The sequence below is a fragment of the Enterobacter cloacae complex sp. HYC033_NIDB genome, assembly GCF_056673335.1.
In genome coordinates this window covers 2,125,858-2,183,528 of sequence record NZ_CP115123.1, presented here as the reverse complement: position 1 = coordinate 2,183,528, position 57,671 = coordinate 2,125,858, and the positions used below count along the sequence as shown (strand labels likewise).

Below are 57,671 nucleotides of genomic sequence, written 5' to 3'. Positions count from 1 at the left end.
ATTATGTGGTCAGGTTATACGTATAAGTTGGCGCACATATGGCAAAAAGAATGACGCAACGCGATGTCGCTGCACTGGCGGGAGTTTCTCAGGCGGTGGTCTCAGTAGTGTTAGGCATGGGAAAACACGCCTATCCCCAGGAGACAGTTGCCAGAGTGGAAAACGCGGCGAAACAACTGGGCTATGTACCAAACCGCTTCGCCCAGGCATTGAAAACCAATAAAACACTGTCCGTGGCCTGTATTATTCCGGACATTGCCAACCCGTTTTATGCCTCGCTGATACGCGGGGTGCAATCGGTGATGGATGCCCATCGTTATGATGTCATCGTTGCCAGTACCGATGCTGTGCGGGAAAGGGAACTGCATTTTCTGAACTGGTCGGCTCAGGGGCGCGTCGATGCCGTAATTGGCACTTTTTTTCATGCCGGCGTTAATGATTTTGAACCCTATCTCATGGCCGGTTTTCCCATCGTCCGGATTGAAGCGGAGTATAAAACCGCCGGGAATTTGCCGTTACACAATATTTTTATCGACAACACCGCTGCCGCCCGCCGCGCTGTCGAATATCTGCTGGCTCAGGGGCACAAACACATCTGTATGATCGCAGGCGCTGGCGGCCCGGCTGGTGCCCGTGTGAAAGGCTATCAGCAGGCGATGGTGCAGGCTGGCCTTACGCCACAAATTCTTATGCAAGCAGATTTCTCAGAACCTACCAGCTATCAGTCCGCACTATCACTTTTCCGCAATGTTCCTCGCCCGGACGCTATCTTTGCCGCCAACGATGTAATGGCTATCGGCGTGATGCGGGCGGCAAGAGAGACGGGAATAACCATTCCCGGGCAGCTTGCCGTGGTCGGTTTTGATGATATCCCCTCGGCCGGACTGGTCACCCCTTCCCTGACCACTATCGCCCACTTTCCGGAACTAATCGGACAAAAAGCCGGTGAAATCCTGATGAATCACCTGTCCGGGGAACAGGATTCACCGGGAAGCACAACCGAAATGCCCTACCGCCTGGTAAAAAGGGAATCCGCCTGACTGGCGATTAATTACAGAGAAAAGGATGAAAAAATGGAATTACCTTCAGATTATTACCAGCGCGTTTACGCTGGGGTATTAGGGAAATTGATCGGCGTGTATCTGGGTCGCCCTTTTGAAGGCTGGACCTGGCAAAAAATCATGCGGGAACTCGGGCCAATACGGTATTACGTTAATGAAAAATTCAATCGCCCTCTGGTGATTACCGATGACGACGTAGCCGGAACATTCACATTTATTCGCGCGCTTGAGGATTACGCGTTACCGCCAGACCTGACAGCCGAACAGATGGGGCACTGTTGGCTGAATTACATCATTGATAAGCGCACTATCCTCTGGTGGGGGGGGAATGGTAATTCAACAGAACATACGGCGTGGCTGAATCTTAAAAAGGGTATCCCTGCCCCGCTGAGTGGCGCTATCGCCACCAATGGCAAAACCATCGCAGAGCAAATCGGCGCGCAAATTTTCATTGATAGCTGGGCGCTCGTGGCTCCCGGCCAACCGCAACTGGCGGCGTCTCTGGCAAAAACAGCCGCCAGCGTGAGTCACGATGGGGAATCCGTTTATGCCGCCATGCTTTGGGCGGCAATGGAGTCACAGGCTTTTATCTGCCAGGACATCGAAAAACTGATTGCCACAGGCTTATCCGTTATCCCCCCAGATTCGCAAATTGCCATACTGGTCGCCGATGTCTGCCGCTGGCGCCAAGAGGATAACGACTGGCAGACGACGCGCCAGAAAATTGAAGACCACTACGGCTACCATAAATATCCCAGCAACTGCCATGTGATCCCCAACCACGCGTTGATGATTATGGCGATGCTCTACGCGCCGGACGATTTCCAGCAGTCCCAGTGCATCGTTAATACCTCCGGATGGGATACCGACTGCAATGCGGGCAACGTTGGCTGCCTGTCTGGAATTATGCTCGGGTTACAGGGTATTGACGCCGGCCCGGACTGGCGCGGCCCGTTGGCGGACAGAATGCTAATCTCTTCCGCGGACGGCGGTTTTTCCATCAACAACGCAGTACGCATTACGGATTATCTGGTGGATTTAGGCCATCAGATTGCCGGGCTTCCGCGCCCTGAACCGAAGAAAGGGGGGGCTCAATACCATTTCTCCCTTCCGGGAAGCGTACAGGGTTTTCGCTGGCTGAAGGAAGAGAATACCGCTCCGGTTGAGGTGAAAAACGAAGCCTGGCAGGGGCAGCAGATGCTGAGCATTCATTATCATCACCTCGCGCAGGGTCTTCAGGCCAGTGTGACCACGCAAACTTTTACCCCGCCGGAAATCGTGGAAATGCGCAGTTACGATCTCATGGCCACGCCACTGATATACCCTGGACAACGCTTGCACGCTACGCTTATTGCCCCATCGGACAATATCTCGTCGCTTAACGTGCGGCTGTGCTATCGGGTCTATGACGATAACAATTGTCTGATCCCTTGCTACGGTGACACGCACCACGTTGCCCCAGGCGAAGAAATAACGCTCTCGCTGGATATCCCTGACTGTAAAGGCCAACCAATAGGTGAAATTGGCGTGACGCTGAGTACCGACGCCCGTACTGCCCGTGGTCGACTCCTTATCGACAGCATGTGCTGGGATGGCGTACCGAAACTGACCCTGCGCAAACCCGCCGGAGAGAACGACTTCTGGTGGCGCTCATGGGTCAACGGAGTGGATCTCTTTTCCCGCCATTATCCAACCAGCTTTCGGATCTCAAAAGAATACGATGAGGGTTTAATCATTCACGGCACTCGCCAGTGGAATAACTATCGGGTGCAAAGTGACATCACGCTGCATTTGGGTGACTACGGTGGTCTGGCCTTCCGGGTACAGGGGATGAGACGTTACTACGCAGCGCGCGTAATGCGCGACGGAAAGGTACAGATAATACGCGTCCGCGACGCGGTGACCCGTATTCTGGCAGAAACCGTCCTGTCTGACGTTTATGAGCGGCCCCTCGTTTTCGATATCGCTGTTATGGGAAACACCCTTACCGCCACTGTCGATGGAAAAACCCTTTCCGTGGAAGATACCGAACGTGAAGCGTTTGCCGATGGTGGGATCGGGTTATTGATATGCGCCGGTGCGCTGTCAACCGACGCTATCCATATCTGCGCCAATGAAACGGTATCACAACAAGGGATGAAAAAATGAAAACAACAAACAGGCTACGGGCCCTGGCCCTGGTCGTTGCGGCATTACTCTCAGGATGTAAAGAGGATAAACCGCAGCAGGTTACAATTGAATTTATGCACTCCTCCGTAGAGCAAGAGCGCCAGGCCGTTATACGCGGCCTGATCGACCGCTTTCAGAAAGAAAACCCTACTATTACCGTGAAGCAGGTGCCGGTGGAAGAGGACGCCTTTAATACCAAAATGATTACGCTTGCCCGTTCAGGCGCGTTGCCGGAAGTGATCGAAGTTAGCCATGACTACGCCCGGGTAATGGACAAAGAGTCGCTAATCGATCACAAGGCGGTAAAAGCCCTGATAGAGAAACAAGGGGAAGCGTCTTTCTATGACGGCGTGTTGCGTATTGTCCGCACCGAAGACGGAAATGCATACACTGGCGTACCCATTAGCGCCTGGTTACAGGGGATCTGGTATCGAAAATCCGTACTGGCTAAGGCAGGGATTAGTGAGCCCAAAAACTGGGCCCAATTGCTGGATGCGGCGCGCAAGCTGACCAAAATCGGTGACAAAAAATACGGTATCGCTCTGCCGACGGCAGAGAGTGTGATGACCGAGCAAACTTTTTCCCAGTTTGCGCTTTCAAATCATGCCAACGTATTTAATGCTGACGGCAAGGTCACCGTCAACTCACCGGAAATGCTCGCGTCGCTGAATTATTACCGCGATCTTTCCCGATACACGATGCCCGGCTCTAATAATGTTATGGAGATCAAAGACGCCTTTATGAACGAGACTGCACCGATGGCGGTCTATTCGACCTACATTCTGCCAGCTATCGCTCAGGAAGGTTCGCTGGCCGACATCGGCTTTGTCGTTCCGACTGAAAAAACCTCTGCGGTGTATGGCGTAATCACTTCATTAACCATCACTACTGGGCAGAAGGAAGAAGAGACTGAAGCCGCTGAAAAATTCGTGTCATTTATGGAGCAAGCGCAAAATACCGCAGAATGGGTATTAATGTCGCCAGGGGCGATGCTGCCAGTGACAAAAGCCGTTGCTGCACACACCGTTTACAAAGATAACCCGGCTATTAAAGCCTTTGGCGATCTGACGACTCAACTGATTGCTCAGTATCCGCATATGCAGGTCTTTGGTTCCGTCGGTGAGAAGAATTTCACAGGGATGGGGGATGTCACCGGCTCCGCTATTCTCAGTGAAATGGTCAATCAGGTGACAGTAGGAAAACAGGAGACTGCCCCCGCGCTGGAACGCAGCCAGCAGCGAGTAGCTGAACTTTTGCAACGCCATTAACCCTCAAAAAAAACGCCGCATTACGCGGCGTTTGTTTCTCATTGACCATGCCAGCGTGATTATTCGCCGATCTTAGTCCAGGTATCACGCAGACCGACGGTACGGTTAAATACCGGTTTTTCTGCCGTGCTGTAACGGCTGTCCAGGCAGAAGTAACCCTCACGTTCAAACTGGAACGCTTTACCGGCTTCAGCGGCTTTCAGAGACGGCTCGGCATACCCCTGCTTGATAATCAGCGACTCAGGGTTGATAACCGCCAGGAAGTCCTCCGCAGCGCCTGGGTTAGGTACGCTGAACAGACGATCGTAGAGACGGATCTCAACCGGCAGCGCATGCTGCGCACTCACCCAGTGGATTACACCTTTTACTTTACGGCCATCCGCCGGATCTTTGCTCAGCGTCTCTGCGTCGTACGTACAGAAGATGGTCGTGATGTTACCTTCCGCATCTTTCTCTACGCGCTCGGCTTTGATCACATAGGCGTTACGCAGACGCACTTCTTTGCCCAGCACCAGACGCTTGTACTGCTTGTTCGCTTCTTCACGGAAGTCGGCGCGATCGATCCAGATTTCACCGCTGAACGGCACGTCGCGGGTGCCCATTTCCGGTTTGTTAGGATGGTTAGGCATCGAGACCAGTTCGCTTCCACCCTGCGGATAGTTTTCGATGACCAGTTTCACTGGATCGATCACTGCCATCGCGCGCGGCGCGTTTTCGTTCAGGTCTTCACGAATGCAGGATTCCAGAGACGCCATTTCGATAGTGTTGTCCTGCTTGGTAACGCCAATACGTTTGCAGAACTCACGAATGGACGCCGAGGTGTAGCCACGACGACGCAGGCCAGAGATGGTCGGCATACGCGGGTCGTCCCAGCCTTCAACGTGCTTGTCGGTGACCAGCAGGTTCAGCTTACGCTTGGACATCACGGTGTATTCCAGGTTCAGACGAGAGAACTCGTACTGACGCGGATGCACAGGAATGGTGATGTTATCCAGCACCCAGTCGTACAGACGACGGTTGTCCTGGAATTCCAGCGTGCACAGAGAGTGCGTAATGCCTTCCAGCGCATCGCTGATGCAGTGGGTGAAGTCGTACATCGGGTAGATGCACCACTTGTTACCGGTCTGGTGGTGTTCAGCGAACTTAATGCGGTACAGCACCGGATCGCGCATCACGATGAACGGAGACGCCATATCGATTTTGGCACGCAGACACGCTTTACCTTCTTCGAAGCCACCGGCACGCATTTTTTCAAACAGCGCCAGGTTCTCTTCCACGCTACGATCGCGGAACGGGCTGTTTTTACCAGGCTGAGTCAGCGTACCGCGGTATTCACGGATTTCGTCAGCAGACAATTCGTCGACGTATGCCAGACCTTTGTTAATCAGTTCAACCGCATAGGCATACAGCTGATCGAAGTAGTCTGAGGAGTAGCAGATATCGCCAGACCAGTTGAAGCCCAGCCATTGCACGTCGTTTTTAATCGACTCAACGTATTCGATGTCTTCTTTTACTGGGTTGGTGTCATCGAAACGCAGGTTGCACTGCCCCTGGTAATCTTGCGCAATACCAAAGTTCAGGCAGATCGATTTGGCGTGACCAATGTGCAGGTAGCCATTTGGCTCCGGCGGGAAACGCGTGTGGACTGTGGTGTGCTTACCACTGGCCAGATCTTCATCGATGATCTGACGAATAAAGTTACTCGGGCGGGCTTCTGCCTCACTCATCGTGGATTCCTCAAAGCGTAAACAACGAATAACGGCATATGATCTTATAAGCCGGACGTAGTGACAACCCTTAAAACGTCCCGGAAGAAAATAATGGGGGCAATTGCTGCAAAAAAAAGCGGCGGAGGATATCCCCCGCCGCTAAAGGCATAACTCTACTCAGGAGCGATTACTTGCCTTTAATCTCATACAGTGGCGTCTGGCCTGCAACCACCTGACCCTGCGCCTGGATCACCAGACCGCTGAAGTCGTCGATGTTGCTGCACACGACCGGGCTTATCATGGAGCGCGCGTTGGCATTCAGGAAGTCCAGATCCATTTCCAGAATCGGCTGACCTGCCGCCACTTCAGCACCCTCTTCCACCAGACGAGTAAAGCCCTGACCGTTCAGCGCAACGGTATCGATACCCATATGGACAACGATCTCCGCGCCTTTTTCCGTTTCCAGGCAGAACGCGTGGTTGGTGTTGAAGATTTTCACAATAGTACCGGCAGCCGGAGAGACCACGGTTTTGTCCGTTGGTTTCACCGCCACGCCGTCACCGACCGCTTTGCTGGCGAAGGCTTCGTCAGGCACCTGCTCAAGCGCAACAACGTCACCTGTCACCGGAGAAACCAGCGCAGCGATGGTCACCGCGTTTGGCACAGCCTGCGGTTTTGCAACCGGCGCGTCAGCCACTGCCGCGTTATCCGTTGAGGCGGCAGCGACCGGCCCACGGGCAACCACTTTTTTCATTTCATCGCCGATAGATTCGGCTTTCGCACCCACGATAACCTGGATGGTTTGTTTGTTCAGTTTCACCACACCAGACGCACCCAGGCGTTTGCACATTGCATCGCTCACGCGCGCGGAGTCACCTACGGTCAGACGCAGACGGGTAATACAGGCATCGATCGCTTTCAGGTTGTCGGTGCCACCCACAGCGGCAATGTAGCTGGTTGCCAGCTGGGTTAAACCCTCTTCGGTATTGCTGTTGGCTTCACTGGTCACAACATCATCTTTCGTATCTTCGCGGCCCGGCGTCTTCAGGTTAAACATACGAATAACCGCGCTGAACAGAACGAAGTAGATAACGAAGAAGATCAGGCCCATCACCATCAGCATCCAGACGTTGCTGCTTGCCGCCGGCAGGTTGTACATCAACACATAGTCGATGGCGCCTGCGGAGAAGGAGAAGCCAGCATGGATACCCAGAAGGGTGGCGACGAACAGGCTGATACCGGTCAGGATCGCGTGCATCAGATACAGCAGCGGAGCCAGGAACATGAACAGGAATTCCAGTGGCTCGGTCACGCCGGTCAGGAAGGCGGTGATCGCAACGGACAGCAGCATCCCGCCAACCATTGGGCGACGCGCTTTCGGCGCAGCCAGGTACATTGCCAGCGCCGCGCCAGGCAGACCAAACATCATGATTGGGAAGAAGCCAGACATGAACATGCCCGCGGTGCCGTCGCCTGCGTAGAAGCGGTTGATATCACCGTGGAATACCGCGCCGGCCGCGTTGGTGAACTCACCAATCTGGAACCAGGCGATGGTGTTCAGTACCTGATGCAGACCGGTTGGGATCAGCAGACGGTTAATGAAACCGAAGATGCCCGCGCCCATTGCGCCCGCAGACACGATCCACTCGCCACCCGCATGGATAGCATGCTGCACCGGTGGCCAAACGTAGCCAAAGATGGCGGCGAGGATCAGACAGAAAAAGCCCGTCGCAATCGGCACAAAACGTTTACCGCCGAAGAAGCTCAGGAAGTCAGGAAGTTTGATACCTGCCCAACGGTTGTACACGGCGCCACCCACCAGGCCGGTAATGATACCTGCCAGCACACCCATATTGATTTCAGGGTTGATGGTTACCATCGCTTTCGTGAGGATGAAGTAACCGACAGCCCCTGCCAGTGCCGCGGCACCAGCGCTGTCTTTTGACCAGCTTGACGCCACACCGATGGCGAAAATCAGCGCCAGGTTGTCAAAAATTGCGCCGCCTGCCTGGGCGATAAACGGCACGTTAAGAAGATCGGGTTGCCCGAATCGCAGCAGCAACGCTGCAACCGGTAGCACGGCGATAGGGAGCTGCAAAGCCCTACCGAGGCGCTGGAAAAAACCTAAAATATTCATCCTATTCCCCCTACGAGACCCTTTGTTAAGACTCGCGCATAAACTATGTTTTTATTGTGTCACGAACGATAGATACAGTTGATGATTCACTGGCAGTGTGAGTGTGTGAAAAATTAATTCGTATCGCAAATTAAACACCTATTTTTTGTGATTATTGTCACCAAATATCGTATTAAACCCTCCCTTTCACTGGCTAACGACGAAAACTTATTTTATCATTCAAAAAATCAAGACGGATTGATCCGGCCTGAAAGGTTCCAGGTTACGCTTAGTTCAGGTTGCACTAATCATCCGCCCACTTTTACTTAAACTTTAGAGGTGAATAATGAGACTGATTCCCCTGGCAACAGCTGAACAAGTCGGAAAATGGGCTGCTCGTCATATCGTTAACCGCATCAACGCGTTCAAACCAACAGCCGATCGTCCTTTCGTTCTCGGTCTTCCAACCGGTGGCACGCCCCTAACCGCGTATAAAGCTCTGGTTGAAATGCACAAAGCGGGCCAGGTTAGCTTTAAACACGTTGTGACCTTCAACATGGACGAATATGTCGGCCTGCCGAAGGAACATCCGGAAAGTTACCACAGCTTTATGCACCGTAATTTCTTCGATCACGTTGATATTCCGGCTGAAAACATTAACCTGCTGAATGGAAACGCGCCTGATATTGACGCAGAATGCCGTCAGTATGAAGAAAAAATCCGTTCCTACGGTAAAATCCACCTGTTTATGGGCGGCGTAGGCAACGATGGTCATATCGCGTTCAACGAACCGGCATCTTCACTGGCTTCCCGTACCCGTATTAAAACGCTGACCCATGATACGCGCGTGGCTAACTCCCGCTTCTTTGACGGCGACGTCAATCAGGTGCCTAAATACGCGCTGACCGTGGGCGTGGGCACGCTGCTGGATGCCGAAGAAGTGATGATTCTGGTGCTGGGCGCGGTGAAAGCGCAAGCGCTTCAGGCTGCCGTTGAAGGCAACGTGAACCATATGTGGACGATCAGCTGCTTACAGCTGCATCCAAAAGCGGTTGTCGTGTGTGACGAACCGTCCACCATGGAGCTGAAAGTGAAAACGCTGAAATACTTCAACGAGCTGGAAGCTGAGAACATCAAAGGTCTGTAATTGAATAACCGCCTCTTTATATCCGGGGCGGTCGCTTTTTTTAACCGGGGGTCGATATGTACGCTTTAACCCACGGTCGGATTTATACCGGCCATGAAATTCTGGATGACCATGCGATTGTAATCGCCAATGGCCTGATTGAACGTGTTTGCCCGCTGGCGGAACTGCCGCCGGAGATCGAACAGCGTTCCCTCAATGGAGCAGTAATCTCCCCCGGTTTCATCGACGTACAGCTTAACGGCTGCGGCGGTGTCCAGTTTAACGATACCGCAGAGGCGGTATCGGTTGAAACGCTGGAAATCATGCAAAAAGCCAACGAGAAATCGGGCTGCACCAGCTATCTGCCAACGCTTATCACCAGCAGCGATGACCTGATGAAACAGGGTATCCGCGTCATGCGCGAATACCTGACAAAACATCCGAATCAGGCGCTGGGCCTGCACCTGGAAGGACCCTGGCTGAACATGGTCAAGAAAGGCACCCATAACCCAAACTACGTGCGCAAACCGGATGCCGAGCTGGTGGATTACATGTGCGCCAATGCCGATGTGATCACCAAAGTAACGCTGGCCCCGGAAATGACCGGCACGGAGGTCATCAGCAAACTGGCCGCCGCCGGGATTGTGGTGTCTGCGGGCCATTCGAACGCGACGCTGAAAGAGGCGAAGGCCGGTTTCCGCGCAGGCATTACGTTTGCCACACACCTTTATAACGCGATGCCCTATATTACTGGCCGCGAACCGGGACTGGTTGGCGCCATTCTGGATGAACCAGACGTCTACTGCGGCATTATCGCCGACGGCTTGCATGTCGATTACACCAACATCCGCAACGCCAAGCGTCTGAAAAGCGACAAGCTCTGCCTGGTAACGGATGCTACCGCTCCGGCAGGAGCGAATATTGAGCAGTTCATTTTTGCTGGTAAAACAATATACTACCGGAATGGACTGTGTGTTGATGAGAACGGCACGCTGAGCGGTTCTTCTCTGACGATGATCGAAGGGGTACGTAACCTCGTTGAACATTGCGGCATCGCGCTTGAGGAAGTGCTGCGCATGGCCACGCTTTATCCGGCGCGCGCCATTGGCGTCGATAAACAGCTCGGCGGTATTGCGCCAGGTATGGTTGCAAACCTGACGGCGTTCACACACGATTATAAAATTATTAAGACCATCGTTAATGGTAACGAGGTCGTCACTGAGTAAGTAAAAGTATGACACCAGGCGGACAAGCTCAAATCGGTAATGTCGATCTCGTTAAACAACTTAACAGCGCGGCGGTTTATCGCCTGATTGACCAGCACGGGCCAATCTCACGCATTCAGATAGCCGAACAAAGCCAGCTTGCTCCCGCCAGCGTGACAAAAATTACACGTCAGCTTATTGAGCGCGGCCTGATCAAAGAAGTCGATCAGCAGGCCTCCACCGGGGGCCGCCGCGCGATTTCCATCGTCACGGAAACCCGCAATTTTCAGGCCATTGGCGTTCGCTTAGGACGTCATGACACCACGCTTACGCTCTACGATCTGAGCAGCAAGGCCATTGCCGAAGAACACTACCCCCTTCCTGAGCGCACGCAGGAGACGCTTGAACACGCGTTGCTGAATACCATTGCGCATTTCATCGAAAGCTGTCAGCGCAAGATCCGTGAACTCATCGCCATCTCGGTGATTTTGCCCGGCCTGGTTGACCCGGAAAGCGGCGTTATTCGCTACATGCCGCATATTAAGGTAGAGAACTGGGGGCTGGTTGAGGCGCTGGAAAAGCGCTTCAAGCTGACCTGCTTTGTTGGTCACGATATTCGCTCGCTGGCGCTGGCGGAGCACTACTTTGGTGCGAGCCAGGACTGCGAAGACTCTATTCTGGTGCGCGTTCACCGTGGTACAGGTGCGGGCATCATCTCGAATGGCCGTATTTTTATTGGCCGTAACGGTAACGTAGGCGAGATTGGTCATATCCAGGTGGAACCGCTTGGCGAGCGCTGCCACTGCGGTAACTTTGGCTGTCTTGAAACCGTTGCCGCCAATGCCGCCATTGAACATCGCGTTCGCCATCTGCTGGAGCAGGGTTACCAGAGCCGCGTCACGCTGGACGATTGTAAGATCGGCGTCATCTGCAAAGCGGCAAACAAAGGCGATGCGCTGGCCTGCGAAGTGATCGAACAGGTAGGACGCCACCTGGGTAAGACCATCGCCATTGCCATCAACCTGTTTAATCCGCAGAAAGTGGTGATTGCCGGCGAGATCGTTGAAGCCGAAAAAGTGTTACTGCCCGCCATTGAAGGCTGCATCAATACCCAGGCGCTGAAGGCATTTCGCCAGAATTTGCCGGTGGTGCGATCTACGCTCGATCACCGCTCGGCAATTGGCGCATTCGCCCTGGTAAAACGTGCCATGCTCAACGGGATCCTGCTACAACATTTGCTGGAATCCTGATCGGACCTTATAGTAACGCCTTCTTTTTTTGATGTCGGATTGTCCATGACCATTAAGAATGTAATTTGTGATATCGACGGCGTGCTGATGCACGACAACGTTGCCGTGCCGGGTGCTGCGGAGTTTCTTCACCGCATCATCGACAAAGGAATGCCACTGGTTCTTCTCACGAACTACCCTTCACAGACTGGTCAGGATCTGGCAAACCGCTTTGCTACCGCAGGCGTCAACGTCCCGGACAGCGTGTTCTATACCTCTGCGATGGCGACCGCGGATTTCCTGAAGCGTCAGGAAGGCAAAAAAGCCTATGTCGTTGGTGAAGGTGCGCTGATCCACGAGCTGTATAAAGCGGGCTTCACCATCACCGACGTGAACCCGGACTTTGTCATCGTGGGCGAAACGCGCTCCTTTAACTGGGAGATGATGCATAAGGCAGCCTACTTTGTCGCCAACGGTGCGCGTTTTATCGCCACCAACCCGGACACGCACGGTCGTGGTTTTTATCCCGCCTGCGGTGCGCTGTGCGCCGGTATCGAAAAAATCTCGGGTCGTAAGCCGTTTGTTGTCGGTAAACCGAGCCCGTGGATCATCCGCGCCGCACTGAATACGATGCAGGCACACTCAGAAGAAACCGTCATCGTGGGCGACAACCTGCGTACCGATATTCTGGCTGGCTTCCAGGCGGGGCTTGAAACCATCCTGGTGCTTTCTGGCGTTTCACAGCTTGATGACATTGATACGATGCCGTTTCGGCCAAGCTGGATTTACCCCTCTGTCGACGAAATCGACGTTATTTGATTCAGAACCACGCCTCAGGGCGTGGTTTTTCATTTCTGCTGTCTGAAAACATCACTTCATCTAACGAAATCAGCCCTTCATTGAGAAATCATCAATAATATCGCTTAACACATACTCTTTTTTTAAGATTCGGCAATTGCCATTGCACTTTTTACGTTTTCATCGGTAAAACGCTTGCGCCCCCTCCCCCTTTTGCGGCATTTTCATAAGCAAGCAACATCACAACGCAACAGGGTTAACGGAGAAGGTTATGTGTTCTATTTTTGGCGTACTGGATATTAAAACTGACGCGGGCGAACTGCGTAAAAAAGCACTCGAATTGTCCCGCCTGATGCGCCATCGCGGTCCGGACTGGTCAGGCGTATACGCCAGCGATAAAGCGATTCTGGCTCATGAACGTCTCTCCATTGTTGATGTCAACGCTGGCGCACAGCCGCTGTATAACGAGAAAAAAACGCACGCGCTGGCTGTTAACGGTGAAATTTACAACCATCAGGCGCTGCGTGCCGAGTACGGCGATCGCTACGCGTTTCAGACCGGCTCAGACTGCGAAGTGATCCTGGCGCTGTATCAGGAGAAAGGCCCGGAGTTCCTCGACGATCTGCAAGGTATGTTCGCCTTCGCGCTGTACGACAGCGAAAAAGACGCTTACCTGATTGGCCGCGACCATATCGGTATTATCCCGCTGTACATGGGACACGATGAGCACGGCAACTTCTACGTTGCCTCAGAGATGAAAGCCCTGGTACCGGTGTGCCGCACCATCAAAGAGTTCCCGGCAGGTAGCTACCTGTGGAGTAAAGACGGCGAGATCCGCCCGTACTACCAGCGCGACTGGTTTGATTATGAGGCGGTGAAAGACAACGTGACGGACAAAGCCGAACTGCGTCAGGCCCTGGAAGAGTCAGTGAAAAGCCACCTGATGTCAGACGTACCTTACGGCGTACTGCTCTCCGGCGGTCTGGACTCCTCCGTGATCTCCGCGATCACCAAGAAATTCGCCGCACGTCGCGTGGAAGATCAGGAGCGCTCTGAAGCCTGGTGGCCGCAGCTGCACTCCTTTGCCGTGGGTCTGGAAGGGGCACCTGACCTGAAAGCCGCCCAGGAAGTGGCAAATCATCTCGGCACGGTGCACCATGAAATTCACTTCACCGTACAGGAAGGTCTGGATGCGATCCGCGATGTGATCTATCACATTGAAACCTATGATGTGACCACCATTCGCGCCTCCACGCCGATGTATTTGATGTCGCGGAAGATCAAAGCGATGGGCATCAAGATGGTGCTCTCCGGCGAGGGTTCTGACGAAGTATTTGGCGGTTACCTCTATTTCCACAAAGCGCCAAACGCCAAAGAGCTGCATGAAGAAACGGTGCGTAAGCTACAGGCGCTGCACATGTTTGACTGCGCGCGCGCCAACAAAGCGATGTCCGCCTGGGGTGTGGAAGCCCGCGTGCCGTTCCTCGATAAGAAATTCCTTGATGTGGCGATGCGCATCAACCCGCAGGACAAAATGTGCGGCAACGGCAAAATGGAGAAACATATCCTGCGAGAATGTTTTGAATCCTACCTGCCGGCGAGCGTGGCGTGGCGTCAGAAAGAGCAGTTCTCGGATGGCGTGGGTTACAGCTGGATCGACACCCTGAAAGAGGTGGCGGCGAAACAGGTTTCTGATCAACAACTGGAAACTGCGAGCTTCCGTTTCCCGTACAACACGCCAGCCTCGAAAGAAGCGTATTTGTACCGTGAGATCTTTGAGGAGCTGTTCCCGGTTCCAAGCGCAGCAGAGTGCGTACCGGGTGGCCCATCGGTCGCCTGCTCTTCTGCTAAAGCCATTGAATGGGATGAATCATTCAAAGCGATGAACGATCCGTCAGGACGCGCGGTGGGCGTTCACCAGTCTGCCTATAAATAATGTTCAGAGTATCATCAGGCCCTCCGGGGCCTGATTTTTTTGCCTCTCTTTTCTCCGCATAAAATCGATTAATAACCAATAATTGTCGAATATTCGGCCTCGCTGTTCGCAACCTAACCAAACAGTCACATTCCGGCTATTTTCATTGAAAAAGGTGTTGACGCTGCAAGGGTCTATACGCATAATGCGCCCCGCAACGCCGATAAGGTAACGCGAAAAAAAGATGGCTACGTAGCTCAGTTGGTTAGAGCACATCACTCATAATGATGGGGTCACAGGTTCGAATCCCGTCGTAGCCACCATCTTTTTTGCGGGAGTGGCGAAATTGGTAGACGCACCAGATTTAGGTTCTGGCGCCGCAAGGTGTGCGAGTTCAAGTCTCGCCTCCCGCACCATTCCCAGGTAAGCGTTGCACGGATGGGGTATCGCCAAGCGGTAAGGCACCGGTTTTTGATACCGGCATTCCCTGGTTCGAATCCAGGTACCCCAGCCATATTTCTTCGATTATGCGGTTCTCCGCGGTATTGGGGTATCGCCAAGCGGTAAGGCACCGGTTTTTGATACCGGCATTCCCTGGTTCGAATCCAGGTACCCCAGCCATCGAAGATTGCAGTACTGGCTACGTAGCTCAGTTGGTTAGAGCACATCACTCATAATGATGGGGTCACAGGTTCGAATCCCGTCGTAGCCACCATATTTATGTTATCGAATACGATTCGGTAAACTGAACATTGTTGGGGTATCGCCAAGCGGTAAGGCACCGGATTCTGATTCCGGCATTCCGAGGTTCGAATCCTCGTACCCCAGCCACTTTAAAGTCGTTAAGCAGTTTGTTTAACGCAATTGGGGTGTCGCCAAGCGGTAAGGCTCTGGTTTCTGATACCAGCATTCCGGGGTTCGAATCCCTGCACCCCAGCCACTTAAAACAAACAAGCCCGCTCTGCGGGCTTTTTTGTTTTTGTTGTTCAGAATAGTGCGGCCTGATGCCCTCACCCTAACCCTCTCCCACGGGGAGAGGGAATAAAGATCAGAGTCCGAGGGCGTATTTCAGGGCCTGACGCTTCAGCCCACCGGCACGCTCCGCCGCCATCAATCCAATATTGCGCACTATACGCACCGGACCAACATCATTGCTGAACCCGGCATAGAACAGATCCATCCCCGACTGCATAATGAAGTTATCCGCCATACGGCGCGTCTGGTAGCGCTTCAGTACCTGATGGCTGGCCCAGGCTTCCGCGTGGGCGCGAGCGTTACCCAGCACATCCAGTAACGCATCGACGTCACGGTATCCCAGATTCACCCCCTGCCCCGCCAGCGGATGAATGGTGTGCGCCGCGTCCCCCACCAGCACCAGTCCTTCACGGGCATACTGCAACGCATGGCGTCGCATCAGCGGGAATGCGCCGGCGGCAACCGGGGTCACGTTGCCCAGACGGCTCGGGAAGTGCTGGCGGATTTCGCGCTGCAACTGATCCATGGACAGCCCCTGCAACTGTCGAATGCGCGCCGGTTTGTCGTACCACACCAGCGAAGCCCAGTTATCAAACAGCGGTAAGAATGCATGCGGGCCGTTCGGCGTAAAATGCTGCCAGGTGCTTTCGCCCGGCGCGTTTTCTGACTGCACGGTGATCAGCATGCAGGACTGCTGGTACTGCCAGGCATGGATCCCAATGCCTGCCATCTGCCTGACCTGCGAGTTCGCGCCATCCGCCCCCACCACCAGCTTCACGGCCAGCTCATCGTCGTTGTCCAGCGTCAGGAGATATCCGCTCTCATGACGATGCAGGCCTTTCAGCGAGTCCGGAACGCGCAGCGTCACCTTCGGGTGCGCCTCCAGCGCCTGCCAGAGTGCCTGCTGGAGCACGTTGTTTTCCACCATATAGCCCAGGCGCGGCAGTTTCAGCTCGGCGGCATCAAACGACACGTGAGCATTTTCCCACTCCCAGGTTTCAAGACGGCTGTATGGGTGCGCGCGCATCGCCAGCACCGCCTCCCAGACGCCCAGCCCGCGAAGCAGATCAACAGAGGCCGCGCTGATGGCGGAAATACGCACGTCCGGTTGGCTGGCAGGATCGAATGCCGGCGGAGCCGCCTGTTCAATAACGGTTACGTCAAATCCCTGCTGCGCCAGCCCCAGCGCCAGTGCGCCGCCGACCATACCGCCGCCAACAACGGCAACTTCGGTGTTCAGGAGTGTCATGGTCACTATTCCTTATTGGAGAATACCTTAAGTTTACCGGATTTTTGCGGCCCTGAGGTTGACAACCTTCATACTGGTCACAACCGCACCAAAGCATTACAATACGCGGCTTGCAATCCTGAGCTGAGCAAGTCGATGACTAAAAAACTCCATATAAAAACCTGGGGCTGTCAGATGAACGAATACGATTCATCGAAGATGGCCGATCTGCTGGATACCACCCACGGATACCAGCTGACTGAAAATGCGAAAGAAGCCGATGTGCTGCTGCTGAACACCTGTTCAATTCGTGAAAAAGCACAGGAAAAAGTCTTTCATGTGTTAGGCCGCTGGAAGCTTCTCAAACGGAAAAATCCGGACCTGATCATTGGCGTGGGTGGCTGCGTCGCATCGCAGGAAGGTAAGCTGATCCGCCAGAGAGCCCCCTATGTGGATATCGTTTTTGGCCCTCAGACCCTGCACCGCCTGCCAGAGATGATTAATCAGGTTCGCGGCAGCCGTAGCCCGGTGGTTGACGTGAGCTTCCCGGAGATCGAGAAATTTGACCGTCTGCCTGAGCCGCGCGCTGATGGCCCGACCGCCTTCGTCTCCATCATGGAAGGCTGCAACAAATACTGTACTTACTGCGTGGTGCCTTACACCCGCGGTGAAGAAGTGAGCCGCCCGGCAGACGATATTCTGTTTGAAATCGCGCAGCTTGCCGCGCAGGGCGTTCGTGAAGTGAACCTGCTGGGTCAGAACGTTAACGCCTGGCGCGGGGAAAACTACGACGGCACCACCGGCAGCTTTGCTGAACTGCTGCGTCTGGTGGCGGCGATTGACGGCATTGACCGTATTCGCTTTACCACCAGCCATCCGATGGAATTTACCGACGACATTATTGACGTCTATCGCGATACGCCAGAGCTGGTAAGCTTCCTGCACCTGCCGATCCAGTGCGGCTCTGACCGCGTGCTGAACCTGATGGGTCGTCCACATACGGTGCTGGAGTATAAGTCCACCATCCGCAAGCTGCGTGAAGCGCGCCCGGATATCCAGATTAGCTCCGACTTTATCGTCGGCTTCCCTGGCGAAACCGCTGATGACTTCGAGCGCACCATGAAGCTTATCGGCGAGGTGAATTTCGACGTCAGCTACAGCTTTATCTTCTCTGCGCGCCCGGGCACCCCTGCGGCCGATATGGTTGACGATGTGCCGGAAGAAGAGAAAAAGCAGCGTCTGTATATTCTACAGGAGCGTATCAACCAGCAGGCCAACGCCTGGAGTCGTCGTATGCTCGGCACTGTCCAGCGTATTCTGGTGGAAGGCACCTCCCGTAAAAGCGTCATGGAACTGTCTGGTCGAACCGAAAATAACCGCGTGGTGAATTTTGAAGGCACCCCGGACATGATCGGTAAGTTTGTGGACGTCGAGATTGTCGAAGTACTCACGAACTCGCTGCGCGGGAAGGTGGTACGCACTGAGGACGAAATGGGTCTGCGAATTGCACAGACTCCGGAATCCGTTATCTCTCGCACCCGCAAAGTCAACGATTCTGGCGTGGGTATTTACCAGCCTTGATCCTTCTGGCCTGCCTGTCCGGCAGGCCTTGTATTTCCTCTCATCGCCCCCAATATCTACCGCAACGCTTGCGCCTTTATTCTGTGGCGTGAATAATTTCGGTAATGACCGTTTTATTACGCCGTGTGGCCACAGGTCAGTTAACCAATTAAAGAGGAACAGTTTGAACATAGATACGCGTGAAATTAGCCTTGAGCCCGCAGACAACGCTCGCCTGCTGAGCCTGTGCGGGCCGTTTGATGACAATATCAAACAACTGGAGCGACGTCTGGGTATCGAAATCAATCGTCGCGATAACCATTTCAAACTCACCGGACGCCCAATCTGCGTCAACGCCGCGGCAGATATTCTCCGCAGCCTGTATGTTGATACCGCCCCGATGCGCGGTGAGATCCAGGATATTGAACCTGAACAGATCCACCTGGCCATTAAAGAGGCGCGCGTGCTTGAGCAGAGCGCGGAAAGCGTGCCGGACTATGGCAAAGCCATCAACATCAAAACTAAACGCGGCGTGATTAAGCCTCGTACCCCGAACCAGGCGCAGTACATCGCCAACATTCTCGACCACGACATCACCTTCGGCGTAGGCCCGGCGGGTACGGGTAAAACCTATCTGGCGGTTGCCGCTGCGGTTGATGCGCTCGAGCGTCAGGAGATCCGCCGTATCCTGCTGACCCGCCCTGCTGTTGAAGCCGGTGAAAAACTGGGCTTCCTGCCGGGCGATTTGAGTCAGAAAGTAGATCCCTACCTGCGTCCGCTGTATGACGCGCTGTTCGAAATGCTCGGCTTCGAGAAAGTTGAAAAGCTCATCGAGCGTAACGTGATTGAAGTTGCTCCGCTGGCCTACATGCGTGGCCGTACGCTTAACGACGCGTTCATCATTCTGGATGAGAGCCAGAACACCACCATCGAACAGATGAAGATGTTCCTGACGCGTATTGGCTTTAACTCGAAAGCGGTTATCACCGGTGACGTCACCCAGATTGACCTGCCGCGTAACACCAAATCGGGTCTGCGTCACGCCATCGAAGTCCTGGCCGAGGTAGAGGAAATCAGCTTTAACTTCTTCCACAGTGAAGACGTGGTACGCCATCCCGTGGTCGCGCGTATCGTTAACGCTTATGAGGCCTGGGAAGAGGCAGATCAGCAGCGCAGGGCCGAACTGGCCGCAGAACGTAAGCGCGAAGCGCAGGAGCATGAACAGAAATGAGTCAGGTGATCCTCGATTTACAGCTGGCCTGTGATGATAATTCCGGCATGCCAGAAGAGGCACAGTTTCAGAAATGGCTGGATGCCGTTATCCCCCAGTTTCAGGAAGAATCAGAGGTCACGATTCGCCTGGTGGATGAAGCAGAAAGCCATGAGCTCAACCTGACCTACCGCGGGAAAGATAAGCCGACCAACGTGCTCTCTTTCCCGTTCGAAGCCCCTCCGGGCATTGAGATGCCGCTGCTGGGCGATCTGATCATCTGCCGTCAGGTGGTTGAGCAGGAAGCCAAAGAGCAGCAAAAGCCGCTGGAAGCGCACTGGGCACACATGGTGGTGCACGGTAGCCTGCATCTTCTGGGTTACGACCATATTGAAGATGACGAAGCGGAAGAGATGGAATCCCTCGAGACAGAGATAATGCTTGCTCTGGGCTATGAGGATCCGTACATTGCCGAGAAAGAATAGTCAGTCACTGACTACCATGCCGCCGCGCAGGGACATAGCGCGGCGGTTAACATTGAACTAACAAGAGAACCCTTAACAAACGCCATGAGCGACGACAATTCACACAGTAGCGACACGACAACCACTAAAAAGGGATTTTTCTCCCTCATTCTGAACCAGCTTTTCCACGGCGAACCGAAAAACCGTGATGAACTGCTGGAGCTGATTCGTGATTCCGGGCAGAACGACCTTATCGACGAAGATACGCGCGAAATGCTCGAAGGGGTGATGGACATCGCCGACCAGCGCGTCCGCGACATCATGATCCCCCGCTCGCAGATGATTACCCTGAAACGCAACCAGACGCTGGACGAGTGCCTCGATGTGATTATCGAATCGGCTCACTCACGTTTCCCGGTCATCAGCGAAGACAAAGATCACATTGAAGGGATTTTGATGGCGAAAGATCTGCTGCCGTTTATGCGCAGCGATGCCGAAGCCTTCAGTATGGAAAAGGTGTTACGCCCGGCCGTGGTTGTGCCGGAAAGTAAACGTGTGGATCGGATGCTGAAGGAGTTTCGCTCCCAGCGCTATCACATGGCGATTGTTATTGATGAATTTGGTGGCGTTTCCGGTCTGGTCACAATCGAAGACATCCTTGAGCTGATCGTGGGCGAAATCGAAGATGAGTATGACGAAGAAGAGGATATCGACTTCCGTCAGCTGAGCCGCCACACCTGGACCGTGCGCGCGCTGGCCTCCATTGAAGACTTCAACGATACCTTTGGCACCAGCTTCAGCGATGAAGAAGTGGACACCATTGGTGGTCTGGTGATGCAGGCCTTCGGCCATCTTCCTGCCCGCGGTGAAACCGTTGACATCGATGGTTACCAGTTCAAGGTCGCAATGGCTGACAGCCGACGTATTATTCAGGTTCACGTCAGAATGCCGGACGACTCACCGGTGCCAAAACTGGAAGATTAATGTAAATGGCATTTGCCCCACTCTTTGAACGCCAGCGCGTCCGTTTGCTGCTGGCGCTGTTACTCGGAGCCAGCGGTACGCTGGCTTTTTCTCCTTACGATATCTGGCCAGCCGCTATTCTCTCCCTGATGGGGCTACAGGGTCTTACCCTGAACCGTCGTCCGGTACAGGCCGCGGCCATTGGCTACTTCTGGGGGCTGGGGCTGTTCGGCTCTGGTATCAACTGGGTCTACGTCAGTATCGCGCAATTTGGCGGAATGCCGGGGCCGGTTAACGTCTTCCTGGTTGTGCTGCTCGCCGCCTATCTCTCACTCTACACCGGCCTGTTCGCGGGCATCCTGTCTCGCCTGTGGCCAAAAACGACCTGGCTGCGCGTGGCGATAGCGGCACCCGTTGTCTGGCAAATCACCGAATTTCTGCGCGGCTGGGTACTGACCGGCTTCCCGTGGTTGCAGTTCGGCTATAGCCAGGTAGACGGCCCGCTGAAAGGCCTGGCCCCGGTCATGGGCGTGGAGGCGATCAACTTCCTGCTCATGGCGGTCAGCGGCCTTCTGGTGCTGGCTCTGGTGACACGTAACTGGAAGCCGCTGGTTGCCGCGTTGATCCTGTTTGCCCTGCCCTTCCCGCTGCGTTATATCCAGTGGTTTACGCTGGAGCCCGCGCGCGCCACGCAGGTTTCTCTGGTACAGGGCGATATCCCGCAGTCCCTGAAATGGGATGAGAATCAGCTGCTGAACACGCTGAAAATCTACGCCAACGCCACTGAAAAGGTGATGGGCAAATCGCAGCTCATCATCTGGCCTGAGTCTGCGATCCCGGACCTGGAGATCAATCAGCAGCCCTTCCTGAAGATGATGGACGATCTGCTGCGCGCGCGCGGCAGTACGCTGATCACCGGAATTGTGGATGCGCGTCTCAATCAGCAGAACCGCTATGACACGTACAACACGATCATTACGCTCGGTAAGGACAGCGAATACAGCTATACCTCCACCAATCGCTACAACAAAAACCACCTTGTACCGTTTGGCGAATTTGTTCCGCTGGAGTCTATTCTGCGCCCACTGGCACCGTTCTTTGATTTGCCGATGTCCTCATTCAGCCGGGGCCCTTACGTTCAGCCGCAGCTGCATGCGCACGGTTTTGCCCTGACGGCCGCCATTTGCTACGAGATTATCCTCGGCGAGCAGGTGCGCGATAATTTCCGCCCGGACACCGACTATCTGCTGACCATCTCAAACGATGCGTGGTTCGGTAAATCGATTGGCCCGTGGCAGCACTTCCAGATGGCGCGAATGCGTTCTCTGGAGCTGGCACGTCCGTTGCTGCGCAGCACCAATAACGGCATTACCGCCGTGATTGGTCCGCAAGGTGAAATCCAGGCCATGATCCCGCAATTTACCCGTGAGGTGCTGACTACTAACGTCACGCCAACTACCGGGCTTACGCCTTACGCGCGCACCGGGAACTGGCCGCTGTGGATTTTGACCTTGCTGTTCGGCTTTGGCGCCGTACTGATGAGCCTGCGTCAGCGTCGTAAATAACCTTACCTTCTGTTGCCGGGTGGCGGCTACGCCTTACCCGGCCTACTCTCCGCCGCCGCCACCCGATAATTTCCTCCCAAACTTCAATTCTGGCACGCCTGTTGCTTTGTTTATTCATATCAACGCTGTCTGGCTTAACGTGCAACTTTGTCGCACCAGCGTAGATCATCGGTAGCACCGAAACGGTGCAACGAGGGATTATTGCCTCTGAATGGTGCGGCGCGCTTCGCAAAAATAAACAATAACGCAGCAAAATCTTTACATTAAGCCAGACTAAATGTTAACAAGCTTGCATAACACTGCACTCGCATTGCGCGAGATATAACAACATCACAATGGGTATCTATGCGTCACTGGCGCTGATAAGAAAGGAGTTGGGTATGCAATTACGTAAACTGGCCACAGCAATGCTGGTTATGGGAATGTCTGCGGGGGTTGTCCACGCTGAAGACGCTCCGGCAGCAGGAAGCACTCTCGACAAGATTGCCAAAAACGGCGTGATCGTGGTCGGCCACCGTGAATCTTCTGTCCCGTTCTCTTACTACGACAACACGCAAAAAGTCGTGGGCTATTCACAGGATTACTCCAACGCCATCGTTGAAGCCGTGAAGAAAAAGCTGAACAAACCTGACCTGCAAGTGAAGCTGATCCCCATCACTTCACAAAACCGTATTCCTCTGCTGCAAAACGGCACATTTGATTTTGAATGTGGCTCAACCACCAACAACCTTGAGCGTCAGAAACAGGCCGCTTTCTCGGACACCATCTTCGTTGTGGGCACCCGCCTGCTGACGAAGAAAGGCGGCGACATCAAAGATTTTGCTGACCTGAAAGGCAAAGCGGTTGTCGTGACCTCCGGTACCACGTCCGAAGTGCTGCTGCACAAGCTGAACGACGAGAAGAAAATGGACATGCGCATCATCAGCGCGAAAGACCATGGCGACTCCTTCCGTACCCTGGAAAGCGGCCGTGCTGTCGCGTTTATGATGGATGACGCCCTGCTGGCGGGCGAACGCGCGAAAGCGAAGAAACCAGATAACTGGGAAATCGTCGGTACCGCCCAGTCGAAAGAAGCCTACGGCTGTATGCTGCGTAAAGGTGACGAGGACTTCAAGAAACTGATCGATGACACCATCGCTCAGGCGCAAACCTCCGGCGAAGCGGCAAAATGGTTCGACAAATGGTTCAAGAACCCAATTCCACCAAAAAACCTGAACATGAACTTTGAACTGTCTGACGACATGAAAGCGCTGTTCAAATCACCAAACGACAAAGCTCTTAACTAATTAGAACGACAGGGGCGGGATCTCCTGCCCTCTCGATTGTCGGGAAGCATGGACAGACTATACGTTGAGTGGTCGTTCCCCACTCAGCGCAAAAATTGAGCTTCTCACCAATCTTCGAGGGTAGCGCTGCTACCCTTTTTTTTCTGGAGTTTACTATGTCAATTGACTGGAACTGGGGCATCTTTCTGCAACAAGCCCCGTTCGGCAACACCACCTATCTCGGCTGGCTGTGGAGCGGCTTTCAGGTTACCGTTGCGTTATCGATAACGGCGTGGATTATCGCGTTTCTTGTCGGTTCGCTGTTCGGTATTCTGCGTACCGTCCCTAACCGTTTTCTCTCTTCGATTGGCACGCTCTATGTGGAACTGTTCCGTAACGTTCCGCTGATCGTGCAGTTCTTTACCTGGTATCTGGTGATCCCGGAACTGCTGCCGGAAGATCTCGGCATGTGGTTTAAGGCCGAGCTGGATCCTAACGTACAATTTTTTGTCTCCTCTATGCTGTGTCTGGGGCTGTTCACCGCTGCGCGCGTCTGCGAGCAGGTACGTGCAGCCATACAGTCACTGCCGCGCGGGCAAAAGAATGCGGCACTGGCAATGGGCCTGACTCTGCCCCAGGCCTACCGTTACGTACTGCTGCCTAACGCTTACCGCGTCATCGTTCCGCCGATGACGTCCGAGATGATGAACCTGGTAAAAAACTCGGCTATCGCCTCAACCATCGGTCTGGTGGATATGGCGGCACAGGCGGGCAAACTGCTGGATTACTCCGCTCACGCCTGGGAATCCTTCACGGCGATCACGCTCGCCTATGTTCTGATTAACGCTTTCATCATGCTGGTGATGAACCTGGTTGAACGCAAAGTACGCCTGCCGGGCAATCTGGGGGGCAAATAAATGTACGATTTTGACTGGAGTTCCATTGTTCCCTCCATGCCCTATCTGCTGGATGGACTGGCAATCACCTTAAAGATCACCGTTATCGCCATTATCGTCGGTATTGTCTGGGGCACCCTGCTGGCAGTGATGCGCCTGTCGAGCTTTAAGCCGCTCGCCTGGTTTGCCACGGCTTACGTTAACGTATTCCGCTCCATTCCACTGGTCATGGTGCTGCTGTGGTTTTATCTGATTGTTCCCGGCTTTTTACAGAACGTACTGGGACTGTCGCCAAAGACCGATATCCGCCTGATCTCTGCCATGGTGGCGTTTTCCATGTTTGAAGCCGCCTACTACTCAGAGATCATCCGCGCAGGTATTCAGAGTATCTCTCGCGGGCAGTCCAGCGCTGCGCTGGCGCTCGGTATGACGCACTGGCAGTCCATGAAGCTCATTATTTTGCCGCAGGCGTTTCGCGCCATGGTTCCGCTGCTGCTGACGCAGGGCATCGTCCTGTTCCAGGATACCTCCCTGGTCTACGTGCTGAGTCTGGCAGACTTCTTCCGTACCGCCTCCACCATTGGCGAACGTGACGGAACGCAGGTTGAGATGATCCTCTTCGCGGGCGGGGTCTATTTTGTGATTAGTTTAAGCGCATCGCTGTTGGTCAGCTGGCTGAAGAAAAGGACGGTATAATGATTTCCCTGAAAAATGTTTCTAAATGGTATGGGCACTTTCAGGTGCTGACCGACTGCTCAACAGAAGTAAAAAAAGGCGATGTGGTAGTGGTATGCGGCCCGTCCGGTTCCGGTAAGTCCACGCTTATCAAAACCGTTAATGGGCTGGAACCTGTCCAGCAGGGCGAGATTGTCGTTAACGGCACCAAAGTAAATGACAGGAAAACCAACCTTGCCCAGCTTCGCTCCCACGTAGGGATGGTGTTCCAGCATTTTGAGCTGTTCCCTCACCTGTCCATCATTGAGAACCTGACGCTGGCGCAGGTCAAAGTGCTGAAGCGCGACAAAAAAGCGGCGCGCGAAAAGGGGCTGAAGCTGCTGGAACGCGTCGGGCTGTCTGCGCATGCGAATAAGTTCCCGGCCCAGCTTTCGGGCGGCCAACAGCAGCGTGTGGCAATCGCGCGTGCGCTGTGCATGGATCCGGTGGCAATGCTGTTTGATGAGCCGACGTCCGCGCTCGACCCTGAGATGATCAACGAAGTGCTGGACGTCATGGTGGAGCTGGCGCACGAAGGGATGACCATGATGGTGGTGACGCATGAAATGGGCTTCGCCCGTAAAGTGGCCAACCGCGTGATCTTCATGGATGAAGGGAAAATTGTTGAAGACTCACCAAAAGAAGAGTTCTTCGCAAATCCTAAATCTGAACGTGCAAAAGACTTCCTCGCCAAAATCCTGCATTAATCTTTTTAGTGCGCAATCTGCGGATTGCGCACTGCTTCACGCTTTAGATCTCTTTTTCTATTCGGCGTCACATCGCAGCGTTAACCTTGTCACAAATAATGCTGAGAATGGAGAACGCTATGGCACAGCCAATTATTCTCGACTGCGATCCGGGTCATGATGACGCGATCGCACTCGTCCTTGCTCTTGCTTCCCCTGAACTGGACGTAAAAGCTGTCACCTCCTCCGCCGGGAACCAGACGCCGGATAAAACCTTGCGAAACGTGTTGCGCATGTTGACGCTGCTGAAACGCACCGATATTCCGGTCGCAGGTGGCGCCGTTAAGCCACTGATGCGCGAGCTGATCATTGCGGATAATGTTCACGGTGAAAGTGGGCTGGATGGCCCGGCGCTACCGGAGCCGAATTTCACACCGCAAAACTGCACTGCCGTCGAGCTCATGGCGAAGGTGCTGCGTGAGAGCGCAGAGCCCGTGACGTTGGTGGCGACCGGCCCGCAGACCAACGTAGCGCTGCTGCTGAACAGCCATCCTGAACTGCACAGCAACATCGCCCGTATCGTCATCATGGGCGGGGCAATGGGGCTGGGGAACTGGACGCCAGCAGCAGAGTTCAACATCTTCGTTGACCCGGAAGCCGCGGAAATCGTCTTCCAGTCGGGCCTGCCGATTGTGATGGCGGGGCTGGACGTTACCCACCGCGCACAAATTATGGCGCAGGACATCGAACGATTCCGTTCTGTGGGCAACCCGGTTGCAACGACCGTGGCCGAGCTGCTCGACTTCTTTATGGAGTATCACAAAGCCGAGAAGTGGGGCTTCCACGGCGCCCCGCTGCATGACCCATGCACCATCGCCTGGCTGCTGAAGCCGGAAATGTTTACCACGGTCGAGCGTTGGGCTGGTGTGGAAACACAGGGGAAATATACCCAGGGAATGACGGTGGTGGACTATTACTCGCTGACGGGAAACAAGCCGAATACCACGGTGATGGTGGATATCGATCGGGAAGCGTTTGTGGATTTACTGGCGGAGCGGCTGGCTTATTATTCTGCGGCCTGATGCCCTCACCCCGCCCCTCTCCCACAGGGAGAGGGTGCAAACAGTTTTGCTTTTACCTACGGCTCAAATGGCCGACGCTGGAACTGGTCGTGCCCACACTTCGGACACAGCGGCAGCACCTCCGGCGTATAAACGGCGATATGATGGTGGCACTTCTCACACACCAGGTTCCCCAACCCCACTACTTCGCCGCTGTGATAGACACCGTGGTGGTTTAAATCCTGAAACACCTCACGCCATTCCAGCTGAGTTTTATCGGTAATATCCGCCAGCTCCTGCCACAGGCTCTCTTTGATGACCCGCATAAAAACGCTGTCGGCGATCTCGTCCTGGCTCTCTTCATAGCTTCGCGCGAACTCCTCCAGGTCACGGCGCACGGCGCGCGTCACCTCTTCCACTTCGGTTCGCGTTAACTCACCCGTTTGCGTCACGCGTGCGCGTGCCTGTTCGACCAGCGCGTCGATATCACGCTCGCCGTTACGCAGCCGTTCCGTCAGAGTCGCTACCAGTTCACGGTAAAATTGAGCAACCTTGTTCATCATTTTGCCTCCCGGGTAAGTAACTGTCTCTAATAATAGACCTTATTTCGCCGCCGCTTTGTCAGGTGAAGCACAGACCCGGTAAATTCCTGCAAAGTGCATTTGCGTGAAAGGCTGTTTTGACGCGGGCGTTTGGGCTATGCTATGCGGATCTGAATTACCACATCCATTGGCTACATTTGTAGCTGTATTGAACACAGGACCACTGGCTGCCATGCAAGAGCAATACCGCCCGGAAGAGATAGAATCAAAAGTCCAGCAACACTGGGACGAGAAGCGCACCTTTGAAGTAACCGAAGACGAGAGCAAAGAGAAGTATTACTGCCTGTCGATGCTTCCCTATCCTTCTGGTCGACTACACATGGGCCACGTGCGTAACTACACCATCGGTGACGTGATTGCGCGCTACCAGCGTATGCTGGGCAAAAACGTTCTTCAGCCTATCGGCTGGGATGCGTTCGGCCTGCCTGCTGAAGGCGCGGCGGTGAAAAACAACACGGCACCGGCACCGTGGACTTACGACAACATCGCGTACATGAAAAACCAGCTGAAAATGCTGGGCTTTGGCTATGACTGGAGTCGCGAGCTGGCAACCTGTACCCCGGAATACTACCGCTGGGAGCAGAAATTCTTTACCGAGCTGTATAAAAAAGGCCTGGTGTACAAGAAGACCTCTGCCGTTAACTGGTGTCCGAATGACCAGACCGTTCTCGCGAACGAGCAGGTTATCGACGGCTGCTGCTGGCGCTGCGACACCAAAGTAGAGCGTAAAGAGATCCCGCAGTGGTTTATCAAAATCACCGCCTACGCTGACGAACTGCTGAACGATCTGGATAATCTGGACCACTGGCCAGATACCGTTAAGACCATGCAGCGCAACTGGATCGGCCGTTCCGAAGGTGTGGAAATTACCTTCAACGTTGAGAACTACGACCAGACCCTGACCGTCTATACCACCCGTCCGGACACCTTCATGGGCGCGACCTACCTGGCCGTGGCCGCAGGTCACCCGCTGGCGCAGAAAGCGGCAGAAAACAATCCGGAACTGGCGACCTTCATCGACGAATGCCGCAATACTAAAGTGGCCGAAGCCGACATGGCGACGATGGAGAAAAAAGGCGTTGATACCGGCTTTAAAGCCATTCACCCGCTGACGGGCGAAGCGATCCCTGTCTGGGCCGCCAACTTCGTACTGATGGAATACGGCACAGGCGCAGTGATGGCCGTGCCGGGTCACGACCAGCGCGACTACGAATTTGCCACCAAATACGGCCTGACCATCAAGCCTGTTATTCTTGCTGCTGACGGCTCTGAGCCCGATCTCTCTGAGCAAGCGCTGACTGAAAAAGGCACCCTGTTTAACTCCGGTGAGTTCAGCGGCCTGAGCTTCGAAGAAGGCTTCAACGCCATCGCCGACAAGCTGGCCTCCCTGGGCGTGGGCGAGCGTAAAGTGAACTACCGTCTGCGCGACTGGGGCGTTTCCCGTCAGCGTTACTGGGGTGCGCCAATCCCAATGGTGACTCTGGAAGATGGCACCGTGATGCCAACGCCGGAAGATCAGCTGCCGGTGATCCTGCCGGAAGACGTGGTCATGGACGGCATCACCAGCCCGATCAAAGCCGATCCTGAGTGGGCGAAAACCACCGTCAACGGTCAGCCAGCGCTGCGTGAAACCGACACCTTCGACACCTTTATGGAATCCTCCTGGTACTATGCGCGCTACACCTGCCCGCAGTACAAAGAAGGCATGCTGGATTCCGATGCAGCAAACTACTGGCTGCCGGTAGACATCTACATCGGTGGCATTGAACACGCCATCATGCACCTGCTCTATTTCCGCTTCTTCCATAAACTGATGCGTGACGCAGGCCTCGTCAACTCCGACGAGCCGGCAAAACAGCTGCTGTGTCAGGGCATGGTGCTGGCAGATGCGTTCTACTACGTTGGCGCGAACGGCGAGCGTAACTGGGTTTCTCCGGTTGATGCGATTGTGGAGCGCGACGAGAAAGGCCGTATCGTGAAGGCGAAAGACGCCGAAGGTCATGAACTGGTGTATACCGGCATGAGCAAGATGTCCAAGTCGAAAAATAACGGTATCGACCCGCAGGTAATGGTTGAGCGTTACGGCGCTGACACCGTGCGTCTGTTCATGATGTTCGCCTCCCCGGCAGATATGACGCTGGAATGGCAGGAATCTGGCGTTGAAGGGGCAAACCGCTTCCTGAAACGCGTCTGGAAACTGGTGTACGAGCACACCTCTCAGGGTGATGCGCCAGCGCTGAACGTGGCTGCACTGAGCGAAGATCAGCAGGCGCTGCGTCGTGATGTTCATAAAACCATTGCGAAAGTCACCGATGATATTGGTCGTCGTCAGACCTTCAATACCGCAATTGCGGCTATTATGGAACTGATGAACAAGCTGGCGAAAGCCCCGCAGGACGGCGAGCAGGATCGCGCCTTAATGCGTGAAGCGCTGCTGGCGGTCGTTCGCATGCTTAACCCGTTCACGCCGCACGTTAGCTTCACCCTGTGGCAGGAGCTGAAAGGCGAAGGCGATATCGACAACGCGCCGTGGCCAGTGGCGGATGAATCCGCTATGGTGGAAAACACCACGCTGGTGGTGGTGCAGGTTAACGGTAAAGTGCGCGGTAAAATTACCGTCGCGGTCGACGCAACCGAAGAACAGGTTCGCGAGCGCGCAGGCCAGGAGCATCTGGTCGCGAAATACCTTGAGGGCGTTACCGTACGTAAAGTGATCTACGTACCTGGTAAACTGCTGAATCTGGTCGTTGGCTAAGCGCGGGAGGAAACGTGCGACAACTGGCAACAATACTCTTATCTCTGGCGGTGCTGGTCACCGCTGGCTGTGGCTGGCACCTGCGCAACACCACGGCAGTGCCTGCTCAGATGAAAACAATGATCTTCGACTCATCCGATCCGAACGGACCGCTGAGCCGGGCCATTCGTAACCAGCTGCGTTTGAACGATGTTGAGCTGATCGAGAAGGGAACCCTGCGTCAGGATGTTCCTTCGCTTCGCGTCCTGAAATCAACGCTGTCACAAGATACGGCCTCGATCTTCCAGGATGGGCGGACGGCGGAATATCAGATGGTGCTTACCGTTGATGCGGCCGTCTTGATGCCAGGTAAAGATATTTACCCTATCAATACCAAAGTCTACCGCTCGTTCTTCGATAACCCGCAGACGGCGCTGGCAAAAGACGCCGAACAGCAGATTATCATCAAAGAGATGTACGATAAGGCCGCGGAACAGCTGATCCGCAGACTGCCTGCCATTGCCGCGTCGACGAAAAAAGGCGCTGACGTCATCGAAACACCGGATGCCAGCACGCCGGATATGCCAACGTCTCTGGGTAACTGATGATCAGGTTGTATCCTGAACAACTCCGCGCGCAGCTCAACGAAGGGCTGCGCGCGGCCTATCTGCTACTCGGCAATGACCCCCTGTTACTTCAGGAAAGCCTTGATGCGGTTCGCCATGCGGCAGCCGCGCAGGGTTTCGATGAGCATCATACGTTCCAGATCGATAACAGTACCGACTGGAACGCTATCTTCTCGCTTTGTCAGGCCATGAGCCTGTTTGCCTCTCGTCAGACAATCCAGATCCTGCTGCCAGAGAATGGACCTAACGCTGCTATCAATGAACAGCTGGCCATGCTGGTAAGTTTGTTACACGACGATCTGCTGCTTATCGTACGCGGCAACAAACTCACAAAAGCGCAGGAAAACGCGGCCTGGTTTACCCGGCTAGCCCCCAGTGCGGTGCTGGTCACCTGCCAGACGCCAGAGCAGGCGCATCTGCCAAAATGGGTTGCCGCGCGAGCAAAGCAGCACAATTTGCAGCTGGATGAGGCCGCCAGTCAGCTCCTATGCTACTGCTACGAAGGCAACCTTCTGGCACTGGCGCAGGCGCTGGACAGGCTCGCCCTGCTGTGGCCCGATGGTAAGCTGACGCTGCCGCGCGTGGAACAGGCGGTGAATGATGCCGCGCACTTTACCCCCTTCCACTGGGTTGATGCGCTGCTGTCGGCGAAAAGTAAGCGTGCTCTGCACATCCTGCAACAGCTGCGCCTGGAAGGGAGTGAGCCGGTCATTCTGCTCCGTACGCTCCAGCGCGAATTACTGCTGCTGAACAACCTTAAACGCCAGTCAGCACACACGCCCCTGCGCGCCTTATTCGACAAACATCGCGTCTGGCAAAACCGTCGGGCGATGACCACGGAGGCGATAAACCGCCTGAGCCAGGAGCAGTTGCGTCAGGCAGTACAACTTCTGATGCGCGCCGAACTGACGTTAAAACAGGATTACGGCCAGTCTGTCTGGGCGGAGCTGGAGAGCCTCTCTTTGCTGCTCTGCCATAAGGCGCTGGCAGACGTATTTATCGATGGGTGATATGCATTCTTTACAGGCAATGTATGGCGGGACCTTCGACCCGGTACACTATGGGCATCTTAAGCCGGTAGAAATCCTCGCGAATTTGATTGGGTTGCAGCGGGTAATCATCATGCCCAACAATGTTCCGCCGCACCGTCCTCAGCCAGAAGCAACCAGCGAGCAGCGTAAAGCGATGCTCGCACTGGCTATCGCCGATAAGCCTCTCTTCACGCTGGATGAGCGTGAACTGCGCAGGGATACCCCTTCCTGGACATCGCAAACGCTGCGGGAGTGGCGCGCTGAGCAAGGGCCCATGAAACCGCTGGCGTTTATCATCGGCCAGGATTCCTTGCTCAACTTTCCCAGCTGGTACCAGTACGAAACCATTCTGGAAAACAGTCATCTGCTGGTCTGCCGCCGTCCGGGCTACCCGCTGACCATGCGCGACGCACAGCATCAGCAGTGGCTTGACGCGCATCTGACGGACAATATAGAAGACCTGCACAGTCTCCCCGCCGGGAAAATTTACCTCGCTGAAACGCCGTGGTTTGATATTTCCGCAACCCTCATCCGCGAGCGTCTCCAGCAGGGTTTAGACTGTGACGATCTCCTCCCCTCGCCCGTGCTGGCCTATATCCATGCGCACGGTCTGTATCAGAAAAGTACAGATGTCTGAGCATCGCCGGCGAAATTGTCCGTTAATGATTATCCTGCCTTGACAGGCTAAGCCATACTGATATCCTCCGCTGCCAGACTTTCCCGCCGATCGCTGCTTTACAGAAATTGTTTTACAAAAATGGCGATGCAATATCAGGCGGAGGGTGGGATGATACCCGCCTTCAAAAGCCGGGCGATGACATTTGTCCCGCGACTGGCGTCAGTTCAGGTATACTGACTGACCACGAATTCATAGTTGTACAATCTCATTCACCCAGGGGGAAAACTTGCAGGGTAAAGCACTCCAGGATTTTGTTATCGACAAAATTGATGACCTGAAAGGTCAGGACATCATCGCTATCGACGTTAAGGGTAAATCCAGCATCACCGACTGCATGATCATCTGCACCGGGACCTCAACTCGTCACGTTGTTTCGATTGCTGACCATGTTGTTCAGGAATCGCGCGCGGCAGGGCTGCTTCCGCTGGGCGTTGAAGGTGAAGCGACCGCTGACTGGGTGGTTGTCGATCTCGGCGATGTGATTGTCCACGTCATGCAGGAAGAGAGCCGTCGCCTGTATGAGCTGGAAAAACTCTGGGGTTAATGCGTGAAGTTGCAACTGGTCGCCGTCGGCACCAAAATGCCGGACTGGGTACAAACCGGTTTTACTGAGTATCTGCGTCGTTTCCCAAAAGATATGCCGTTCGAACTGGTGGAGATCCCAGCAGGAAAGCGCGGCAAGAACGCAGATATCAAACGTATTCTCGATAAAGAGGGAGAGCTGATGCTGGCTGCCGCAGGCAAAAACCGCATCGTGACCCTCGATATCCCGGGCAAACCCTGGGATACGCCGCAGCTGGCGCACGAACTGGAGCGCTGGAAGCAGGATGGTCGGGACGTCAGTCTGTTGATTGGCGGACCAGAGGGGTTATCTCCCGCCTGCAAAGCGGCAGCAGAACAAAGTTGGTCACTCTCGGCGCTGACGCTGCCCCACCCGCTTGTACGGGTTCTCGTGGCAGAAAGTTTGTATCGCGCATGGAGCATCACTACCAACCACCCTTATCACCGCGAGTAATGACTGACCAGGGTAATTTAAGCAGCGGATGAAACTACAGAATTCTTTTCGCGACTATACGGCTGAGTCCGCGCTGTTTGTGCGCCGGGCGCTGGTCGCCTTTACGGGGATTTTGCTGCTTACCGGCGTGCTGATCGCCAACCTCTATAATCTGCAAATTGTCCGCTATACCGATTACCAGACCCGCTCAAACGAAAACCGTATCAAGCTGGTGCCCATCGCGCCCAGCCGCGGCATTATCTACGATCGTAACGGCACGCCGCTGGCGCTTAATCGCACCATCTACCAGATAGAGATGATGCCCGAGAAAGTGGATAACGTGCAGGATACCCTGAACGCGCTGAGAAGCGTTGTCGACCTGACTGATGACGATATCGCTGCGTTCAAAAAAGAGCGCGCACGTTCTCACCGCTTCACCTCCATTCCGGTAAAAACCAACCTGACGGAAGTGCAGGTCGCCCGTTTTGCCGTTAACCAGTACCGTTTCCCCGGTGTGGAAGTCAAAGGCTATAAACGCCGCTACTATCCTTACGGCTCCGCGCTGACGCACGTCATTGGTTACGTCTCCAAAATCAACGATAAAGACGTCGAACGCCTTGATAAAGACGGCAAGCTGGCTAACTACGCCGCAACCCATGATATTGGCAAGCTGGGGATCGAACGTTATTACGAAGACGTGCTGCACGGTCAGACCGGGTATGAAGAGGTTGAAGTTAACAACCGTGGCCGCGTGATCCGTCAGCTGAAAGAGGTTCCCCCGCAGGCGGGGCATGACGTCTATCTGACGCTCGACCTGAAGCTACAGCAGTATATCGAGACGCTGCTGGCGGGTAGCCGTGCTGCGGTTATTGTGACCGACCCGCGTACCGGCGGCATTCTGGCGATGGTTTCGATGCCAAGCTACGATCCGAACCTGTTCGTGGATGGCATCTCCAGCAAGGATTACTCCGGCCTGCTCAACGATCCAAACACGCCGCTGGTAAACCGCGCAACGCAGGGGGTTTATCCTCCAGCTTCAACGGTTAAACCGTATGTCGCCGTGTCTGCGCTGAGTGCGGGCGTCATCACCCGTAATACTAGTCTGTTTGACCCCGGCTGGTGGCAGTTGCCTGGCTCTGAGAAACGCTACCGCGACTGGAAAAAATGGGGCCACGGCCATCTGAACGTGACCAAATCACTGGAGGAGTCGGCGGATACCTTCTTCTATCAGGTCGCCTACGACATGGGTATTGACCGTCTGTCTGAATGGATGAGCAAGTTCGGCTACGGGCATTACACCGGCATAGATTTGGCGGAAGAACGTTCCGGCAACATGCCAACCCGCGAATGGAAGCTGAAGCGCTTTAAAAAACCCTGGTATCAGGGTGACACCATTCCGGTGGGGATCGGCCAGGGCTACTGGACGGCAACGCCGCTGCAAATGAACAAGGCAATGATGATCCTCATTAACGATGGCGTTGTGAAAGTGCCGCACCTGCTGCAAAGCACCGTTGAAGACGGCAAAAAAGTGCCGTGGATACAGCCGCACGAGCCGCCGGTGGGTGACATTCATTCCGGGTACTGGGAAATCGCGAAAGACGGCATGTACGGTGTAGCCAACCGCCCTAACGGGACGGCGCACAAATATTTCGCTGGCGCACCGTATAAGGTAGCCGCGAAATCAGGTACGGCTCAGGTCTTCGGTCTGAAAGCGAATGAAACCTATAACGCACATAAAATTGCCGAACGTCTGCGTGACCACAAGCTCATGACGGCGTTTGCCCCTTATGATAACCCGCAGGTTGCGGTGGCGATGATTCTGGAGAACGGCGGCGCAGGCCCGGCGGTGGGTACCATCATGCGTCAAATCCTCGACCACATCATGCTGGGTGACAACAACACCGAACTGCCAGCTGAAAACCCGGCAGCCGCTGCGGCGGAGGACCAATAATCATGACGGATAATCCGAATAAAAAATCGCTGTGGGACAAGATCCACATCGACCCTGCCATGCTGCTGATCCTGCTGGCTCTGCTGGTCTATAGCGCCCTCGTTATCTGGAGCGCCAGCGGCCAGGATATCGGCATGATGGAGCGTAAAATCGGCCAGATCGCCATGGGTCTGGTCATTATGGTGGTGATGGCGCAAATACCGCCACGCGTGTACGAGGGCTGGGCACCCTATCTCTATATTTTTTGTATCATTTTGTTGGTGGCAGTAGATGCTTTCGGCGCCATCTCGAAGGGGGCGCAACGCTGGCTGGATCTGGGGATTGTCCGCTTCCAGCCGTCGGAAATCGCCAAAATCGCCGTCCCGCTGATGGTGGCGCGCTTTATTAACCGCGACGTCTGCCCGCCGTCGTTGAAAAATACCGCCATTGCGCTGGTGCTGATTTTCCTGCCGACGCTGCTCGTGGCCGCACAGCCGGACCTTGGTACTTCAATTCTTATCGCCCTCTCCGGCCTGTTCGTCCTGTTCCTGTCCGGCCTGAGCTGGCGTCTGATCGGTATCGCCGTGGTGCTGGTTGCCGCGTTTATCCCCATCCTCTGGTTCTTCCTGATGCATGATTACCAGCGTCAGCGCGTCATGATGCTGCTCGATCCCGAGACCGATCCGCTGGGCGCAGGCTATCATATTATTCAGTCGAAGATTGCGATTGGCTCCGGCGGCCTGCGCGGTAAAGGCTGGCTGCACGGTACGCAGTCGCAGCTCGAATTTTTACCGGAACGCCACACCGACTTTATCTTTGCCGTTCTGGCAGAGGAGTTGGGGCTGGTAGGCATCCTGGTGCTGCTTGCACTCTACGTGCTGTTGATCATGCGAGGTTTGTGGATTGCCGCGCGCGCGCAAACCACCTTTGGTCGCGTGATGGCAGGCGGATTAATGTTGATTTTGTTCGTTTATGTCTTCGTAAATATTGGTATGGTGAGTGGTATTCTGCCGGTTGTTGGCGTACCGCTGCCGCTGGTGAGTTACGGGGGCTCGGCACTGATCGTGTTGATGGCCGGGTTTGGTATCGTCATGTCGATCCATACCCACAGGAAAATGTTGTCCAAAAGCGTATAAAAATAAGGGGATCGCAATGCGTAAGCAGTGGCTGGGGATCTGCATCGCAGCAAGTTTACTTGCCGCCTGTACAAGTGATGATGGTCAGCAACAGGCAACCGTCGCGCCGCCGCAGCCTGCGGTCTGTAATGGCCCGATTGTTGAGATTAGCGGTGCCGATCCCGTTTATGAACCGCTGAACGCCAGCGTGAATCAGGATTATCAGCGCGACGGTAAAAGCTATAAAATCGTTCAGGATCCTTCCCGTTTCAGCCAGGCTGGCTTTGCTGCCATCTATGACGCTGAGCCCGGCAGCAATCTGACCGCGTCGGGTGAAACCTTCGATCCGATGCAGATCACGGCGGCACACCCGACGTTGCCTGTCCCGAGCTATGCACGCATCACTAACCTGGCGAATGGCCGAATGATCGTGGTGCGTATCAACGATCGCGGTCCTTACGGCACCGATCGCGTGATCTCCCTGTCCCGGGCGGCTGCCGACCGTCTGAACACCTCAAACAATACTAAAGTGCGTATCGACCCGATTATCGTGGCGCAGGATGGTTCACTGTCTGGCCCGGGCACGGCCTGTACCACGGTCGCGAAACAGACCTATGCCCTGCCCGCTCGCCCGGATCTGAGCGGTGGTATGGGGGGCGCTTCAACGCCGGCAGAGCCCGCACAGCCGCAGGGTGAAGTGCGCGCTATCAGCAACGATACGCTGCAAAGTGAAGACGCGACCGGCGCCCCGGTGAAAAGCAGTGGTTTCCTTGGCGCACCCACCACGTTAGCGCCGGGCGTAATTGAATCAAATGAACCTGCCCCAGCGCCTGCGCCCGTCGCTGCTGCACCCGCTACACAACCCGCCCCGGTGACCGCGCCTGCTGCTACGCAGACTGCGGCGCCTGCGACGGCGAGCGGCAGCTACGTGGTTCAGGTTGGCGCCGTCAGCGATCGGACCCGTGCAGAGCAATATCAGCAGCGTTTAAGCAAGCAGTTTGGCGTGCCAGGCCGCGTTGAGCAAAACGGTGCGGTATGGCGTATCCAGATGGGTCCATTTGCCAGCAAATCGCAGGCAGCGTCCCTGCAACAGCGTTTGCAGAGCGAGGCGCAGCTCCAGTCGTTTATCGCTGTTGCAAAATAATTATTCGGTGGTATCCGAAATGTCAGTTTGTGTAAAGCACGTTAACACTCTCATGATGAAAGTCGGATGCCTGCCCGTATAGCATTTGCTATAGTAAGGCACTTTTTTTAATTCCATCACGGATGTCGTAGTTCTGACCATGAAGACCACTTTTTCTGCTCGTTTTGTGCAGCGCATGGCGCTGACCACGGCCCTTTGCGCTGCTGCGTTCTCCGCAGCTCACGCGGACGACCTGAACATCAAGACCATGATCCCTGGCGTTCCGCAGATCGACGCGGAATCCTACATCCTGATTGATTACAACTCCGGCAAAGTTCTGGCAGAACAGAACGCCGATGCCCGCCGCGATCCGGCCAGCCTGACCAAAATGATGACCAGCTATGTTATCGGCCAGGCCATGAAAGCAGGCAAATTCAAAGAAACCGACCTGGTGACCATCGGTAACGATGCGTGGGCAACCGGCAACCCGGTGTTCAAAGGTTCATCGCTGATGTTCCTGAAGCCAGGCATGCAGGTTCCGGTCTCTCAGCTTATCCGTGGCATCAACTTGCAGTCCGGTAACGACGCCTGCGTGGCCATGGCCGATTTTGCAGCGGGCAGCCAGGACGCGTTTGTGGGCCTGATGAACAGCTACGTCTCCGCCCTGGGCCTGAAAAACAGCCACTTCCAGACCGTTCACGGCCTGGACGCCGAGGGTCAGTACAGCTCCGCGCGTGACATGGCGCTGATCGGTCAGGCGCTGATCCGCGATGTGCCAAACGAGTACTCTATCTACAAAGAGAAAGAGTTCACCTTCAACGGCATTCGTCAGACCAACCGTAACGGCCTTCTGTGGGACAACAGCCTGAACGTCGACGGCATCAAAACTGGCCACACCGATAAAGCCGGCTATAACCTGGTGGCCTCCGCCACTGAAGGCCAGATGCGTCTGATCTCTGCTGTGATGGGGGGACGTACGTTTAAAGGCCGCGAAACGGAAAGCAAAAAGCTGCTGACCTGGGGCTTCCGCTTCTTCGAAACCGTGAACCCGCTGAAAGCCGGTAAAGAATTTGCCTCTGAACCTGTCTGGTTTGGCGATAACGATCGCGCTTCCCTGGGCGTGGACAAAGATCTCTATCTGACGATCCCACGCGGTCGTATGAAAGATCTGAAAGCCAGCTACGTGCTGAATACCACCGAGCTGCACGCCCCGCTGCAAAAGAATCAGGTCGTGGGTACGATTAACTTCCAGCTGGATGGCAAAACCATCGATCAGCGCCCGCTGGTGGTGCTGGAGGAAATTCCTGAAGGCAATTTCTTCGGCAAAATCATTGATTACATTAAGCTGATGTTCCATCACTGGTTTGGTTAAAAATCGAACACTTGAAAGTGTGATTTTGATCCCCATATACTACGTATCAGTAAAACTCCCGCCCCGTGGCGGGAGTTATTATTTTTTATACACACGCCGGAGCTGACATGAAAACCAAACTTAACGAACTGCTTGAATTCCCTACCCCTTTTACTTACAAAGTAATGGGTCTGGCGAAACCTGAGCTGGTTGATCAGGTGGTTGAAGTGGTACAGCGCCATGCGCCGGGTGACTACTCTCCATCAGTCAAACCGAGCAGCAAAGGTAACTACCACTCGGTCTCAATCACCATCACTGCGACACACATTGAGCAGGTTGAGACGCTGTACGAAGAGCTCGGCAATATCGAAATTGTTCGTATGGTGCTGTAGTCCCTCAGCGGTTACCCGGTTTGCCGGGTAACCCACTTCCCCGCTGTGATATACTCCCCGTTACCTATTCTCCCTTGTCTTCGGAGACGTCCTTTTGTACCAGGATAAAATTCTTGTCCGCCATCTTGGGCTACAGCCTTACGAGCCAGTCTCTCAGGCTATGCATGACTTTACCGATATGCGCGATGACACTACCCCTGATGAAATCTGGCTGGTTGAACACCTGCCGGTGTTTACTCAAGGCCAGGCAGGAAAAGCCGAACATTTATTGATGACGGGTGATATCCCGGTGATCCAGAGCGATCGCGGTGGACAGGTGACCTACCACGGCCCGGGCCAGCAGGTCATGTATGTCCTGCTTAACCTGAAACGCAGAAAGCTGGGCGTGCGTGAGCTCGTGACCTTACTGGAACAAACCGTGGTGAACACGCTCGCTGAGTACGGTATCGATGCTCACCCTCGCGCCGATGCCCCGGGCGTCTATGTTGGAGAGATGAAGATCTGTTCGCTGGGGCTGCGTATCCGTAAAGGCTGCTCGTTCCACGGGCTGGCGCTGAATATCAATATGGATCTGACCCCTTTCCAGCGCATCAACCCATGCGGGTATGCCGGTATGGAAATGACGCAAATGCGCCAGTGGGTCGATACCGCCACCCCTGAGAATATCCGCCCCGTGCTTCTGAAGAAGTTTTTAGCGCTGCTTAACAATCCTGACTACGAATATATTGCTGCTTAACACACTTCCGGCAGTGGCTCGGTTATTTGACCAGCCACTGCTTAATTGCCGCATTTACGCTTTACAATAAACCGCATATTCTATATTTTCGAGTCGCCCATATATTAGCGTCCCATATTAATTATAACCTTAATAGTACCATCACCGGGTATCGTGTAACGTGCGTGATAATCACCCAACTGCTTGTTTTCGATAAACAAGGGAAACTTACGAAACACTTTACGAATCTCTGCAAGCATAATAAATAAATTCAACTATCATTCATATTGTGAATGGATACGGAGTAAGAGCGTGGAGCCTACTAATTTACCAGCCAAACGCCTGAATGAAACCAGCGGCGAAGATAAGCCGCAAATTTTCCGGACTTTACGTAATATTGATCTCAATTTATTGACTATTTTTGAGGCGGTATATGTCCACAAAGGTATCGTTAATGCTGCGAAAATTCTTAATCTCACGCCCTCCGCTATTAGCCAGTCAATTCAAAAATTGCGCGCGATATTTCCCGATCCCTTATTTATTCGTAAAGGCCAGGGCGTAACCCCCACCGCGTACGCCACCCATCTGCATGAGTACATCAGCCAGGGTCTGGAATCGATTCTGGGCGCGCTGGATCTCACCGGCAGTTACGATAAGCAACGAACCATCACCATAGGCACCTCTCCCTCTGTGGGCGTTCTGGTCATGCCCGCTATTTACCAGGCTGTTAAACAGCATGCGCCACAGCTGCTGATCCGCAACGTGCCCGTTAACGATCCGGAAACTCAGCTGGCACAATTCCAGACGGACCTTATCATCGACAGCAACAGCTTCGCGGCCAGGGCATTAGGGCATAACGTTCTCTATACCGACTCTCTGGCGCTCGTATGTCGTCAGAGTCATCCTGCTTTGGGCGCAGCTTTGACGCCTGAAAATTTGCGTCATTACGAACATGCAACCTTTATGTCCGAGGGGCAGGGTCCGGATCCGCTGCGCCAGCGTATTGACGAACTGTTCCCGGACCGTCTGATCAGCTTCAGCAGTTACAATATGTTTACCCTTGCGGCCCTGATTGGCAGCAGCGATTTGCTCTGTATTATGCCTGTGCGTCTCTTCACTCTGCTTCAAAAATGCTGGCCGCTGGAGAGCATTCCATTGAGTCAACTTACGACGGAATCTGTTGAAATCTCACTGCATTATAACAAGCTAAGCCTGCGCGATCCGGTGCTGGAAAACGTCATTAACGTGATCCGCCAGGCGTTCTGATCCCGCCTTTCAGCACAAGCCCCTGCCGCAAGCGGGGCAAAAGGCACAAAACAACAACTATTTTACAAATTGGCGACCTGGCAGGCTGCTTTATCGCCCCTTTAAATGATATACTGCCTGTCGTTCGTTCAAAAATAGTTGATAATTACAACATTCCCTTGAATTGAAACGCTTTCCTTCGATATTCGCAACTGGAACACGCACGCTATGAGTAAACCCATTGTGATGGAACGCGGTGTTAAATACCGCGATGCCGATAAAATGGCCCTTATCCCGGTTAAAAACGTGGCTACAGAGCGCGAGGCGCTGTTAAGAAAACCGGAATGGATGAAAATCAAACTTCCGGCCGACTCTTCGCGTATCCAGGGGATCAAAGCGGCGATGCGCAAAAATGGCCTTCACTCTGTCTGTGAAGAGGCCTCCTGCCCTAACCTTGCTGAATGTTTCAATCACGGTACCGCGACATTTATGATTCTGGGTGCCATCTGCACCCGCCGCTGTCCGTTCTGTGACGTTGCCCATGGCCGTCCTGTTGCGCCTGACGCAAACGAACCGCAAAAACTGGCGCAGACGATTGCCGATATGGCGCTGCGTTATGTTGTTATCACCTCCGTTGACCGTGACGATCTGCGCGATGGCGGTGCTCAGCATTTTGCTGACTGTATTACCGCCATCCGCGAAAAAAGCCCGAACATTAAGATTGAGACGCTGGTGCCAGACTTCCGTGGCCGTATGGATCGCGCGCTCGATATCCTGACCGCGACGCCACCAGACGTGTTCAACCACAACCTGGAGAATGTACCGCGTATCTACCGTCAGGTACGTCCCGGTGCAGACTACAACTGGTCGCTGAAGCTGCTGGAACGCTTTAAAGAAGCCCATCCGCATATTCCTACCAAGTCTGGCCTGATGGTCGGCCTGGGTGAAACCAACGCTGAGATCATTGAAGTGATGCGCGATCTTCGCCGCCACGGCGTCACCATGCTGACGCTGGGCCAGTACCTCCAGCCAAGCCGTCACCACCTGCCTGTACAGCGTTACGTGAGCCCGGATGAGTTCGATGAAATGAAAGCCGAAGCGATGGCGATGGGCTTTACCCATGCCGCGTGCGGTCCGTTTGTTCGCTCCTCTTATCACGCCGATATGCAGGCGAAGGGCGAAGAAGTGAAATAAAGCTGTAAAATTTATTTACAGTAAAACAAAAAACCGGCCTCGTGAGCCGGTTTTTTATGCAAGCCTTGCAGCATTGCCATTACTCTTTGTGTGAAAGCTTCTGTGCAGTGATGTCATCTTCGGCACTTTTCTTCGCTGCCGCGTCGTCATCGTTCATTGCTTTCTTAAAGCCCTTAATGGCAGCACCCAGGTCTCCACCCAGCGTGCGTAACTTCTTGGTACCGAACAGCAGGACGACCAGTGCGGCAACCACCAGCAGTTTGGTAATACTAATCTCACCCATAAATACCTTCTTTACATGAAACAGGCTGCATTCCGCCAAAAAACCTGAACGTATTAACGGTCATTTGGCGCGTGCACACAATAGCAATCTGTAACAAGGTGAATCAAGCATTGTTGAAAAAAACATCACATTAATTGCGGTGGCGCAAACCTGCGGTTGCGCAGAACAGGTAATTGCTGACGCGCAAGCGCTATTCGGGCGGAAATTATCTCCGTCAGCAATAACGCAGGCGTCTCCGCTGCTGCCGCAACCGTCACCCCCAGCGGATCGACAACCCTGCTCTGCCCGATATTTTTGTTACCACATTCACCCGCGGCTACCACGTAACAGGTGGTATCCAGCGCACGTGCTGCCAGCAGCGTCGCCCAGTGATGCTCCTTAAGCGGTCCTTTGACCCACGCGGCGGGCAGAACCAGCACCTCTGCCCCCTGCAATGCCAGGTTCAGCGCCAGCTCGGGAAAACGGATATCGTAGCAGGTCATCAGGCCAATCTTAAAACCCTCGACCTCAATCAGCGGCGGAATTACACTCCCCGGATCGACCAGGCGCGACTCCTGAACGCTGAACGCATCATACAGATGAAGTTTGGCGTAGCTCGCGACGATGGCACCCTCACGTATCGCCACCAGCGTGTTTACCGCGCGCCCCGGCGAGGACGGAATATGGACCGTCAAGATGGTGGTGAGCGTGTTGCCAACGCTTTCGGCCAGCAGTCGTTTCAGAAACGCCCCTTCCAGCGTTTGCGCAGACTTTACCGACAGGTCTGGATCGCCATCATCACGGGCCAGTAACGCCTCAGGAAGTACCAGCAACGACGCCCCTTTTTGCTTCGCCTGATGCATCAGGGAGACGCATTTTTCCGCGTTTTCATTCCAGTCCGGCGTCACCGCGAACTGCCCTACTGCAACATACATAATTGTCTCCCGGTTAAAAATAGCGTTACACTCGACGCACTTACACAGCAAATAGCAGGTATTGACAGTGTTACAACTACTTATAGCCGTTTTTATTGGTGGAGGCACGGGTAGCGTTGCGCGGTGGCTCTTAAGCATGCGGTTTAACCCCCTGCATCAGGCCATTCCGATGGGGACACTGGCGGCAAATCTGATCGGGGCGTTTATTATTGGGATGGGGCTGGCCTGGTTTAATCGCATGACCAACATCGACCCTATGTGGAAGGTTCTGATTACAACTGGTTTCTGCGGCGGCTTAACAACGTTTTCTACCTTCTCTGCGGAGGTAGTATTTCTGTTTCAGGAAGGCCGGATGGGCTGGGCGCTGACCAACATTGCCGTTAACATGCTTGGCTCGTTTGCGATGACTGCGATCGCATTCTGGTTATTTTCCTCCGCCAGCGGACATTAAGCGCGGCAACCTTAATGTTGGCTTAATTTTTCTCTGTCACTCTTGGCTCAATATTGAACGAGGGTGATAGCATGAAAGAAACTCTGTCAGGCGTGGTTATGGTATTGCTAAGCGTCGCGATTGTCGCCAGCTTCCTGAAGATCTATCTTATTGGTTGATTCAGAACGAAAAAAACCCGCTCATTGAGCGGGTTTTGAAATTCTTGCTGACGCGTCTGAATTACAGAGCGATTACGTTAGCAGCAGAAGGGCCTTTGGCACCGTTAGTGATTTCGAACTCTACGCGCTGACCTTCAGCCAGAGTTTTGAAACCATTAGACTGGATTGCAGAGAAGTGTACGAACACGTCTTTGCTGCCATCTTCAGGAGTAATGAAACCGAATCCTTTGGACTCATTAAACCACTTAACGTTACCTTTAATCTTAGACATCAAAATTACCTTTACATTAAAAAACGACACAAATGCTGTGTCGGGTATCAGTACAACAATTGTGAGGCGTTTTGTCCAGCGGATCTTTGATAAAAAGTGACAAAAGTCGCGTTAATTTTCGCTGTTCGATTTTTATCCTTTACATTTCAATGTCTGTGCGTTTTTTGGCCGATTTAGCAGAAAAATTCAGTTAAAACTGAAACCGCATCCAGGCAAAGTAAACGTTACCGTTGTTATAGGTACCCGGTATGTAGGTCATCTGAAACGTTGCCGGACCATAGCCGATGGAGGCAAGCGGCAGCAGTACCGGAACAGGAATGTATTTCCAGTTATCACGCGCCGTGAACCCTGCCGTATAGCCCAGCCCCAGACGGAAGTTGTCGTCTGATAACGGACGCCAGGTTTTTTCCCAGCCGTAGCCACCAATAGGCTCCCATTTATTGTAGGAGTCCTTAAACGCCATCAGGTACAGGCCATGCCAGTTACCTTTTTCATCCCAGCGAGACTGACCGAAGCCGGCCCCCCACGGACGCTCGTTATAACGGTCTGTTTTTTCTTTATCGTAGGCGAAACGTGCATGCCAGGTAATGGCCGGAATATAGAGATCGTAATGCTCAGGTTCATTCCATGTTTGCGCCACGTTATCCGTGAAGGTGGTGAACCAGCCTTTATCCGCTGTATTGCTCTCTGCATTAACCGCAGACGCAAACGATAACTGCCCAATAATAAACAATAAAATCAGGGGGAATTTAATTCGTACAATCACAATGCCATTACCATATTTAGTATTCGGTGCAGACCTTAACACAGAATACTTGAATGAACGCTTAACAGCATGGGTGTTATTCCTAATTACCATCCCGTTCCTGGGAATAATCTGAGGATACATAAACTGCATGCCTGAATAAGCACATGCAGTTGACACATTTAACGTTGATGTAACAATTTATAAAGTGCGGGAATAACTAGCATCGACAATAACGGTGCCGTTACCATGCCACCAATCATCGGCGCGGCAATACGTTGCATCACCTCTGAGCCACTCCCACTGCCCCACATGATGGGCAGCAGTCCCGCCATAATAGTGGCGACCGTCATCACCTTCGGACGCACGCGCAGCACGGCTCCTTCGTGGATCGCCCGCATCAGCACCGTATTTCCCCCTTCTGGCTCCAGCCTGTGATATTTATCAAGCGCATGATTCAAATAAAGAACCATAATTACGCCGAATTCTGCCGCCACCCCGGAAAGGGCGATAAAACCGACGGCCCCCGCCACTGACAAATTATATTCAAGCAGCCACAGTAACCACACGCCCCCAATAAGCGCGAAAGGCAATGTCCCCATTATTATCAGGACATTTGATATCCGCCTGAAGGTTAACCATAAAAGGACGAATATAATCATCAGCGTGACAGGTAAAACTATTTTGAGCGTCGCGGTCGCCCGTTCCAGATATTCAAACTGCCCGGACCAGGAGAGAGACACGCCCTGCGGCAATACCACCTTCTCCTCCACCCGTTTTTGCATTTCATCCACGGCGGATTTCAGATCGCGCCCGCGCAAGTCCACGTAGATCCAGCTGGAAAGGCGCGCGTTTTCACTTTTGAGCATCGGTGGGCCTTCCGTCACGACGATATCGGCCAATTCCCCCAGCGCCACCTGGCTACCGCTGGCGGTCACTACCGGCAACACCCGCAACGTGTCGACGTTATCACGCAAATCGCGGGGATAACGCAGGTTGATGGGATACCGCTCGCGTCCCTGGATCACCTCGCCAATGTTATCGCCCCCGACCAGCGTGGAGACCAGGCTTTGCAGTTCATCGACGGAAACGCCGTAGCGCGCGGCTTTTTGCCGGTCGATACGAATATCCACGTAGCGCCCGCCTTCCAGACGCTCCGCCAGCGCAGAGGAGACGCCAGGAACGTCCTTCACCACCTGCTCAATCTGCCGGGCCACACGCTCAATGTCGGCAATATTATTGCCGTTCACCTTAATGCCGACCGGGCTTTTGATCCCGGTTGCCAGCATGTCCAGGCGGTTACGGACAGGCGGCACCCACACATTGGCAATACCCGGCAGCGACACGGTTTTATCAAGCTCCTCCACCAGCTTTTGCGGCGTCATTCCTGGCCGCCACTGCTCGCGGGGCTTAAAGTGAATGGTTGTTTCCAGCATGGTTAATGGCGCGGGATCGGTTGCCGACTCCGCGCGACCGGCTTTGCCAAACACGCTCGCGACCTCCGGTACGCTTTTGATCAAGCGGTCCGTCTGCTGAAGCAGCCGCGATGCCTCGCGAGCAGAGATCCCCGGCAGCGTGGAGGGCATATAGAGTAAATCCCCTTCATCCAGCGGCGGCATAAATTCGCTTCCCAGGCGGCTCAGCGGCCAGAGCGTGGCGATCAGCAGCAGACATGCCAGTGCCAGCGTCATTTTCGGGAAGGTCAGTACCTTGTCCAGCAGCGGCTCATACAGGCGGATCAGGAGGCGGTTGATCGGGTTTGCCTTCTCATCCGGGATTTTCCCGCGAATGAAAAAGCCCATTAGCACCGGCACCAGGGTGATCCCAAGCCCGGCGGCCACGGCCATCGACCAGGTTTTGGTGAACGCCAGCGGCGAGAACATTCGCCCCTCCTGCGCTTCCAGCGAAAAAACCGGTATAAATGACAGCGTGATGATTAACAGGCTGCAAAACAGCGCCGGTCCCACTTCAACCGCCGCCTTTTCCGCCAGACGCCAGTATTCCCCCGGCGCGGGCTCCTTGCCCGGATTATCATGCCGCCACTGCTCCAGCACCTTGTGCATGTTTTCAATCATCACAATTGCCGCATCCACCATCGCCCCTATGGCAATGGCGATCCCGCCGAGCGACATCATATTCGCGTTAATGCCCTGATAGTGCATCACCACAAAAGCACCGAGGATCCCCAGCGGCAGAGAGACCATCGCCACCAGCGCGGAGCGCAGGTGGAAAAGGAACAGCGCGCACACCAGTACCACCACGGCAAACTCTTCGAGCAGCTTGTGCGTCAGCGTTTTGACCGATTCCTCAATCAGCGTGGAACGATCGTAGACCGGAACAATCTCGACGCCCTGCGGCAGCGTTTTTTGCAGCTCGCTCAGTTTCGCTTTTACCGCACGAAGCGTTTCCAGCGCATTCTGCCCGTAGCGCATCACGATCACGCCGCCAGCGACCTCCCCTTCACCGTTAAGCTCCGCCACGCCCCGGCGGATCTCCGGGCCAATGCCAATGGTGGCGACATCTTTCAGCAGGACAGGTACGCCATCGCGGGTGGCGATCACCACATTGCGAAAATCCTCCAGCGAGCGCAAATAGCCCGTTGTCCGCACCATATACTCCGCTTCGCCCATCTCCAGCAGGGCGCCGCCGCTCTCTTTATTGGCGGCCTGCACCGCGCCGGATAGCTGGCTGTGGGTAATATTCCGCGCGCGCATCTTCGCCGGGTCCGCCACGATCTGATACTGACGCACCATTCCGCCAATGCTTGCCACTTCAGATACATTCGGTACCGTCTTAAGCTCGAACTTAAGCGTCCAGTCCTGAAGGGCCCGCAGATCTGCCAGGCTGTGTTTTCCACTACGGTCGATCAGCGCATATTCGTAGATCCAGCCCACGCCCGTCGCATCTGGCCCCAGCGACACCTTCACGCCTGGCGGAAACTGCGCCTGTACCTGGCTTAAATATTCCAGCACCCGGGATCGCGCCCAGTAGAGATCGGTGCCATCCTCAAACAGCACATACACATAAGCGTCACCAAACATTGAAAAACCACGCACGGTTTTAGCTCCCGGCACAGACAACATGGAGGTTGTCAGGGGCCAGGTCACCTGATCTTCAATCACCTGCGGCGCTTTTCCGGGGTAACTCGCTTTGATAATGACCTGCACATCAGACAGATCGGGCAACGCGTCCAGCGGCGCGCGCTGCACCGCCCACCAGCCCCAGCCGGCCATGATCAGCGCGGCCAGGATCACCAGCAGGCGGTTACGCAACGAGGCGCGAATCACAGCGGCAATCATGGCGTCACCTCCGGCATCACGCTACGCAGGCTGGCTTCGGAATCAATGAGGAATTGCCCGGACGTCACCACCTTATCGCCCTCTTTGACCCCGGACAGGATCGCCGTCCAGCCCTGCGCCGTCAGGCCGGTTGTCACCGTCACAGGCTGGAAATAACCGTCCCCGGTGGCCAGCAGCAGACGCGCAGACTCTCCGCTGTTAATCACCGCCTCTTCCGGCACCGCCAGCACCGGCGGGCCTTTCATCTCTTCCGCACGCCTGACGGAGAGGTACATGCCTGGCTTCAGCTTATGTGCGGTATTTTCCAGCACGATACGGGCTTTCAGGGTTCGCGTGGTCGTCTCCATCTGCGGCAGCAATTCGCTGACCGTGCCGTGGAATTGCTCCCCCGGCCAGCTTTCTGACGTTGCTACCACGTTGCTGCCCACTGCCAGAGACTGCGCCTGCGTTTGCGGGTAGTCGACCACCAGCCAGACCGGATCGAGGCTGGCGATCTCAAACAGCGGCGCCGTTGCGGTGATTTGCGCCCCTTCCCGCACGTCCAGCTTCACCACATAGCCCGCCCGGTCAGCGCGCAGGGTGAGCGTGGTCTGCGGCTTACCGCTACGCTCCAGCAAACGAATGACCTCTTCCGGCATAAACTGCAACGCCAGCCGCTCGCGTGCGGCGCGGGTCAATGCGGCATCGCCAAGCTGACGAACCGCGAGGTACTCCTGCTGGGCGGTGGTCCATTGCGGGATCCACAGTTGCGCCAGCGCCTCTCCGGCTTTCACCTGCTGCTGTGGCGCATTAACAAACAATTTTGACACCACGCCATTGGCCGGGGCTGACACCACCGAGACGTTACGTTCATCCGTTGCAACCGTGGCAAAGGCCGAGAACGGCGAAACCAGCTGGCGCATCTCAACGTTGGCGGTTTTCATCCCCAGGTTTTGCTGCTGTTGAGTGCTGATGACCACGCCTGACGCCGCCTGTGCTTCATCGGCGTAGCGCGGGACCAGATCCATATCCATAAAGGGGGATTTACCCGGCTTATCGAAGCGCTGACCGGGCACCATAGGGTCGTACCAGTAAAGCACCTTACGTTCAGAGGGTTGTGCAGCCGCAGCCGGCTGATGCGTCTGCTTCTTTCCGACAAAATAGCCGCCAGCGGCAGCTATCGCGATGGCAATCGCCATTAACGTTGTTTTTTTCATTGCGCCAGCTCCTGCGGGATCAGCCAGTTCACGGCAGCCCAGGTTCGCGCCATTTCGCGCTCCGCCTGGTTCACCGCCAGTTCCATATCCAGTACGCCACGACGCGCCTCCAGCAGGGCCGGAAGCGCCGACTGTCCAGAGCGATATTGCGCCGTCAGTACCGCCAGCCGTTGACGCTGCAACGGTAGTACCTCGTCCCGCTGTCGCTGCCACACCGTTTGCGCAGCCTGATACTGCGCCACCAGCGTTTGCACCTGGGCAATGTGTTCGCGTTTGAGCAGCGTCAGTTGATCCACCGCCTGCATTGAGCGGGAAACATCGGCGGCGTAATCCTTGTCCTGACGTTTTGACTGGAACAAAGGCAGATCCACGCTGAACATCACGCCAGCCATATCGTCATAGCCTTCGGCGCGGTGGGCGTAATAGACCTCCACATCCACATCGGGTATCGCCGCCACGGCAGATTGCGCTGAACGCGCTTTCGCGGTCTCGGCTTCACGTCGTGCGGCCTCCACTTCCGGGTGCCTGACGATCCCCTCCTGCAACGTTTTTTCATCGGCAGGAAGACGCTGATAGCGCGGCAGCGGACCGCGAACCGCCGTAATCGCGTGCCCCGTAAGCTCAAGCAGACGGCTTTGCGCCAGCTGCACATCCCGCTGCGCCAGCGTCTCTTTGTCGCGCATGGCGCTGAGGATCATTTGCAGGGCCAGTACGCTGTCCGGCGTGGCGCTTCCCGCCCCGACGCTCGCCTTCTGCACGCCCCGCTGGCGTTCGGTTTCACGGACCAGCGTTCTGGCCGTGTTCAGCGCCTGCTGGGCCAGCGCCAGATCCAGCCAGGCCTGGGCGGTATCACGCTGAAGCGCGGCGCGGACGGCTTCGGATTTTGCCAGCACGCTTCGCGCCTGCGCCTGAAAGGTCTGCGCTTTACGTTCCCGCTTCTCTGAGCTGACGTAGCTTTGCATGATGCCAACCTTCTGCATGGTCATCCCTTCGCGCGTCAGCCGCCGATCGTTGCTGCCCTGTACCGGCACGTTTTCGATACCGAATTTCAGTTTTGGGTCAGGTAATTGCGTGGCGGAATCCGCCATCGCATCCAGCGCCTGCGCTTCGTTACGGCTGGCAGAGAGTTCTGCCGAGTAGCGCTGGGCTTCGGTCAGGGTGTGTTCGAGCGTCCACGGCTCCGCCTGCGCGGCGGAGGTTAACAGGCCGAACAACACCCCACCGAGCCACAGGCTCAGTGTGTGTTGTTTCATGGTGACCTCGCTTAGCGTGCTGGCGTCAGCGAGATAATCTGGAAACCGTCACCCGCACGCTCAAGCGTGAAGGTCACTTCATCCCCTGGTTTGGCGTCATTCAGCGTGGCGCCGGCAGATAAAGTAAACGGCATGGTCATTGCTGGCCATTTTAGTTCTGGTATGGCCTCGTGCCGGAGCATGACGGCGCTGTCAGAGATCGACTGAACCACGCCGCGGCCCTGCCAGGTCTGGTTTGCCTGAACGGTATAAGAAGCGAAAGAGACGGACGCGCCAACCAGCGCGGAAAGGAATACGGTACGCATGATAAAACTCCTGTTAAACGTTAAGTAAATAAAATCAACGAATTAACAGGTTTTTACTCCCGAAACCGGCAATAGCGGATCGTTGCCGGCGGCCCCACAGCAGGAGGGGTAACGGACCACGCAGGATGGCTTGCAGACGAGCACTCTGGGGTCGTTAAGGTCAGGGTCATGGCGGCAGGCAGCGCCACCAGATGCGGCTGGGCAGGATCTTTTTGTACCTGATCCGGCACACAATGCTTTTCACACAGCGGTGAAGCACCAGCAGCATAATGCGGCCCCGGTTGCGCCATCATGTCCATATGCTGGATAGTGGCCACCTCACCGCGCAAATCCATTGAACATTGATGGGAGGCGACGGCCACCTGACTCTGGATCAACAGCCAGCCAAACGCCAGCAAAAACATCAGCAGATGTTTTTTGATAAAGCGCAGGCGATATGTCCAGCTGGCGTGCATATTCAGATCGTCGGACAGGAGAAAGTGAACCGAGTATAAGCAGGCAAAAGAATGAAAGAGAAGTGGTTTTAAAGAGATTTACGTTTTAAATCGATTGTCGGCAAGTAATACTCAAAACCTTAACACTTCACCATCAATTTAATGACATATAATATCTATTCATCAGGTCAATAACGTCTTAATATAAATGACGCAGGGTTAGCAAAAATATCGTCATCAGTGCCTTTAGTAGTCTCTTTCTTGATTTTAATCAGCAAGGACTGGACATTTATTCGGCACATTTCAGCTTCTTTTTTATTGATTATTTGTCTCTCGGGCAGCAAGGATACAGGGGAAATCATGCTTACTTTTCTCGAACTCCTCATTGGAGTCGTGGTCATTGTTGGTGTAGCACGCTACATCATTAAAGGTTACTCAGCCACCGGCGTGCTATTTGTCGGCGGCCTGACGCTGCTGATCATTAGCGCGCTAATGGGTCATCAGGTTTTACCCGCCAGCGAAGCCAGCACCGGATATACCGCTACCGATATTGTGGAATATATAAAAATTCTGCTGATGAGCCGCGGCGGCGATCTGGGCATGATGATCATGATGCTCTGCGGTTTTGCTGCCTATATGACCCATATCGGCGCGAATGATATGGTGGTCAAGCTGGCTTCTAAGCCGCTGCAATATATTAATTCCCCCTATCTGCTGATGGTCGCGGCCTATTTTCTGGCCTGTCTGATGTCATTAGCCGTTTCCTCAGCAACGGGCCTTGGCGTGCTGTTAATGGCAACGTTATTCCCGGTAATGGTTAACGTCGGGATCAGCCGTGGCGCAGCGGCGGCTATTTGCGCCTCTCCGGCGGCGATTATTCTTTCCCCTACTTCCGGTGACGTAGTGCTGGCCGCAAAAGCCGCGGAAATGTCGTTGATTGACTTCGCCTTCAAAACCACACTGCCGATCTCCATCACCGCTATTCTCGGCATGGGCGTGGCGCATTTCTTCTGGCAGCGCTATCTCGATAAGAAAGAGAACGTCAGCCATGAAATGATGGACGTCAGCGAAATCACCACTACCGCCCCAGCGTTTTATTCCATCCTGCCCTTCACGCCGATTATTGGCGTGCTTATTTTCGACGGCAAATGGGGCCCGCAGCTGCACATCATCACTATCCTGGTGATCTGTATGCTGCTGGCGGCCATCCTGGAATTCGTTCGTAGTTTTAACACCCAGAAAGTGTTCACGGGTCTGGAAGTTGCCTTCCGCGGTATGGCGGATGCCTTCGCGGGCGTGGTGATGCTGCTGGTTGCCGCGGGGGTGTTTGCCCAGGGGCTGAGCACCATCGGCTTTATTCAGAGCCTGATCTCTATCGCCACCTCGTTCGGCTCGGCCAGCATTATCCTGATGCTGGTGCTGGTGGTGCTGACCATGCTGGCGGCGATGACCACCGGCTCCGGTAACGCGCCGTTCTACGCCTTTGTTGAGATGATCCCTAAGCTGGCGCACTCCTCCGGCATCAACCCGGCTTACCTGTCCATTCCAATGCTTCAGGCTTCCAACCTGGGTCGTACCATTTCTCCGGTATCGGGCGTGGTGGTTGCGGTTGCGGGGATGGCGAAAATCTCTCCGTTTGAAGTGGTAAAACGCACGTCAGTGCCGGTGCTGGTTGGCCTGATTATCGTTATTATCGCCACCGAAGTGCTGGTTCCCGGCGCTGCCTAAGCGAAATTCCTGATTTCCAAAAAGCGCCTGCGGGCGCTTTTTGTGCTTTAATAACCCCCAGAAATTAATCGCGCCCAACCAATCAGGAAAGCAAATGTTCAGGAAGGATATCGTTATCCCGTCTGGCGCAGTAGCGCTTGCACTCTGTGTCTTCTCAATTCAGGCAGATCCGCTTAAGCCAACCCAGTACGGCGATTTCGATCGCTACGTTCTGGCCCTTTCCTGGCAAACCGGATTTTGCCAGAGCATGGTCGAACGTAACCGTGACGAACCGGAAGAGTGTCGCCTGCAAAAAGAGAGCAGCAACAAAACCGATTTTCTGACCGTCCACGGCTTATGGCCCGCGCTGCCGAAATCTATTGCCGCTCGCGGAGTGGATGAACGCCGCTGGATGCGCTTCGGCTGTGCCACTCGTCCGGTTCCAAATATGCCGGAAGCAAAAGCCAGCCGCAAATGTGACGCCGCAGAGACCGGACTATCGCTAACGGGCGCGGCGAAGCTGAACAGCGTGATGCCCGGCGCGGGCGGCAACTCCTGCCTTGAACGTTATGAATACGCGAAACACGGCGTCTGCTTTGGATTTGATCCCGACGCTTACTTCGGCACCATGGTGCGCATGAACCAGGAAGTGAAGCACAGCGCGGCAGGAAAATTTCTGGCAGAAAACTATGGCAAAACCGTCCGCCGCAGCGACTTCGATGCCGCCGTGGCCAAAAGCTGGGGGAAACAGAGCGTAAAAGCGTTCAAGCTTACCTGCCACGGCAATCCGGCTTATCTGACCGAGATGCAGATCTCGCTGAACGCCAGCACCATCAACAACCCGCTCTCTGCCGGCTCCTTTGCGCCACAGCCGCATCCGGGCAACTGCGGCAAACAGTTTGTCATTGATAAAGCCGGTTACTGATGCTGCGCCGGGCACCTTTTTGCCCGGTTTTTCATTGATTTCCGTGATATGACGATTAACCTCACACTTCCGCTCACACGCATCATTTTTCCAGCTAAAGCATTATTAATCCGGTAAACATCACTGAAACCTCCCCGCCATAATCATGGCGTTATCTACAGGAGGAATTTCACATGGCTAAAAAACTGATTGCACTGTGCGCCTGCCCGATGGGCCTGGCACATACCTTCATGGCAGCCCAGGCGCTGGAAGACGCAGCGACGGAAGCCGGTTATGAGGTAAAAATTGAAACCCAGGGCGCGGACGGGATCCAGAATCGCCTGACCCCACAGGATATTGCCGACGCTGACATTATTATCCACGCCATCGCGATCACCCCGGAAGACAATGAGCGCTTCGAAACGCGCGACGTGTATGAGATTACGCTTCAGGACGCCATTAAAAACGCGGCAGGCACCCTGAAAGAGATCGAAGAGATGATTGCAGCAGAACAATAATAATCCTCACACCCAGGGGTTTTCGTCATGGCTATTAAAAAACGCAGCGCGGTTCGCCCGGACAGTCACGAGGGTGACACACTTGCCATCAAATCCGCACCGGTTGCCGCCGGTGCGTCTTTCTGGAAAGAGCTTCCACAGCACATTATGTCGGGGATATCCCGCATGGTGCCAACGCTTATCATGGGCGGGGTTATCCTCGCCATTTCACAGCTCATCGCCTACGTCTGGCTGGAGATCCCGCCTGACACCGGTATTCTCGACGCGCTTAACTCTGGCAAATTCACCGGTTTCAATCTCTCGGTATTGAAATTTGCCTATCTGACCGAATCGTTCGGCGGGCTGCTGTTCAGCTTCGCCATCCCGATGTTTGCCGCCTTTGTCGCCAACTCTATCGGCGGAAAGCTGGCCTTCCCGGCCGGGTTTATCGGTGGCCTTGTCGCCACGCAGCCGACGCTGGTGCTGAACTTTGATGCGGAAAAACTGACCTGGCTTGCCACCAAACCCGTGCCCTCCACGTTTATTGGCGCGCTGATTATCGCCATAGCCGCAGGCTATCTGGTCAAATGGCTGAATAGCCGTATTAACGTACCGCAGTACCTGCTGGCCTTTAAAAGCACCTTTCTGATCCCAATCCTCTCGGCGCTGTTTGTGATGCTGGCGATGTATTACATCATCACGCCGATTGGCGGCTGGCTGAATGCAGGTATGCGGACCGTACTGCTGGCGGCGGGTCAGGCGGGCTCCATGATGTACGCCATCGGGATGGCGGCGGCCACGGCGATCGATCTTGGCGGCCCCATTAACAAAGCGGCGGGATTTGTTGGCCTGGGGCTGACAACCGATCATGTCCTGCCCATCACCTCCCGCGCCGTGGCGATTGTTATTCCGCCCATTGGTCTGGGGCTGGCTACGCTGATTGACCATCGTCTGACCGGCAAACGCCTGTTTAGTCCGCAGCTTTATCCGCAAGGCAAAACGGCCATGTTCCTCGCCTTTATGGGCATCAGTGAAGGGGCCATCCCGTTCCTGCTGGAAAATCCGCTTGCGACGCTGCCGGCGTATATGGCGGGTGCGATCGCGGGTGCGATGACCGCCACCGCGCTCGGTGCCGTGCAGTGGTTCCCTGAATCGGCGATCTGGGCGTGGCCGCTGGTCACCAATCTGGGGGCGTACATGCTCAGTATTGTGGTCGGGGCGGCGATCACCGCGCTGTTGGTCGTGATTATTCGTAACAGTCTGCACAAGCGCGGAAAACTCGCTATCGACACGCTGTAACGGGGTGAACCATGGAATTACTGAGAAGGCTTCGTGCCTGGCTGGCTGCGGAAAAACTGGACGGCGTGCTCATCTCTTCGCGCCAGAATAAACAGCCGCACCTGGGCATTTCAACCGGTTCGGGCTATGTGCTGGTGACACAAACCGCGGCACATATCCTGGTGGATTTCCGTTACTACAGCGATATCGCTTCACGAGCGGCGGGCTATGAGATGCACCTGCTTAACACGGAGAACCCGTTTGCGCAGGCGGTGAACCAGATTATTGCGAAGGACAATCTCGCCCGTCTTGGCTTTGAGGGTGAATACGTGAGCTGGCAAACAGGCGTGCTGTGGCGCGATACGCTGAATACTACCCTTTGCAGCACCTCGCTCGACGCGCTGCGGCAGATAAAAAGCGCTGACGAAATCGACCGTATCCGTGCAGCATGCGGCATTGCCGACCGCGCCGCACGACACATCCGGCGTTTCATTCAGCCCGGTATGCGCGAGCGTGAAGTCGCTGCCGAGCTGGAGTGGTTTATGAAGCAGGAGGGTGCGGACAAGCCCTCTTTCGACACCATTGTCGCCAGCGGGCCGCGCGGTGCGCTGCCCCACGGCAAAGCCTCTGACAAAGTGATTATGCCTGGCGAGATGATCACCCTTGATTTCGGCGCCCAACACCAGGGGTATTGCTCGGATATGACAAGGACCTTTCTTGTCGCCGGGCAAAACACGCCGCCGGAGGAGCACCCTCTCTATGCGGTGTACCAGATCGTTCTGGCGGCACAACAGGCGGCCATTGATGCCATCCGCCCCGGCGTTTCCTGTAATCAGATCGATAGCGCCGCACGTTCCGTGATTGAACGTGCAGGTTACGGCCCGCAGTTCGGGCATAACACCGGCCATGCCATTGGTATTGATGTCCATGAAAATCCACGTTTTTCCCCTACCGACCGCACCCCGTTGCAGCCCGGCATGGTGCTGACCGTTGAACCGGGGATCTACCTTGAACACCAGGGCGGGGTACGAATTGAAGATGTGGTGCTGGTGACGGAAACGG

At 54.7% G+C, this 57,671-nt stretch carries 51 protein-coding genes and 7 tRNA genes (1 of these 58 running past the window's edge); 45 read left to right on the top strand and 13 right to left on the bottom strand.

Translation table 11 applies throughout. The annotated features are described in order from the left end of the window. The first annotated feature begins 38 nt into the window (after positions 1–38). The 3 genes from O1721_RS10455 to O1721_RS10445 are packed head-to-tail and all read left to right on the top strand — an operon-like array spanning position 39 to position 4,498. Entirely contained in the window at positions 39–1,040 is a 1,002-nt protein-coding gene (locus O1721_RS10455; RefSeq protein WP_026094378.1) for a LacI family DNA-binding transcriptional regulator, read from the top strand. 33 nt (positions 1,041–1,073) lie between these two features. After that, positions 1,074–3,209, top strand: a complete 2,136-nt coding sequence (locus tag O1721_RS10450; protein WP_032647708.1) for an ADP-ribosylglycohydrolase family protein — start codon at positions 1,074–1,076, stop codon at positions 3,207–3,209. Next, positions 3,206–4,498, top strand: coding sequence for an ABC transporter substrate-binding protein (locus O1721_RS10445; protein ID WP_017694283.1), 1,293 nt, complete (start codon positions 3,206–3,208; stop codon positions 4,496–4,498). The genes O1721_RS10450 and O1721_RS10445 overlap by 4 nt, the downstream gene beginning before the upstream one ends. A gap of 59 nt (positions 4,499–4,557) precedes the next feature. Here the strand turns inward: O1721_RS10445 and glnS are convergent, their stop codons facing one another. Together glnS and nagE are read right to left on the bottom strand one after the other, a co-directional pair. Further along, on the bottom strand, positions 4,558–6,225 hold the full coding sequence (glnS, locus tag O1721_RS10440; RefSeq protein ID WP_015571127.1) for a glutamine--tRNA ligase: 1,668 nt from the start codon (positions 6,223–6,225) through the stop codon (positions 4,558–4,560). 169 nt (positions 6,226–6,394) lie between these two features. Beyond that, the gene (nagE, locus tag O1721_RS10435) at positions 6,395–8,344 is read right to left on the bottom strand and encodes a PTS N-acetyl glucosamine transporter subunit IIABC (RefSeq protein ID WP_017694284.1); all 1,950 of its coding nucleotides are present in this window, start codon (positions 8,342–8,344) and stop codon (positions 6,395–6,397) included. Between the two features lie 325 nt (positions 8,345–8,669). Here nagE and nagB point away from each other — a divergent pair, with 325 nt between their 5' ends. From nagB to O1721_RS10375, 12 genes are all read left to right on the top strand, one after another. Then, complete coding sequence (gene nagB / locus O1721_RS10430; RefSeq protein WP_003858663.1) at positions 8,670–9,470, top strand: glucosamine-6-phosphate deaminase; 801 nt, start codon at positions 8,670–8,672, stop codon at positions 9,468–9,470. Positions 9,471–9,526: 56 nt separating this feature from the next. Next, entirely contained in the window at positions 9,527–10,675 is a 1,149-nt protein-coding gene (gene nagA, locus O1721_RS10425; RefSeq protein WP_032647704.1) for an N-acetylglucosamine-6-phosphate deacetylase, read from the top strand. A gap of 8 nt (positions 10,676–10,683) precedes the next feature. Beyond that, entirely contained in the window at positions 10,684–11,904 is a 1,221-nt protein-coding gene (nagC, locus tag O1721_RS10420; RefSeq protein ID WP_032647702.1) for a DNA-binding transcriptional regulator NagC, read from the top strand. Positions 11,905–11,949: 45 nt separating this feature from the next. Beyond that, complete coding sequence (gene nagD / locus O1721_RS10415) at positions 11,950–12,702, top strand: ribonucleotide monophosphatase NagD (RefSeq protein ID WP_003858667.1); 753 nt, start codon at positions 11,950–11,952, stop codon at positions 12,700–12,702. 250 nt (positions 12,703–12,952) lie between these two features. Then, on the top strand, positions 12,953–14,617 hold the full coding sequence (asnB, locus tag O1721_RS10410; RefSeq protein ID WP_015571128.1) for an asparagine synthase B: 1,665 nt from the start codon (positions 12,953–12,955) through the stop codon (positions 14,615–14,617). 225 nt (positions 14,618–14,842) lie between these two features. Further along, a tRNA-Met gene (locus O1721_RS10405) sits at positions 14,843–14,919 on the top strand. Positions 14,920–14,927: 8 nt separating this feature from the next. Beyond that, positions 14,928–15,012: transfer RNA gene (locus O1721_RS10400), tRNA-Leu, on the top strand. A gap of 23 nt (positions 15,013–15,035) precedes the next feature. Beyond that, positions 15,036–15,110: transfer RNA gene (locus O1721_RS10395), tRNA-Gln, on the top strand. Between the two features lie 32 nt (positions 15,111–15,142). Next, positions 15,143–15,217, top strand: a tRNA-Gln gene (locus O1721_RS10390). 17 nt (positions 15,218–15,234) lie between these two features. Then, positions 15,235–15,311, top strand: a tRNA-Met gene (locus O1721_RS10385). A gap of 41 nt (positions 15,312–15,352) precedes the next feature. Beyond that, positions 15,353–15,427: transfer RNA gene (locus O1721_RS10380), tRNA-Gln, on the top strand. A gap of 34 nt (positions 15,428–15,461) precedes the next feature. Continuing rightward, positions 15,462–15,536, top strand: a tRNA-Gln gene (locus O1721_RS10375). Between the two features lie 108 nt (positions 15,537–15,644). Here the strand turns inward: O1721_RS10375 and ubiF are convergent. Beyond that, positions 15,645–16,820 (bottom strand): 3-demethoxyubiquinol 3-hydroxylase, encoded by a 1,176-nt coding sequence (gene ubiF, locus O1721_RS10370; protein ID WP_032647700.1) that lies wholly within the window; start codon positions 16,818–16,820, stop codon positions 15,645–15,647. A gap of 135 nt (positions 16,821–16,955) precedes the next feature. Here ubiF and miaB point away from each other — a divergent pair, with 135 nt between their 5' ends. The 10 genes from miaB (at position 16,956) to rihA (ending at position 27,204) form a co-directional block, all read left to right on the top strand. Then, on the top strand, positions 16,956–18,380 hold the full coding sequence (miaB, locus tag O1721_RS10365) for a tRNA (N6-isopentenyl adenosine(37)-C2)-methylthiotransferase MiaB (RefSeq protein ID WP_015571130.1): 1,425 nt from the start codon (positions 16,956–16,958) through the stop codon (positions 18,378–18,380). 163 nt (positions 18,381–18,543) lie between these two features. Next, on the top strand, positions 18,544–19,590 hold the full coding sequence (locus O1721_RS10360; protein WP_032647698.1) for a PhoH family protein: 1,047 nt from the start codon (positions 18,544–18,546) through the stop codon (positions 19,588–19,590). Next, positions 19,587–20,054: an rRNA maturation RNase YbeY gene (gene ybeY, locus O1721_RS10355; protein ID WP_017694310.1), complete on the top strand. Its 468-nt coding sequence runs from the start codon at positions 19,587–19,589 to the stop codon at positions 20,052–20,054. The genes O1721_RS10360 and ybeY overlap by 4 nt, the downstream gene beginning before the upstream one ends. Before the next feature lie 84 nt (positions 20,055–20,138). After that, positions 20,139–21,017, top strand: coding sequence for a CNNM family magnesium/cobalt transport protein CorC (gene corC / locus O1721_RS10350; RefSeq protein ID WP_003858679.1), 879 nt, complete (start codon positions 20,139–20,141; stop codon positions 21,015–21,017). A 5-nt stretch (positions 21,018–21,022) separates the two neighbouring features. Beyond that, a complete protein-coding gene (lnt, locus tag O1721_RS10345; RefSeq protein ID WP_017382463.1) occupies positions 21,023–22,561 on the top strand; it encodes an apolipoprotein N-acyltransferase in 1,539 nt (512 codons plus the stop codon). A gap of 380 nt (positions 22,562–22,941) precedes the next feature. After that, entirely contained in the window at positions 22,942–23,847 is a 906-nt protein-coding gene (locus O1721_RS10340; protein ID WP_003858681.1) for an amino acid ABC transporter substrate-binding protein, read from the top strand. Between the two features lie 155 nt (positions 23,848–24,002). Next, a complete protein-coding gene (gene gltJ, locus O1721_RS10335) occupies positions 24,003–24,743 on the top strand; it encodes a glutamate/aspartate ABC transporter permease GltJ (RefSeq protein WP_015571133.1) in 741 nt (246 codons plus the stop codon). Beyond that, positions 24,744–25,418 (top strand): glutamate/aspartate ABC transporter permease GltK, encoded by a 675-nt coding sequence (gene gltK, locus O1721_RS10330; protein ID WP_003858686.1) that lies wholly within the window; start codon positions 24,744–24,746, stop codon positions 25,416–25,418. Next, complete coding sequence (locus O1721_RS10325) at positions 25,418–26,143, top strand: amino acid ABC transporter ATP-binding protein (protein ID WP_017382465.1); 726 nt, start codon at positions 25,418–25,420, stop codon at positions 26,141–26,143. The genes gltK and O1721_RS10325 overlap by 1 nt, the downstream gene beginning before the upstream one ends. A gap of 119 nt (positions 26,144–26,262) precedes the next feature. After that, the gene (rihA, locus tag O1721_RS10320; RefSeq protein WP_032647695.1) at positions 26,263–27,204 is read left to right on the top strand and encodes a pyrimidine-specific ribonucleoside hydrolase RihA; all 942 of its coding nucleotides are present in this window, start codon (positions 26,263–26,265) and stop codon (positions 27,202–27,204) included. A gap of 56 nt (positions 27,205–27,260) precedes the next feature. Here the strand turns inward: rihA and O1721_RS10315 are convergent, their stop codons facing one another. After that, positions 27,261–27,743 (bottom strand): zinc ribbon-containing protein, encoded by a 483-nt coding sequence (locus O1721_RS10315; protein WP_032649991.1) that lies wholly within the window; start codon positions 27,741–27,743, stop codon positions 27,261–27,263. Positions 27,744–27,957: 214 nt separating this feature from the next. On the opposite strand from O1721_RS10315, the gene leuS reads away from it, so the two are divergent. From leuS to lipA, 14 genes are all read left to right on the top strand, one after another. Beyond that, positions 27,958–30,540 carry a leucine--tRNA ligase gene (gene leuS / locus O1721_RS10310; protein ID WP_015571136.1) on the top strand — a complete coding sequence of 861 codons (2,583 nt, stop codon included), beginning with the start codon at positions 27,958–27,960 and terminating at the stop codon, positions 30,538–30,540. A gap of 14 nt (positions 30,541–30,554) precedes the next feature. Continuing rightward, positions 30,555–31,124, top strand: coding sequence for an LPS assembly lipoprotein LptE (gene lptE, locus O1721_RS10305; RefSeq protein WP_006809628.1), 570 nt, complete (start codon positions 30,555–30,557; stop codon positions 31,122–31,124). Then, positions 31,124–32,155: a DNA polymerase III subunit delta gene (holA, locus tag O1721_RS10300; protein ID WP_015571137.1), complete on the top strand. Its 1,032-nt coding sequence runs from the start codon at positions 31,124–31,126 to the stop codon at positions 32,153–32,155. The genes lptE and holA overlap by 1 nt, the downstream gene beginning before the upstream one ends. Beyond that, entirely contained in the window at positions 32,148–32,813 is a 666-nt protein-coding gene (gene nadD, locus O1721_RS10295; RefSeq protein ID WP_003858694.1) for a nicotinate-nucleotide adenylyltransferase, read from the top strand. Before holA ends, nadD begins: the two co-directional genes overlap by 8 nt. Before the next feature lie 268 nt (positions 32,814–33,081). Further along, complete coding sequence (gene rsfS / locus O1721_RS10290; protein WP_003858696.1) at positions 33,082–33,399, top strand: ribosome silencing factor; 318 nt, start codon at positions 33,082–33,084, stop codon at positions 33,397–33,399. Between the two features lie 3 nt (positions 33,400–33,402). Continuing rightward, positions 33,403–33,870 (top strand): 23S rRNA (pseudouridine(1915)-N(3))-methyltransferase RlmH, encoded by a 468-nt coding sequence (gene rlmH / locus O1721_RS10285; protein WP_003858701.1) that lies wholly within the window; start codon positions 33,403–33,405, stop codon positions 33,868–33,870. A 28-nt stretch (positions 33,871–33,898) separates the two neighbouring features. Further along, positions 33,899–35,800, top strand: coding sequence for a peptidoglycan DD-transpeptidase MrdA (mrdA, locus tag O1721_RS10280; RefSeq protein ID WP_015571138.1), 1,902 nt, complete (start codon positions 33,899–33,901; stop codon positions 35,798–35,800). Positions 35,801–35,802: 2 nt separating this feature from the next. Further along, entirely contained in the window at positions 35,803–36,915 is a 1,113-nt protein-coding gene (gene mrdB / locus O1721_RS10275) for a peptidoglycan glycosyltransferase MrdB (RefSeq protein ID WP_015571139.1), read from the top strand. 16 nt (positions 36,916–36,931) lie between these two features. Continuing rightward, entirely contained in the window at positions 36,932–38,038 is a 1,107-nt protein-coding gene (rlpA, locus tag O1721_RS10270; protein WP_023303295.1) for an endolytic peptidoglycan transglycosylase RlpA, read from the top strand. Positions 38,039–38,177: 139 nt separating this feature from the next. Next, positions 38,178–39,389, top strand: a complete 1,212-nt coding sequence (gene dacA, locus O1721_RS10265) for a D-alanyl-D-alanine carboxypeptidase DacA (protein WP_003858714.1) — start codon at positions 38,178–38,180, stop codon at positions 39,387–39,389. A 107-nt stretch (positions 39,390–39,496) separates the two neighbouring features. Further along, the gene (ybeD, locus tag O1721_RS10260; RefSeq protein WP_003858718.1) at positions 39,497–39,760 is read left to right on the top strand and encodes a DUF493 family protein YbeD; all 264 of its coding nucleotides are present in this window, start codon (positions 39,497–39,499) and stop codon (positions 39,758–39,760) included. Positions 39,761–39,854: 94 nt separating this feature from the next. Then, complete coding sequence (gene lipB, locus O1721_RS10255) at positions 39,855–40,496, top strand: lipoyl(octanoyl) transferase LipB (protein WP_017382471.1); 642 nt, start codon at positions 39,855–39,857, stop codon at positions 40,494–40,496. Between the two features lie 291 nt (positions 40,497–40,787). Beyond that, on the top strand, positions 40,788–41,741 hold the full coding sequence (locus O1721_RS10250) for a YbeF family transcriptional regulator (protein WP_032647690.1): 954 nt from the start codon (positions 40,788–40,790) through the stop codon (positions 41,739–41,741). Positions 41,742–41,948: 207 nt separating this feature from the next. Continuing rightward, a complete protein-coding gene (lipA, locus tag O1721_RS10245; RefSeq protein ID WP_006809637.1) occupies positions 41,949–42,914 on the top strand; it encodes a lipoyl synthase in 966 nt (321 codons plus the stop codon). Between the two features lie 79 nt (positions 42,915–42,993). On the opposite strand, the gene tatE is transcribed toward lipA, so the two are convergent. Both tatE and O1721_RS10235 read right to left on the bottom strand, forming a co-directional pair. Beyond that, complete coding sequence (tatE, locus tag O1721_RS10240) at positions 42,994–43,197, bottom strand: twin-arginine translocase subunit TatE (RefSeq protein ID WP_003858723.1); 204 nt, start codon at positions 43,195–43,197, stop codon at positions 42,994–42,996. A 125-nt stretch (positions 43,198–43,322) separates the two neighbouring features. Next, on the bottom strand, positions 43,323–44,111 hold the full coding sequence (locus tag O1721_RS10235) for a deaminated glutathione amidase (protein ID WP_032103123.1): 789 nt from the start codon (positions 44,109–44,111) through the stop codon (positions 43,323–43,325). Positions 44,112–44,178: 67 nt separating this feature from the next. Between O1721_RS10235 and crcB the strand changes: the two genes are divergently transcribed. Continuing rightward, complete coding sequence (gene crcB / locus O1721_RS10230) at positions 44,179–44,562, top strand: fluoride efflux transporter CrcB (protein WP_017382474.1); 384 nt, start codon at positions 44,179–44,181, stop codon at positions 44,560–44,562. 219 nt (positions 44,563–44,781) lie between these two features. Here crcB and cspE read toward each other — a convergent pair whose 3' ends face one another. The 7 genes from cspE to O1721_RS10195 form a co-directional block, all read right to left on the bottom strand. Further along, complete coding sequence (gene cspE / locus O1721_RS10225; protein WP_002439184.1) at positions 44,782–44,991, bottom strand: transcription antiterminator/RNA stability regulator CspE; 210 nt, start codon at positions 44,989–44,991, stop codon at positions 44,782–44,784. A gap of 190 nt (positions 44,992–45,181) precedes the next feature. Further along, positions 45,182–45,757 carry a lipid IV(A) palmitoyltransferase PagP gene (pagP, locus tag O1721_RS10220; protein WP_032647688.1) on the bottom strand — a complete coding sequence of 192 codons (576 nt, stop codon included), beginning with the start codon at positions 45,755–45,757 and terminating at the stop codon, positions 45,182–45,184. A gap of 161 nt (positions 45,758–45,918) precedes the next feature. Then, positions 45,919–49,035 carry an efflux RND transporter permease subunit gene (locus tag O1721_RS10215; RefSeq protein WP_032647685.1) on the bottom strand — a complete coding sequence of 1,039 codons (3,117 nt, stop codon included), beginning with the start codon at positions 49,033–49,035 and terminating at the stop codon, positions 45,919–45,921. Beyond that, entirely contained in the window at positions 49,032–50,231 is a 1,200-nt protein-coding gene (locus O1721_RS10210) for an efflux RND transporter periplasmic adaptor subunit (RefSeq protein ID WP_032668737.1), read from the bottom strand. Before O1721_RS10210 ends, O1721_RS10215 begins: the two co-directional genes overlap by 4 nt. Next, complete coding sequence (locus tag O1721_RS10205; RefSeq protein ID WP_032647681.1) at positions 50,228–51,484, bottom strand: TolC family protein; 1,257 nt, start codon at positions 51,482–51,484, stop codon at positions 50,228–50,230. Before O1721_RS10205 ends, O1721_RS10210 begins: the two co-directional genes overlap by 4 nt. Before the next feature lie 11 nt (positions 51,485–51,495). Next, complete coding sequence (locus O1721_RS10200) at positions 51,496–51,789, bottom strand: copper-binding protein (RefSeq protein WP_032647679.1); 294 nt, start codon at positions 51,787–51,789, stop codon at positions 51,496–51,498. A gap of 53 nt (positions 51,790–51,842) precedes the next feature. Further along, positions 51,843–52,244 carry a hypothetical protein gene (locus O1721_RS10195; RefSeq protein WP_032647677.1) on the bottom strand — a complete coding sequence of 134 codons (402 nt, stop codon included), beginning with the start codon at positions 52,242–52,244 and terminating at the stop codon, positions 51,843–51,845. A 339-nt stretch (positions 52,245–52,583) separates the two neighbouring features. On the opposite strand from O1721_RS10195, the gene dcuC reads away from it, so the two are divergent. The 5 genes from dcuC to ypdF all read left to right on the top strand — a co-directional run. Then, positions 52,584–53,951 carry an anaerobic C4-dicarboxylate transporter DcuC gene (gene dcuC / locus O1721_RS10190; protein ID WP_017694321.1) on the top strand — a complete coding sequence of 456 codons (1,368 nt, stop codon included), beginning with the start codon at positions 52,584–52,586 and terminating at the stop codon, positions 53,949–53,951. A 94-nt stretch (positions 53,952–54,045) separates the two neighbouring features. Beyond that, complete coding sequence (gene rna, locus O1721_RS10185) at positions 54,046–54,855, top strand: ribonuclease I (RefSeq protein WP_003858741.1); 810 nt, start codon at positions 54,046–54,048, stop codon at positions 54,853–54,855. A 173-nt stretch (positions 54,856–55,028) separates the two neighbouring features. Next, positions 55,029–55,352, top strand: a complete 324-nt coding sequence (locus O1721_RS10180) for a PTS fructose transporter subunit IIB (RefSeq protein ID WP_017382483.1) — start codon at positions 55,029–55,031, stop codon at positions 55,350–55,352. Between the two features lie 27 nt (positions 55,353–55,379). Further along, positions 55,380–56,630, top strand: a complete 1,251-nt coding sequence (locus O1721_RS10175) for a PTS fructose transporter subunit IIC (RefSeq protein WP_015571150.1) — start codon at positions 55,380–55,382, stop codon at positions 56,628–56,630. Positions 56,631–56,641: 11 nt separating this feature from the next. Then, on the top strand, positions 56,642–57,671 hold the 5' portion of the coding sequence (gene ypdF, locus O1721_RS10170) for an aminopeptidase (RefSeq protein WP_032647675.1). The gene runs 83 nt beyond the window's last position; 1,030 of the gene's 1,113 nt are visible here — the first part of the coding sequence; the start codon lies at positions 56,642–56,644; its stop codon lies off the right edge, out of view.

Bases quoted from the DNA above. Each gene is read 5' to 3' on its own strand.
- glnS (WP_015571127.1), bottom strand. From the start codon at position 6,225: ATGAGTGAGGCAGAAGCCCGCCCGAGTAACTTTATTCGTCAGATCATC.
- dcuC (WP_017694321.1), top strand. From the start codon at position 52,584: ATGCTTACTTTTCTCGAACTCCTCATTGGAGTCGTGGTCATTGTTGGT.
- tatE (WP_003858723.1), bottom strand. From the start codon at position 43,197: ATGGGTGAGATTAGTATTACCAAACTGCTGGTGGTTGCCGCACTGGTC.
- ybeD (WP_003858718.1), top strand. From the start codon at position 39,497: ATGAAAACCAAACTTAACGAACTGCTTGAATTCCCTACCCCTTTTACT.
- nagC (WP_032647702.1), top strand. From the start codon at position 10,684: ATGACACCAGGCGGACAAGCTCAAATCGGTAATGTCGATCTCGTTAAA.
- mrdA (WP_015571138.1), top strand. From the start codon at position 33,899: ATGAAACTACAGAATTCTTTTCGCGACTATACGGCTGAGTCCGCGCTG.
- leuS (WP_015571136.1), top strand. From the start codon at position 27,958: ATGCAAGAGCAATACCGCCCGGAAGAGATAGAATCAAAAGTCCAGCAA.
- O1721_RS10200 (WP_032647679.1), bottom strand. From the start codon at position 51,789: ATGCGTACCGTATTCCTTTCCGCGCTGGTTGGCGCGTCCGTCTCTTTC.
- gltJ (WP_015571133.1), top strand. From the start codon at position 24,003: ATGTCAATTGACTGGAACTGGGGCATCTTTCTGCAACAAGCCCCGTTC.
- O1721_RS10205 (WP_032647681.1), bottom strand. From the start codon at position 51,484: ATGAAACAACACACACTGAGCCTGTGGCTCGGTGGGGTGTTGTTCGGC.
- O1721_RS10450 (WP_032647708.1), top strand. From the start codon at position 1,074: ATGGAATTACCTTCAGATTATTACCAGCGCGTTTACGCTGGGGTATTA.
- O1721_RS10455 (WP_026094378.1), top strand. From the start codon at position 39: ATGGCAAAAAGAATGACGCAACGCGATGTCGCTGCACTGGCGGGAGTT.
- ybeY (WP_017694310.1), top strand. From the start codon at position 19,587: ATGAGTCAGGTGATCCTCGATTTACAGCTGGCCTGTGATGATAATTCC.
- nadD (WP_003858694.1), top strand. From the start codon at position 32,148: ATGGGTGATATGCATTCTTTACAGGCAATGTATGGCGGGACCTTCGAC.
- corC (WP_003858679.1), top strand. From the start codon at position 20,139: ATGAGCGACGACAATTCACACAGTAGCGACACGACAACCACTAAAAAG.
- gltK (WP_003858686.1), top strand. From the start codon at position 24,744: ATGTACGATTTTGACTGGAGTTCCATTGTTCCCTCCATGCCCTATCTG.
- rlpA (WP_023303295.1), top strand. From the start codon at position 36,932: ATGCGTAAGCAGTGGCTGGGGATCTGCATCGCAGCAAGTTTACTTGCC.
- nagB (WP_003858663.1), top strand. From the start codon at position 8,670: ATGAGACTGATTCCCCTGGCAACAGCTGAACAAGTCGGAAAATGGGCT.
- lipA (WP_006809637.1), top strand. From the start codon at position 41,949: ATGAGTAAACCCATTGTGATGGAACGCGGTGTTAAATACCGCGATGCC.
- nagA (WP_032647704.1), top strand. From the start codon at position 9,527: ATGTACGCTTTAACCCACGGTCGGATTTATACCGGCCATGAAATTCTG.
- cspE (WP_002439184.1), bottom strand. From the start codon at position 44,991: ATGTCTAAGATTAAAGGTAACGTTAAGTGGTTTAATGAGTCCAAAGGA.
- holA (WP_015571137.1), top strand. From the start codon at position 31,124: ATGATCAGGTTGTATCCTGAACAACTCCGCGCGCAGCTCAACGAAGGG.
- O1721_RS10340 (WP_003858681.1), top strand. From the start codon at position 22,942: ATGCAATTACGTAAACTGGCCACAGCAATGCTGGTTATGGGAATGTCT.
- nagE (WP_017694284.1), bottom strand. From the start codon at position 8,344: ATGAATATTTTAGGTTTTTTCCAGCGCCTCGGTAGGGCTTTGCAGCTC.
- ubiF (WP_032647700.1), bottom strand. From the start codon at position 16,820: ATGACACTCCTGAACACCGAAGTTGCCGTTGTTGGCGGCGGTATGGTC.
- O1721_RS10325 (WP_017382465.1), top strand. From the start codon at position 25,418: ATGATTTCCCTGAAAAATGTTTCTAAATGGTATGGGCACTTTCAGGTG.
- O1721_RS10445 (WP_017694283.1), top strand. From the start codon at position 3,206: ATGAAAACAACAAACAGGCTACGGGCCCTGGCCCTGGTCGTTGCGGCA.
- O1721_RS10175 (WP_015571150.1), top strand. From the start codon at position 55,380: ATGGCTATTAAAAAACGCAGCGCGGTTCGCCCGGACAGTCACGAGGGT.
- asnB (WP_015571128.1), top strand. From the start codon at position 12,953: ATGTGTTCTATTTTTGGCGTACTGGATATTAAAACTGACGCGGGCGAA.
- nagD (WP_003858667.1), top strand. From the start codon at position 11,950: ATGACCATTAAGAATGTAATTTGTGATATCGACGGCGTGCTGATGCAC.
- mrdB (WP_015571139.1), top strand. From the start codon at position 35,803: ATGACGGATAATCCGAATAAAAAATCGCTGTGGGACAAGATCCACATC.
- miaB (WP_015571130.1), top strand. From the start codon at position 16,956: ATGACTAAAAAACTCCATATAAAAACCTGGGGCTGTCAGATGAACGAA.
- O1721_RS10180 (WP_017382483.1), top strand. From the start codon at position 55,029: ATGGCTAAAAAACTGATTGCACTGTGCGCCTGCCCGATGGGCCTGGCA.
- rna (WP_003858741.1), top strand. From the start codon at position 54,046: ATGTTCAGGAAGGATATCGTTATCCCGTCTGGCGCAGTAGCGCTTGCA.
- O1721_RS10235 (WP_032103123.1), bottom strand. From the start codon at position 44,111: ATGTATGTTGCAGTAGGGCAGTTCGCGGTGACGCCGGACTGGAATGAA.
- O1721_RS10195 (WP_032647677.1), bottom strand. From the start codon at position 52,244: ATGCACGCCAGCTGGACATATCGCCTGCGCTTTATCAAAAAACATCTG.
- O1721_RS10215 (WP_032647685.1), bottom strand. From the start codon at position 49,035: ATGATTGCCGCTGTGATTCGCGCCTCGTTGCGTAACCGCCTGCTGGTG.
- O1721_RS10315 (WP_032649991.1), bottom strand. From the start codon at position 27,743: ATGAACAAGGTTGCTCAATTTTACCGTGAACTGGTAGCGACTCTGACG.
- O1721_RS10210 (WP_032668737.1), bottom strand. From the start codon at position 50,231: ATGAAAAAAACAACGTTAATGGCGATTGCCATCGCGATAGCTGCCGCT.
- lnt (WP_017382463.1), top strand. From the start codon at position 21,023: ATGGCATTTGCCCCACTCTTTGAACGCCAGCGCGTCCGTTTGCTGCTG.
- dacA (WP_003858714.1), top strand. From the start codon at position 38,178: ATGAAGACCACTTTTTCTGCTCGTTTTGTGCAGCGCATGGCGCTGACC.
- rihA (WP_032647695.1), top strand. From the start codon at position 26,263: ATGGCACAGCCAATTATTCTCGACTGCGATCCGGGTCATGATGACGCG.